Origin of the sequence: Mycoplana dimorpha, assembly GCF_003046475.1 — a bacterium.
Lineage (GTDB): Bacteria > Pseudomonadota > Alphaproteobacteria > Rhizobiales > Rhizobiaceae > Mycoplana > Mycoplana dimorpha.
The window spans coordinates 56,625-112,051 of record NZ_PZZZ01000007.1 but is presented as its reverse complement, the minus strand read 5'-3'; the positions used below and the strand labels follow the sequence as shown (position 1 = coordinate 112,051).

General features: G+C 65.0%; 56 protein-coding genes (1 of these 56 only partly in view). 25 read left to right on the top strand and 31 right to left on the bottom strand.

Annotated elements, in window-relative coordinates; translation table 11 throughout:
* The 3 genes from C7449_RS16855 to queF all read left to right on the top strand — a co-directional run.
* A protein-coding gene (locus C7449_RS16855; RefSeq protein ID WP_108004067.1) for an anthranilate synthase crosses the window boundary here: on the top strand, positions 1-1,000 show its 3' end. 1,190 nt of this gene lie to the left of the window's left edge; 1,000 of the gene's 2,190 nt are visible here — the last part of the coding sequence; its start codon lies off the left edge, out of view; it ends in the stop codon at positions 998-1,000.
* A 151-nt stretch (positions 1,001-1,151) separates the two neighbouring features.
* Entirely contained in the window at positions 1,152-2,069 is a 918-nt protein-coding gene (locus C7449_RS16850; RefSeq protein ID WP_108004066.1) for a cation diffusion facilitator family transporter, read from the top strand.
* Entirely contained in the window at positions 2,066-2,530 is a 465-nt protein-coding gene (gene queF / locus C7449_RS16845; protein WP_108004065.1) for a preQ(1) synthase, read from the top strand. The genes C7449_RS16850 and queF overlap by 4 nt, the downstream gene beginning before the upstream one ends.
* Positions 2,531-2,651: 121 nt before the next feature.
* Here the strand turns inward: queF and C7449_RS16840 are convergent, their stop codons facing one another.
* Positions 2,652-3,008 carry an SPW repeat protein gene (locus C7449_RS16840; protein WP_108004064.1) on the bottom strand — a complete coding sequence of 119 codons (357 nt, stop codon included), beginning with the start codon at positions 3,006-3,008 and terminating at the stop codon, positions 2,652-2,654.
* 294 nt (positions 3,009-3,302) lie between these two features.
* Between C7449_RS16840 and C7449_RS16835 the strand changes: the two genes are divergently transcribed.
* Positions 3,303-3,884: an ATP-dependent Clp protease proteolytic subunit gene (locus C7449_RS16835; RefSeq protein ID WP_170115919.1), complete on the top strand. Its 582-nt coding sequence runs from the start codon at positions 3,303-3,305 to the stop codon at positions 3,882-3,884.
* Positions 3,885-4,082: 198 nt separating this feature from the next.
* Here C7449_RS16835 and C7449_RS16830 read toward each other — a convergent pair whose 3' ends face one another.
* Positions 4,083-4,283: a hypothetical protein gene (locus C7449_RS16830; protein ID WP_108004062.1), complete on the bottom strand. Its 201-nt coding sequence runs from the start codon at positions 4,281-4,283 to the stop codon at positions 4,083-4,085.
* A gap of 421 nt (positions 4,284-4,704) precedes the next feature.
* Between C7449_RS16830 and leuA the strand changes: the two genes are divergently transcribed.
* Positions 4,705-6,414, top strand: a complete 1,710-nt coding sequence (gene leuA, locus C7449_RS16820) for a 2-isopropylmalate synthase (protein WP_108004060.1) — start codon at positions 4,705-4,707, stop codon at positions 6,412-6,414.
* A gap of 152 nt (positions 6,415-6,566) precedes the next feature.
* Here the strand turns inward: leuA and C7449_RS16815 are convergent, their stop codons facing one another.
* From C7449_RS16815 to C7449_RS16800, 4 genes are all read right to left on the bottom strand, one after another.
* Complete coding sequence (locus C7449_RS16815) at positions 6,567-7,409, bottom strand: anti-sigma factor family protein (protein ID WP_108004059.1); 843 nt, start codon at positions 7,407-7,409, stop codon at positions 6,567-6,569.
* 3 nt (positions 7,410-7,412) lie between these two features.
* A complete protein-coding gene (locus C7449_RS16810) occupies positions 7,413-7,931 on the bottom strand; it encodes an RNA polymerase sigma factor (protein ID WP_108004058.1) in 519 nt (172 codons plus the stop codon).
* Positions 7,932-8,125: 194 nt separating this feature from the next.
* Positions 8,126-8,728, bottom strand: a complete 603-nt coding sequence (locus C7449_RS16805) for a tetratricopeptide repeat protein (RefSeq protein WP_108004057.1) — start codon at positions 8,726-8,728, stop codon at positions 8,126-8,128.
* 111 nt (positions 8,729-8,839) lie between these two features.
* Positions 8,840-9,754, bottom strand: coding sequence for a metallophosphoesterase family protein (locus C7449_RS16800; RefSeq protein WP_108004056.1), 915 nt, complete (start codon positions 9,752-9,754; stop codon positions 8,840-8,842).
* Positions 9,755-9,932: 178 nt separating this feature from the next.
* Here C7449_RS16800 and C7449_RS16795 point away from each other — a divergent pair, with 178 nt between their 5' ends.
* Positions 9,933-10,424 carry an NUDIX domain-containing protein gene (locus C7449_RS16795; protein ID WP_108004055.1) on the top strand — a complete coding sequence of 164 codons (492 nt, stop codon included), beginning with the start codon at positions 9,933-9,935 and terminating at the stop codon, positions 10,422-10,424.
* Positions 10,425-10,467: 43 nt separating this feature from the next.
* Here the strand turns inward: C7449_RS16795 and C7449_RS16790 are convergent, their stop codons facing one another.
* A complete protein-coding gene (locus tag C7449_RS16790; RefSeq protein ID WP_108004054.1) occupies positions 10,468-11,454 on the bottom strand; it encodes a glutathione S-transferase family protein in 987 nt (328 codons plus the stop codon).
* Positions 11,455-11,708: 254 nt separating this feature from the next.
* On the opposite strand from C7449_RS16790, the gene C7449_RS16785 reads away from it, so the two are divergent.
* The gene (locus tag C7449_RS16785) at positions 11,709-12,257 is read left to right on the top strand and encodes a GNAT family N-acetyltransferase (protein ID WP_108004053.1); all 549 of its coding nucleotides are present in this window, start codon (positions 11,709-11,711) and stop codon (positions 12,255-12,257) included.
* A gap of 68 nt (positions 12,258-12,325) precedes the next feature.
* Here C7449_RS16785 and C7449_RS16780 read toward each other — a convergent pair whose 3' ends face one another.
* The 5 genes from C7449_RS16780 to C7449_RS16760 form a co-directional block, all read right to left on the bottom strand.
* Entirely contained in the window at positions 12,326-13,126 is an 801-nt protein-coding gene (locus C7449_RS16780; protein WP_108004052.1) for a class I SAM-dependent methyltransferase, read from the bottom strand.
* A 142-nt stretch (positions 13,127-13,268) separates the two neighbouring features.
* Positions 13,269-15,338 (bottom strand): hypothetical protein, encoded by a 2,070-nt coding sequence (locus C7449_RS16775; RefSeq protein ID WP_108004051.1) that lies wholly within the window; start codon positions 15,336-15,338, stop codon positions 13,269-13,271.
* A 1-nt stretch (position 15,339) separates the two neighbouring features.
* On the bottom strand, positions 15,340-18,156 hold the full coding sequence (locus tag C7449_RS16770; RefSeq protein ID WP_108004050.1) for a DUF4159 domain-containing protein: 2,817 nt from the start codon (positions 18,154-18,156) through the stop codon (positions 15,340-15,342).
* Positions 18,153-19,076, bottom strand: a complete 924-nt coding sequence (locus C7449_RS16765; protein WP_108004049.1) for a DUF58 domain-containing protein — start codon at positions 19,074-19,076, stop codon at positions 18,153-18,155. Before C7449_RS16765 ends, C7449_RS16770 begins: the two co-directional genes overlap by 4 nt.
* 14 nt (positions 19,077-19,090) lie before the next feature.
* A complete protein-coding gene (locus C7449_RS16760; RefSeq protein WP_108004048.1) occupies positions 19,091-20,104 on the bottom strand; it encodes an AAA family ATPase in 1,014 nt (337 codons plus the stop codon).
* A 148-nt stretch (positions 20,105-20,252) separates the two neighbouring features.
* Between C7449_RS16760 and C7449_RS16755 the strand changes: the two genes are divergently transcribed.
* The 3 genes from C7449_RS16755 to C7449_RS16745 are packed head-to-tail and all read left to right on the top strand — an operon-like array spanning position 20,253 to position 22,752.
* Complete coding sequence (locus tag C7449_RS16755) at positions 20,253-20,876, top strand: DUF1285 domain-containing protein (protein ID WP_108004047.1); 624 nt, start codon at positions 20,253-20,255, stop codon at positions 20,874-20,876.
* On the top strand, positions 20,873-21,505 hold the full coding sequence (locus tag C7449_RS16750; protein WP_108004046.1) for a CoA pyrophosphatase: 633 nt from the start codon (positions 20,873-20,875) through the stop codon (positions 21,503-21,505). Before C7449_RS16755 ends, C7449_RS16750 begins: the two co-directional genes overlap by 4 nt.
* The gene (locus C7449_RS16745; RefSeq protein WP_108004045.1) at positions 21,502-22,752 is read left to right on the top strand and encodes a CCA tRNA nucleotidyltransferase; all 1,251 of its coding nucleotides are present in this window, start codon (positions 21,502-21,504) and stop codon (positions 22,750-22,752) included. Before C7449_RS16750 ends, C7449_RS16745 begins: the two co-directional genes overlap by 4 nt.
* Before the next feature lie 101 nt (positions 22,753-22,853).
* On the opposite strand, the gene C7449_RS16740 is transcribed toward C7449_RS16745, so the two are convergent.
* The 3 genes from C7449_RS16740 to hemF form a co-directional block, all read right to left on the bottom strand.
* On the bottom strand, positions 22,854-23,057 hold the full coding sequence (locus C7449_RS16740) for a DUF1059 domain-containing protein (RefSeq protein WP_108004044.1): 204 nt from the start codon (positions 23,055-23,057) through the stop codon (positions 22,854-22,856).
* A 191-nt stretch (positions 23,058-23,248) separates the two neighbouring features.
* Complete coding sequence (locus C7449_RS16735) at positions 23,249-23,485, bottom strand: hypothetical protein (RefSeq protein ID WP_108004043.1); 237 nt, start codon at positions 23,483-23,485, stop codon at positions 23,249-23,251.
* Between the two features lie 92 nt (positions 23,486-23,577).
* Positions 23,578-24,489 carry an oxygen-dependent coproporphyrinogen oxidase gene (gene hemF / locus C7449_RS16730; protein ID WP_108004238.1) on the bottom strand — a complete coding sequence of 304 codons (912 nt, stop codon included), beginning with the start codon at positions 24,487-24,489 and terminating at the stop codon, positions 23,578-23,580.
* A gap of 167 nt (positions 24,490-24,656) precedes the next feature.
* On the opposite strand from hemF, the gene C7449_RS16725 reads away from it, so the two are divergent.
* Together C7449_RS16725 and C7449_RS16720 are read left to right on the top strand one after the other, a co-directional pair.
* The gene (locus C7449_RS16725) at positions 24,657-24,917 is read left to right on the top strand and encodes a hypothetical protein (protein ID WP_108004042.1); all 261 of its coding nucleotides are present in this window, start codon (positions 24,657-24,659) and stop codon (positions 24,915-24,917) included.
* A 139-nt stretch (positions 24,918-25,056) separates the two neighbouring features.
* Positions 25,057-26,340 carry a hemolysin family protein gene (locus tag C7449_RS16720; RefSeq protein WP_108004041.1) on the top strand — a complete coding sequence of 428 codons (1,284 nt, stop codon included), beginning with the start codon at positions 25,057-25,059 and terminating at the stop codon, positions 26,338-26,340.
* 27 nt (positions 26,341-26,367) lie between these two features.
* Here C7449_RS16720 and C7449_RS16715 read toward each other — a convergent pair whose 3' ends face one another.
* Complete coding sequence (locus C7449_RS16715) at positions 26,368-26,829, bottom strand: tRNA (cytidine(34)-2'-O)-methyltransferase (protein ID WP_108004040.1); 462 nt, start codon at positions 26,827-26,829, stop codon at positions 26,368-26,370.
* 469 nt (positions 26,830-27,298) lie between these two features.
* On the opposite strand from C7449_RS16715, the gene C7449_RS16710 reads away from it, so the two are divergent.
* The 6 genes from C7449_RS16710 to C7449_RS16685 all read left to right on the top strand — a co-directional run bounded on the left by C7449_RS16710 (position 27,299) and on the right by C7449_RS16685 (position 35,011).
* Positions 27,299-29,152 (top strand): ABC transporter ATP-binding protein, encoded by a 1,854-nt coding sequence (locus tag C7449_RS16710; protein WP_108004039.1) that lies wholly within the window; start codon positions 27,299-27,301, stop codon positions 29,150-29,152.
* A 296-nt stretch (positions 29,153-29,448) separates the two neighbouring features.
* Positions 29,449-31,317: an ABC transporter ATP-binding protein gene (locus tag C7449_RS16705; protein ID WP_108004038.1), complete on the top strand. Its 1,869-nt coding sequence runs from the start codon at positions 29,449-29,451 to the stop codon at positions 31,315-31,317.
* A gap of 252 nt (positions 31,318-31,569) precedes the next feature.
* Positions 31,570-32,148, top strand: a complete 579-nt coding sequence (gene petA, locus C7449_RS16700; RefSeq protein WP_108004037.1) for a ubiquinol-cytochrome c reductase iron-sulfur subunit — start codon at positions 31,570-31,572, stop codon at positions 32,146-32,148.
* 14 nt (positions 32,149-32,162) lie between these two features.
* Positions 32,163-33,437 carry a cytochrome b gene (locus C7449_RS16695; protein WP_108004036.1) on the top strand — a complete coding sequence of 425 codons (1,275 nt, stop codon included), beginning with the start codon at positions 32,163-32,165 and terminating at the stop codon, positions 33,435-33,437.
* A 29-nt stretch (positions 33,438-33,466) separates the two neighbouring features.
* Positions 33,467-34,342, top strand: coding sequence for a cytochrome c1 (locus C7449_RS16690; RefSeq protein WP_108004035.1), 876 nt, complete (start codon positions 33,467-33,469; stop codon positions 34,340-34,342).
* 126 nt (positions 34,343-34,468) lie between these two features.
* A complete protein-coding gene (locus C7449_RS16685; RefSeq protein WP_108004034.1) occupies positions 34,469-35,011 on the top strand; it encodes an adenine phosphoribosyltransferase in 543 nt (180 codons plus the stop codon).
* 21 nt (positions 35,012-35,032) lie between these two features.
* Here C7449_RS16685 and C7449_RS16680 read toward each other — a convergent pair whose 3' ends face one another.
* The 3 genes from C7449_RS16680 to ychF all read right to left on the bottom strand — a co-directional run bounded on the left by C7449_RS16680 (position 35,033) and on the right by ychF (position 37,168).
* Complete coding sequence (locus tag C7449_RS16680; RefSeq protein WP_108004033.1) at positions 35,033-35,500, bottom strand: MaoC family dehydratase; 468 nt, start codon at positions 35,498-35,500, stop codon at positions 35,033-35,035.
* A complete protein-coding gene (locus C7449_RS16675) occupies positions 35,487-35,972 on the bottom strand; it encodes a MaoC family dehydratase (protein WP_108004032.1) in 486 nt (161 codons plus the stop codon). The genes C7449_RS16680 and C7449_RS16675 overlap by 14 nt, the downstream gene beginning before the upstream one ends.
* Before the next feature lie 92 nt (positions 35,973-36,064).
* Positions 36,065-37,168, bottom strand: a complete 1,104-nt coding sequence (gene ychF, locus C7449_RS16670; protein ID WP_108004031.1) for a redox-regulated ATPase YchF — start codon at positions 37,166-37,168, stop codon at positions 36,065-36,067.
* Between the two features lie 319 nt (positions 37,169-37,487).
* Here ychF and clpS point away from each other — a divergent pair, with 319 nt between their 5' ends.
* Entirely contained in the window at positions 37,488-37,799 is a 312-nt protein-coding gene (gene clpS, locus C7449_RS16665; RefSeq protein WP_108004030.1) for an ATP-dependent Clp protease adapter ClpS, read from the top strand.
* 102 nt (positions 37,800-37,901) lie between these two features.
* Here the strand turns inward: clpS and pth are convergent, their stop codons facing one another.
* From pth to C7449_RS16650, 3 genes are all read right to left on the bottom strand, one after another.
* A complete protein-coding gene (pth, locus tag C7449_RS16660; protein ID WP_108004029.1) occupies positions 37,902-38,615 on the bottom strand; it encodes an aminoacyl-tRNA hydrolase in 714 nt (237 codons plus the stop codon).
* Between the two features lie 152 nt (positions 38,616-38,767).
* Positions 38,768-39,385: a 50S ribosomal protein L25/general stress protein Ctc gene (locus C7449_RS16655; protein WP_108004028.1), complete on the bottom strand. Its 618-nt coding sequence runs from the start codon at positions 39,383-39,385 to the stop codon at positions 38,768-38,770.
* A 166-nt stretch (positions 39,386-39,551) separates the two neighbouring features.
* The gene (locus tag C7449_RS16650; protein WP_108004027.1) at positions 39,552-40,745 is read right to left on the bottom strand and encodes a benzoate/H(+) symporter BenE family transporter; all 1,194 of its coding nucleotides are present in this window, start codon (positions 40,743-40,745) and stop codon (positions 39,552-39,554) included.
* A gap of 239 nt (positions 40,746-40,984) precedes the next feature.
* On the opposite strand from C7449_RS16650, the gene C7449_RS16645 reads away from it, so the two are divergent.
* Entirely contained in the window at positions 40,985-41,704 is a 720-nt protein-coding gene (locus tag C7449_RS16645; protein ID WP_170115918.1) for a sulfotransferase domain-containing protein, read from the top strand.
* Between the two features lie 136 nt (positions 41,705-41,840).
* Here C7449_RS16645 and C7449_RS16640 read toward each other — a convergent pair whose 3' ends face one another.
* Positions 41,841-42,773: a ribose-phosphate pyrophosphokinase gene (locus tag C7449_RS16640; RefSeq protein WP_108004025.1), complete on the bottom strand. Its 933-nt coding sequence runs from the start codon at positions 42,771-42,773 to the stop codon at positions 41,841-41,843.
* Between the two features lie 403 nt (positions 42,774-43,176).
* Here C7449_RS16640 and C7449_RS16635 point away from each other — a divergent pair, with 403 nt between their 5' ends.
* A complete protein-coding gene (locus tag C7449_RS16635) occupies positions 43,177-44,721 on the top strand; it encodes a calcium-binding protein (RefSeq protein WP_108004024.1) in 1,545 nt (514 codons plus the stop codon).
* Between the two features lie 157 nt (positions 44,722-44,878).
* Here the strand turns inward: C7449_RS16635 and C7449_RS16630 are convergent, their stop codons facing one another.
* The 5 genes from C7449_RS16630 to lgt form a co-directional block, all read right to left on the bottom strand.
* Positions 44,879-45,679 (bottom strand): hypothetical protein, encoded by an 801-nt coding sequence (locus C7449_RS16630; protein WP_108004023.1) that lies wholly within the window; start codon positions 45,677-45,679, stop codon positions 44,879-44,881.
* Between the two features lie 106 nt (positions 45,680-45,785).
* Positions 45,786-46,937, bottom strand: coding sequence for a M24 family metallopeptidase (locus tag C7449_RS16625; protein WP_108004022.1), 1,152 nt, complete (start codon positions 46,935-46,937; stop codon positions 45,786-45,788).
* Positions 46,938-46,959: 22 nt separating this feature from the next.
* A complete protein-coding gene (pgeF, locus tag C7449_RS16620) occupies positions 46,960-47,736 on the bottom strand; it encodes a peptidoglycan editing factor PgeF (RefSeq protein WP_108004021.1) in 777 nt (258 codons plus the stop codon).
* A gap of 112 nt (positions 47,737-47,848) precedes the next feature.
* Entirely contained in the window at positions 47,849-48,949 is a 1,101-nt protein-coding gene (locus C7449_RS16615; RefSeq protein WP_108004020.1) for a class I SAM-dependent methyltransferase, read from the bottom strand.
* A 14-nt stretch (positions 48,950-48,963) separates the two neighbouring features.
* Entirely contained in the window at positions 48,964-49,800 is an 837-nt protein-coding gene (gene lgt, locus C7449_RS16610) for a prolipoprotein diacylglyceryl transferase (RefSeq protein ID WP_108004237.1), read from the bottom strand.
* 202 nt (positions 49,801-50,002) lie between these two features.
* Between lgt and C7449_RS16605 the strand changes: the two genes are divergently transcribed.
* The 4 genes from C7449_RS16605 to C7449_RS16590 all read left to right on the top strand — a co-directional run bounded on the left by C7449_RS16605 (position 50,003) and on the right by C7449_RS16590 (position 52,447).
* Positions 50,003-50,263: an accessory factor UbiK family protein gene (locus C7449_RS16605; protein WP_108004236.1), complete on the top strand. Its 261-nt coding sequence runs from the start codon at positions 50,003-50,005 to the stop codon at positions 50,261-50,263.
* A gap of 397 nt (positions 50,264-50,660) precedes the next feature.
* Entirely contained in the window at positions 50,661-51,161 is a 501-nt protein-coding gene (locus C7449_RS16600) for a type III secretion system chaperone family protein (RefSeq protein WP_108004019.1), read from the top strand.
* A 3-nt stretch (positions 51,162-51,164) separates the two neighbouring features.
* Positions 51,165-51,983: a pyrroline-5-carboxylate reductase gene (gene proC / locus C7449_RS16595; protein ID WP_108004018.1), complete on the top strand. Its 819-nt coding sequence runs from the start codon at positions 51,165-51,167 to the stop codon at positions 51,981-51,983.
* A 122-nt stretch (positions 51,984-52,105) separates the two neighbouring features.
* Complete coding sequence (locus tag C7449_RS16590) at positions 52,106-52,447, top strand: tRNA-binding protein (RefSeq protein ID WP_108004017.1); 342 nt, start codon at positions 52,106-52,108, stop codon at positions 52,445-52,447.
* Between the two features lie 137 nt (positions 52,448-52,584).
* Here C7449_RS16590 and C7449_RS16585 read toward each other — a convergent pair whose 3' ends face one another.
* The 3 genes from C7449_RS16585 to C7449_RS16575 are packed head-to-tail and all read right to left on the bottom strand — an operon-like array spanning position 52,585 to position 55,189.
* The gene (locus C7449_RS16585; RefSeq protein WP_108004016.1) at positions 52,585-53,970 is read right to left on the bottom strand and encodes an ATP-binding protein; all 1,386 of its coding nucleotides are present in this window, start codon (positions 53,968-53,970) and stop codon (positions 52,585-52,587) included.
* A gap of 43 nt (positions 53,971-54,013) precedes the next feature.
* On the bottom strand, positions 54,014-54,715 hold the full coding sequence (locus tag C7449_RS16580) for a response regulator (protein WP_108004015.1): 702 nt from the start codon (positions 54,713-54,715) through the stop codon (positions 54,014-54,016).
* An 18-nt stretch (positions 54,716-54,733) separates the two neighbouring features.
* Positions 54,734-55,189, bottom strand: coding sequence for a MarR family winged helix-turn-helix transcriptional regulator (locus C7449_RS16575; protein WP_245414434.1), 456 nt, complete (start codon positions 55,187-55,189; stop codon positions 54,734-54,736).
* Positions 55,190-55,427 lie beyond the last annotated feature (238 nt).

The following is a 55,427-nucleotide window of genomic DNA, read 5'->3' as shown; positions in this document are numbered from 1 at the left end:
TGATCACATCGAGGGGCGGCTGCGCGACGATATGGACGCCTTCGACGGCTTCCTCTCGCACGCCTGGGCGGTGACGGTCACCGGCGCGCCGAAACTCTGGGCGATGCGCTTCATCGAGGCGCACGAGAAGAGCCCGCGGGCGTGGTACGGCGGGGCGATCGGCATGGTCGGTTTCAACGGCGACATGAACACCGGGCTCACGCTGCGCACCATCCGCATCAAGGACGGGATTGCCGAGGTGAGGGCAGGGGCGACGCTGCTCAACGATTCCAACCCGCAAGAAGAAGAAGCCGAAACCGAACTGAAGGCATCCGCCATGATTGCAGCCATCCGTGACGCAAAGGCCGGCAATGCGGCCAAGGCGCAGCGCGACGTCGCTTCCGTCGGCGCCGGCGTCAACATCCTGCTCGTCGACCACGAGGACAGCTTCGTGCACACGCTGGCGAACTACTTCCGCCAGACCGGGGCGACGGTGACGACCGTGCGTACGCCGGTCGCAGACGAACTGTTCGATCGGCTCAAGCCGGACCTGGTCGTGCTGTCGCCGGGCCCCGGCACTCCGAAGGACTTCGACTGCAAGGCGACGATTGGCAAGGCGCGGGCACGCAACCTGCCGATTTTCGGCGTCTGCCTCGGCCTGCAGGCGCTCGCCGAGGCGTATGGCGGGCAATTGCGGCAACTGGCGGTGCCGATGCACGGCAAGCCCTCGCGCATCCGCGTGCTCGAGCCCGGCATCGTCTTCTCGGGCCTCGGCAAGGAGGTGACGGTCGGCCGCTATCACTCGATCTTCGCCGATCCGGCGACGCTGCCCGCCGACTTCACCATTACGGCGGAGAGCGAAGACGGCACGATCATGGGCATCGAGCATGCGAAGGAGCCGGTGGCGGCGGTGCAGTTCCACCCCGAATCGATCATGACGCTTGGTGGTGACGCCGGGATGCGGATGATCGAGAATGTGGTGGCGCGTCTGGCGCGCAAGTCCGGCACCAAGGCGGCCTGAGTTCATCCCCGAAATGCGCCTTTGACATTCCGGGCGAACTGACCGATAGAGATGCCGAAGAAAAGCCGCCTGCGCGAAAACCCGCGCGGGCGGTTTTGCGTTCAAGGACCACGGTTCTTGCAATTCGTTAGCATCCGCATCGGAGCGAGCAATGAGCACCTCAGGAAACCAAACCGTCGCCCGCCTGGCCCTTATCGGCATCCCGATGGCGTTCTTCGTCATGGGGCTGAAGCTCTTGGCGTGGTGGGTGACTGGGTCGGTCGCGCTGCTGTCGGATGCGCTGGAATCGACGGTGAACGTGATCGCGGCGATCATCGCGTGGGGGGCGATCCGCTATGCGGCGAAGCCGGCCGACGCCACGCATCCGTTCGGTCACCACAAGGCGGAGTATTTTTCCGCGGTCATCGAGGGGGTGCTGATCGCGCTGGCGGCTCTCCTGATCGTGCGGGAGGCACTGCCGAAACTGTCGGCGCCGACGCTGCTTGAAGAACCTGTGCTCGGATTGGCGATCAACCTTGTCGCCGGTCTGGTCAATGCCGGCTGGGCGGCGACACTGATCCGGGTCGGAAGGCGTCACCGCTCGCCGGCGCTGACGGCCGATGGGCAGCATATCCTTTCCGACGTCGTCACCTCGGCGGGCGTGCTGGTCGGTTTGCTGCTGGCGCTGGTCACCGGGTACGCCATCCTCGATCCCGTCATGGCGATACTGGTCGCCTTGCACATCCTGTACCAGGGGTGGAAAATCATCTCCCATTCCGTCAGCGGCCTGATGGATCATGCCGTCGAGCCGGAGGAAGAGGCCGCGATCAAGGAGGCGATCGCCACCCATGCCGATGGCTCGCTCGGGGTGCACGACCTCAAGACGCGCAGGGCGGGAAACGCCACCTTCGTCGATTTCCACCTGGTCGTGCCGGCGCGGATGGCGGTTGCCGACGCGCATGATATCTGCGATCGGCTGGAAGCGGCGATCGAGGCGGTTCAGCCGGGAGCGCGGATCGCCATCCATGTCGAGCCCGAGACGGAGAAGGCGCACGGCATCAAGGTGAAAGTGCAAAGGGCAAGCCCATGACAAAGACCGACGTTTCCAATCTTTCGCAACTGGGCCGCAACGTCGGCCTGCCGCAAAGCCCCGAGGAGGCGGTGCTCGAGAAGGTTCCGAGCGGGCACAAGGGGGCCGATTTCGTCGTGCGCTTCACCGCGCCGGAGTTCACCTCGCTTTGCCCGATGACCGGGCAGCCCGACTTCGCCCATATCGTCATAGACTACGTGCCGGACGGATGGCTGGTCGAGTCGAAGTCGCTGAAGCTCTATCTCCACTCCTTCCGCAACCACGGCGCCTTTCATGAGGACTGCACCCTGGACATCGGCAGACGGCTGGTGGACCTGCTTGCGCCGAAATGGCTGAGGATCGGCGCCTACTGGTATCCGCGCGGCGGCATTCCGATCGACGTGTTCTGGCAGACCGGTGCGCCGCCCGAGGGGGTCTGGGTGCCGGACCAGGGGGTCGCGCCCTATCGCGGGCGCGGCTGAGGCGCCAGGCTGGATCGCGGCGGCCACAGCACCGCGTCGCTTAACCAGCCGGGGGACGCTCAAGTCTTGAAGCGTTCCTCCTGTCTCCGACGGTGCCGCGCCTTGCGGCGGCGCGTCAGGTTCAGGCGTGCGAATGCGGATGCCGGTAGTCCCAGACCGCCCAGGCCGACAGCGCGGCGGTGCAGATACCAAGGATGACGTGGGTCCACATCGCGTGGGTGTTGGTGACGAAGCCGAGCAGCCAGGGCGAGACGATCAGCCACAGGCCGACCACCAGGTTCACCCACTCTTCCCATTCTGCGAAGGCCGACAGCGTCATGATCGCGAAGGCGCCGAGCACGATGGCGGCAATCCAGGCGTTCCAGCTCGGCCGCGCCTCGGCGGCGAAGCCGATCACCCAGGGCGACAGGAACAGGCATATTGCCAGGACGAGAGTGACCAGGTCCTGACCTCTCCGACCGGACATGAAGTTCATCATAGCAACCTCCATGAGGCTCCACCGTGCCTGCAGGCACGGAACTGTTTATCATGATACGCTGATATTTATTTCCTTCAAGATTCATCGCCTTAACCGACTTTTGCGCCTCCGGGTCCCCGGCATTTTCCGATACTCGCTTCTGGCAAGCGCTACCGGCTGCTCGTCCTGCATCTGCTCGGCGGCGCTTCAGACTGCGCCCTCTATCGCCCCGACCGGCGTTTTGTTGCATTGTCTTGGGCAGTGAGTCGCATTATCTGACTGCGACAGGGATTTCAGACAGGCGGAGAGTTGCCGATGAACGACGAAGAAGACGACAAGAAGACCGAGCTGCCGCTCGGCAAGGAAACCGAGGCGAACCTGTTCAAGTCGCGCTCGATCTTCATCTATGGCGGCATCACCCAGGAACTGGCGCAGAAGGTCTGCTCGCAGCTGGTGGCGCTGGCTGCCGCCAGCGACGAAGACATCCGCATCTTCGTGAACTCGCCGGGCGGCCACGTCGAATCCGGCGACAGCATCCACGACATGATCAAGTTCATCAAGCCGAAGGTCTGGATGATCGGAACCGGTTGGGTCGCCTCTGCCGGCGCGCTGATCTATGTCGCCGCCCCGAAGGAGCAGCGCCTCTGCCTGCCGAACACCCGCTTCCTGCTGCACCAACCGTCCGGCGGAACGCGCGGCATGGCTTCCGACATCGAGATTCAGGCCCGCGAGATCCTCAAGATGAACGAGCGCCTGAACCGGATCTTTTCGGAGGCCACCGGCCAGCCGGTCGAGCGGATCGCCAAGGACACCGACCGCGACTACTGGCTTTCGGCCCAGGAAGCCAAGGACTACGGGCTCGTTTCGCGGATCATCTCCTCGCAGGGCGACATCTGAACCTGACAGTCTCGGGCCTCCTTCGTAAAGGAGGCCCGAGACTGCTGAACGGCCCTTCAGCACCTTTTCAAATCGTGCAGCGGTACCAATCGCTCCCCCGCCGACGGGTGCGACACTTGGCGCAGGAGCCTCGCGGTCTAAACGGACGGAAGCGGGGCAGCCGCTTCTCTCTGCCTGCCCCTCGGCAGGGGAACGCTATCAGTCGGAGAAGCCAAATCGTGCGGGTCCCACGGGCCGCATTCCCATCTGGCGCGCATAGACACAGTAGTCGTAGTTGTCGTTCATCGGTCCGCCGTATCGCGCAAAGCAATAGTTGCGTGCCTCCAATGTCACCGGATCGATCGGTGTGGACTGGCAGCCTGCAAGCGTGGCAAGCAGTAGCAGGACGATATGCTTCATGGCCTATTCCTCTGCGCGACGGGCCCTGGATGGCCGGCACGCCTTAACATTACCGCTGGAACGCATCCCGCACAAATACCTCTCGCGCCCGGCTTGCGCGGCGTCGACTGCGCAGCTATAAACCGGCTCATGTCGAAGACCCGAGGCCATATTGTCGGACGGATGTCGCGCAGCCAGGCGGCTGCCAGCGAGCATTCGCGCCGCTTCGCCTCCCTGCTCCTTCTCGGCCTTACGCGCGGTTGCCGGGTTCTTTGAGGAGCGCCCGGCGGCCGAACAGCCAGCCGGCACAAGTGCTCCTCGCATCACCCATTTCCAAATTCCGTTCCCGGGCCGCACAGGGCCAGCTTTCGCCGTCGCCAGGCGCGCCTCGATCCGCTATTGAGGTTTCCTGCGAAGGCCGGGATGACGTAGAGACAGGCACATGACCGTAGAGACGAACACCTCCAAAAATGGCATGCCGAACGCGGCTGCAAAATACCAGCCTTACCCGCAGGTCGATATTCCCGACCGCACCTGGCCGGGCAAGACCATCACGAAGCCGCCGATCTGGTGCTCGGTGGACCTGCGCGACGGCAACCAGTCGCTGGTCAACCCGATGGGCCATGACCGCAAGGCCCGTATGTTCCAACTCCTGCTCGACATGAACTTCAAGGAGATCGAGATCGGCTTCCCGTCTGCCTCGCAGACGGACTTTGACTTCGCCCGCTGGTGTGTCGAGGAGGGCAACGTCCCCGATGACGTCTCGCTGCAGGTGCTGGTCCAGTGCCGGCCGGAACTGATCACCCGCACCTTCGAGGCGCTGGAGGGGGCCCGGCGCCCGATCATCCACTTCTATAATTCCACCAGCGAACTGCAGCGCCGCGTCGTCTTCGGCAAGGACGTTGCCGGCATCAAGCAGATCGCCACCGACGCTGCCAAGATGATCATGGACATGGCGGCAGAGGCGGGCGGCGACTACCGCTTCGAGTATTCGCCCGAGAGCTTCACCGGGACGGAGCTTGAGGTCGCGCTCGAGATCTGCAACGCGGTCACCGAGATCGTGCGTCCGACGGCGGACAACAAGCTGATCATGAACCTGCCGTCGACCGTCGAGATGGCGACGCCGAACATCTATGCCGACCAGATCGAATGGATGTGCCGCAATCTCGACAATCGCGAAAACCTGATCATCTCGCTGCATCCGCACAACGACCGCGGCACCGGGATCGCTGCGACCGAACTCGGTTTGATGGCCGGCGCCGACCGGGTGGAGGGCACGCTGTTCGGCAATGGCGAGCGCACCGGCAACGTCGACGTCGTCACGCTGGCGCTGAACATGTACACGCAAGGCGTCGACCCGAAGCTCGACTGCTCCGACATCGAGCGCATCAAGGCGGTCTACGAGTACTCCAACGAGATGGTCATTCCGGAACGCCACCCCTACGTCGGCGAACTGGTCTACACAGCCTTCTCCGGCTCGCACCAGGACGCGATCAACAAGGGCATGAAGGCGATCAGGACGGCCAACAAGCCGGTCTGGGAGGTTCCATACCTGCCGATCGACCCGCAGGACGTCGGCCGCACCTACGAGGCCATCATCCGCATCAACTCGCAGTCAGGCAAGGGCGGCATCGCCTATATCCTGCAGCAGGACCATGGCATCAACCTGCCGCGCAACCTGCAGGTGGAATTCCGCGAGGACATCCAGCGGATCACCGACGAGGAGGGCGTCGAGCTTCCGTCGAAGCGCATCTACGAGCGCTTCCTCGAGCGCTACGTGACCCAGCCGGAGGCGCGGCTGCGCTTCGTCGACCACCACACCTATCCGGATACGACCCGCAAGGGTGTGCGCATCGTTTCGGCCGAGATCACCGACGGCGGCGAGCCGCGGCGGATCGAGGGGCAGGGCACCGGGCCGATCGACGGCTTCATCCACGCGCTGTCTCTTCATACCGGCGTGGAGATGTCGGTGGTCGACTACTCCGAGCATTCGCTGCAGCGGGGCTCGAACGCGGCAGCCATCGCCTATGTCGAGATCGAGCATCCCGGCGGCCGCCTCTTCGGCGTCGGCATCAACACCAACATCGTCACCGCCTCGCTCGAGGCGATCGTCTCAGCCGCAAACCGCGTGCTGGAGGAGACTGGTCGCTGATCGGTGAGAGACGCATGACGCAATGTCGGCCACCCCGGAGACGGGGTGGCCTTTTTGCTGATTGCTGGTACCCGCGCCGCTTGCCTTTCCCGGTCGTCGACACTGTCTCGCCGCGCTAGGCACCGAGCGTGGATGTCGATCAGTGCGACACGTCAGATTGCCTGTCCCACCGCCTCGGCGATCGTTTCCAGGGCTGGGTCGGAGGATGGCCCGATGACGACGAATGCAGCGGCCCCTTGCTGCCAGGATACGAGGCCGAGATCGTTGCGGATAATGTCGACCGGATCGGTTCGTTGCGGGACCGGCTCGGCTTTCTGGAGGCAGACGGAAAAGATCTCGCCGTCCTCGTCCTTATAGAGGAGCTGTGCCGTCGGCCGGCCACCGGCGACCAGAAGCCGGCCGCCCTCGAAATCCAACTTGTTGGCGCTCAGGTCGGGGATCGAGAATTCGACACCCACCGCCGCTGCCAGCCACTCGACGATTTCGGCGCTCCGGGCGGCCGGAACCTCCGCCAGGTGACGGGACTGGCGGGCATACATGCGGTGGTCGTCGGCAAGCTCGTCAAGCCAGTTGCGTGTCGTGGCGAAGAGCACCGGCGGTTCGGCGGCCGGCTTTCGGGTTGAGCCGAGCAGGTATCCGGCGCCGGCGCCGACGGCGAGCAGAATGAGGCCCGAGGCGGCGATACGCGTCCAGCCGGCGTAAGAACGGGCCTCGTCAGCGGGCGGCGCAAGCGGCGTGCGCCCCGGCTCGTGCCCGGTATCGGTCGCGGCCTGCTTGATGCTGCGGACGAGCGCGAGGGGGACGGGCTCGTGCAGCATGTCCTCGAAGGCCTTGCGGCCGAGATCACTGCCGAGCTTGAGCCGATTGAAGAGGGTGCGCGCCTGTTCGTCGCGGGCCAGCATCCTGTCGATTTCACTGATTTCCGCATTCGGCAACTGTCCGTCCAGATAGGCTGACAGGCGCACCTCAAGCGGAAGGCCTTGCGTGCTTTCCAATGCTCAGGTCCTCCTTTCCGTTTGTTCCGAGATCATGGCAGCAAGGCGAATGCGTGCCGTTGAAAGCCGGCTCATGACCGTTCCGATCGGAATTCCCAAAACGTCGGCCGCCTCGCGGTAGCTGTGACCTTCCACATTTACCAGCAGGAACACGCTGGAGAGCCCCTCGGGCATCGTCATGATCAGCTTGTGCAGTTGCTTGGCGTAAACCGCCTTGTCGGCGGACGCCTCGATGTGGAGGTCGTCCTGCTCGGAGAAATCGACCGTGCCCGAGCCGGTGCGGACCTTGCGCTTGCGGATTTCGTCGACCCACAGATTGCGCGTCATCGCATAGACCCAGCTTTCCAGGCGCCCTTCGCCGTTCCAGAGGTGGCTGCGGGTGATGGCGCGCTCACAGGCTTCCTGCACGAGGTCGTCGGCATCGCTGGCGTTTCTTGTCAGGGTCATGGCGAATCGGCGCAGTTTCGGCAAGAGACCGACCAGTTCACGCCGGAATTCACTCGCTTCTGCCGTCGGGCGCATTGCTTTTCCAAGAGAACGTTCGAGGGCCGGCCGATATTCGCGACCATACAGGCAACCGCCTTGATATGAAACATGTGGCCGCCGGTCCGCAAGCATGCGCGCGCAGAGAGCCGGGAACTGGGAAATCCTGCGACGGAATGCGGTGGCGGGACCATGCGGTCCCGCCTTGCGACGCCACGAGGCGTGCGAAGGGATCAGTAGGTGTGGCGTTCGCCGCCGAGTGACTGCAGCAGCGACCTGTAGGCCCAGGTGTTCTCACCGCCACGGTCGCGGATCTCGACAAGCTGCACGCGGGCGGCCTGGATATCGCCCTGGTCGATCAGGGCCTGGCCCATGTATGAGCGGGCGAGAATGTAGTTCGCGTCCTGGGCGATTGCCTCGCGGTAGTAGGTCATGGCACGCGGGACATCGCCGAGCTTGCGATAGGTGAAGCCGTAGTAGTTGAGGATGCGCGGGTCGTTCTGGTTCTCCGCCGCCTCCAGGGCGTCCAGCGCGCTGCCGTACTGGCCCGCATAGGCGAATTCGCGGGCGGCCTCGTAGAGGATGTCGTCCGGCTTGAGCTCGCTCTTTTTCTGCGTGCCGTTCTTGTTCTTGCTGTTCGCCTTGATCTGATCAGGCGTCAGGCACATCTTGCGCTCGGCACTCCAAATCTTGCCGTTCGTGCAGGTCGTCGTCGTCGGCGTGGCGGCCGGGGGCGAGCCGCCGCCGGTGTCGGCGGCGAAGGCGATGCCGGCGGGCGCAAGTGCGGTCGCCAGGGCGGCGACACAGGTGATGCGGGTGAGGAACTGACTGGGCATCTTCGATTCCTTCCGGTTTTTCGAACGGTCGCAGGGCACGGTTGACGGCTCGCGACGGTGGCGCAGTGGCCCCGAAGCGCGTCATGCGGTTAGACGCAGCCTGCGGGCGCTTTATTCCCCGGCATAGAAGCGGGTGGTTTCCGCCAGCACGACATCCGCGCACTGCGCGTCGAGCGCATAGCGTTCGCGCATCACGTTCCAGCGGCCCGGCGCGCCGGAAATTTCGAAGATGTTGAAGGCCGCCGGCGGCTTGTGCCCTCCCGGCCCCTGCGAGGCAGAGGCGATGCCGACGACCGGCACGGGACCGGCGGGACTGCGCAGCCAGTGGACGGTGTTGAGGTGGGTGTGGCCGTGCAGCACCAGTTCGGCGCCGCCGGCGAAGATCGTCGCGGCGAAGCGGGTGATGCCGATCATCCGCTTGTGCAGGGAGGTGGCGCCATGGATCGGCGGATGGTGGATCATCACGACCCGGAAAAGCCCCGCCTCGCCGGCGGCCCGCAGCAGGTTGACCGTGTCGCGTGCCTGGCGCGGCCCGAAATATCCGCTCGCCGCAAACGGCGGTGTGGCGACTGCTGTCGAGCAGCCGATGAGGGCGACGTTGTCGCGCACGCGCAAATAGGGAAAGATCCGGCGATCGGAGGTCCACTCAGCCGGCGCGTTGTCGCCGCGCATGTAGGGATACCAGGCCTTCGTCGATCGCTCATAGGCCCCCGGCACATAGGCGTCGTGATTGCCGGGCACCACCGAGACGTTTTCGGGCGTTCCGGTTCGAGGCAGCCAGCAGGCGACGGAGTCGATCTCGATCCTGGTGGCGAGATTGACGAGATCGCCGGTAATGGCCAGATGGTCCGGATCGTTGCGCTCGACGGCGCCCATCAGGAGGTCGAGCGCGTTCGCGAACATGTGCCGGCGGCGGTTGCTGTGCCAATTGACAAATCCGGTGATCCGCTTGGATGCCAGTTCCACCAGCGACAGCGCGGGCAGGGGGCCGAGATGGACGTCGGAGATGTGGGCGAGACGGAACATGGCCCTGCATAGACCAAGTGGCGGCGTCAGGGAAATGGGGCCGGTCCGGAATCATCGGCTGGGACCGGGTATTCGTCTCTTTTGCGAGTGGACAAGCAACACGTGTTCGGGCCCGCGTCTTGCTATGGCCCGCTCTTGGGGCGATGCCTAGGGCTGACCGACATCGACGAGGAATAACATGAACAGCGACCGGCCGCCGGAGATGCGCAGCCTCCTGGCCCGCCTCTTCCTCCGCATGGTTCACGCCTATGCCGCCTGGGCGCGGGGCATGACGCTCGGGGTCCGGGCGGCCTGTTTCGATGCCGAAGGACGCGTCTTCCTGGTGCGGCACAGCTATGTTCCGGGCTGGCACCTGCCGGGCGGCGGCATCGAGCGGCACGAAACCGCTCTTCAAGCGCTCTCAAAGGAAATGCGGGAGGAGGGCAACCTGCTCGCCGGCGAGGCGCCGCGACTGTTCCACGTCTATCTCAACAGGCGAACCAGCAAGCGCGACCACGTGCTCTTCTATGTCTGCGAGGGGGTTCGGCAAAGCGCACCGAAGCAGCCGGACTGGGAAATTCGCGAAGCCGGTTTCTTCGCCCTTGATCGCCTGCCGCCAGACGTGACGCCGGCGACGCTGCGCCGGCTCGACGAAATCGCCGGCCGCGCGCAGCCGGCGGAGTTCTGGTGAGGCATGCTGCCGAAAGCGTGTAATCCGTGTTACGCGATCTGCATCAGGCAGCCCGAAGCCGCTCGCGCCCATGCGGCGCCGAGAGGTCGAGTGCCGGCCCGACCGGGACAATGCCGGTCGGGTTGATCGTCGGGTGGCTTCGATAATAGTGCTGCTTGATGTGGTGGAAGTCGACTGTCTCGGCGATGCCGGGGACCTGGTAGAGGTCGCGCAGATAGCCGGAGAGCGCCGGATAGTCGCCAATGCGGCGGATGTTGCACTTGAAATGGCCGACATAGACCGCATCGAAGCGCACCAGCGTCGTGAACAGCCGCCAGTCGGCCTCGGTGATCCGGTCGCCGGTCAGGTAGCGCCGCTGCGACAGGCGCTCCTCCAACTCGTCCAGCGCCTTGAACAGGCGGAGGACGTTTTCCTCATAGGCGTCCTGCGTCGTCGCGAAACCCGCCTTGTAGACCCCGTTGTTCACGGTGTCGTAGATGTGGTCGTTCAGGGCGTCGATCTCGGCGCGCAGGCGCAAGGGATAGTAGTCGTCGCACGAACCGGTGATCTGGTCAAAGGCGGAATTGAACATGCGGATGATCTCGGCGGATTCGTTGGAGACCATCCGGTTCTGCTTCTTGTCCCAGAGCACGGGAACGGTGACGCGGCCGGAATAGTGCGGATCGGCCTTGACGTAGATCTGCCAGAGCGTTTCGGCGCCGAACAGGTGATCGACGGTGCCGCCGTTTTCGGTCTTGAACTCCCAGCCCTTCGACAGCATCACAGGATCGACGATCGATACCGAGATCAGGTCCTCCAGCTTCTTCAGCTTGCGGAAGATCAGGGTGCGGTGGGCCCACGGACAGGCGAGCGAAACGTAGAGATGGTAGCGGTCGGCCTCAGCCTTGAAGCCGCCCTCGCCGGAGGGGCCGGGTGCGCCGTCGGGTGTGATCCAGTTGCGAAACTGCGAGGCCGCCCGCTTGAAGTGACCCTTGGTGGCTGCGGTGTCGTACCAGACATCATGCCAGACGCCGTCCACAAGCTTTCCCATGCCGAACTCCTTCGTTCTGATCTCGTCTACCGTTCAGATAGGATCAACGAACGTGGCCGAACAGGAGTCATTTTCTGAACAGTCCGTTTTCGGCTTTGACAGGCGCGGTTTTTCTGCTATCCGCCTTGCAAGTTTGTTCAGGATTTCGGTTCGAATGATTCTCTTTGCAGGAAACCCGCGACGATGCTGATGCTCTCGACGCCTCACTTGAGGCGCAGTCATCTCCTATTGTCTCGCACTCGGTTCCTGTTCCCATGCACAAGCACGACCTTGTCTACCTGAACGAAGATGCGTCCCACGACGCTGCCATCGAACACATCAACGAAGAAGCGTTCGGCCCCGGACGGCACGTCCGCGCCGCTGCCCGCATCCGCGAGCAGGGCCCGCACGACCGCTCGCTTTCCTTCATCTGTGCCGACGGCGGCGAGACGATCGCCTCGGTGCGGATGACGCCGGTGACGGCCGGTTCGTTGAACGGGCACCTGCTCGGTCCACTAGCCGTGAGACCCTCCCACAAGAACCGCGGTATTGGACGGGAACTGGTGCGAATTGCCGTGGCGGCGGCAAGGGAGAAGGGCTCGGAAGCCGTGATCCTCGTCGGCGACCCGCCCTACTATGGCCCGCTCGGCTTCGAGAAGGTTGCCTATAACGCCCTGACCTTCCCGGGTCCGGTCGACCCGAACCGGGTTCTGGTCGTGCCGATCGCTGTCGATACGCATGAGCGGCTCAAGGGTTCGATCCACTGGCGGCCAAGCGACGAGGCGGTTGCCGCCGCGCCGGGAAAACGCGCCGCAGCGGGCTGATCGCGTAGGATTGGTGCGGCCGAAAGGACTGCGATTTCGGTGCCAGAGGCGAGGGCGGAATGCCAATTTCAGGACACGATGCCGCGGCAGGCCCAGGCGACGTTCGCAAAGGATCTTGGACCATCCGGCCGACCGGCCTCGTAGGCGTCGCGCACCGCGGCCTCGGTGCGTTCGCGTTCGCTTGCCTCGAGTGCCGCCATATACGCCCCGAGCGGCCCTTCGCCCGCGGCGATCGGCGTCCAGTAGTCGTCGAAGTCGCGGTAATCCATGCGGATCATCAATTGGGTCTCCGCGACGTCCGACAGGCCCTGCGCCACGAATGCCTTTTTCATTTCGCCCGGCTGCATCATCGGCTGGAAGCAATAGCGAGCGCGCAGCCGGCGTCCGGCTTCGCTAAGGGCCGCCACGGTGTCGACCATCATGCGCATGCCGGGCATGCCCCCGAGATGATCCCACACGGCTGCCGCCACCACGCCGCCCGGCCGCACGACGCGCCGCATCTCGGCAATCGCCTTTTCCGCTTCCGGGACGAAGTGCAGCACGAGAAGCGCCAGGGCGCGATCGAACGAGCCGCCCTGGAAGGGCAGGGCGCAGGCATCAGCCTGTTGCACCTCGATGCGCGGATCGGTGTTGCGCCGCGCCGTCGCCTCGACGAAGACCGGCGAATAATCGATTGCGACGATCTTGCCGAGGGTTGGGTTGCTGGCGAGCGCCAGGGTCAGGCTGCCGGTGCCGCACCCGACCTCCAGAATCCTTTCGCCGGCGGCAAGGCCGGCGAAGTCGATGAATGGCGGGGCCAGCCTTCGGCTCCAGCGGCCCATGATCTGTTCATAGCCGGTCGCGTCGTGGACGTTGAAGGATGATGTCATCGCTGCCTCCACACGTTCCTGGGATTGTAAGCCGAGGTGGCGTTCTTGCCAAGGTCGCAGGATCGAACGGACGAAGCGGGCAGCGTTTGTCGGTGCCGCGCCACGGCCCAAGTCTCAAGTCGCGCCGGTGGTAGGGGGGAGCCTATCGGCCTTCCCGATACCAGGTTGCCGACAGCGCCAGGAGCAGCAGACCGACGCCGGCGAAGCCGGCAAACAGCGGCAGGTTGTCGACGCCCTTAAGCACGGTTTCGTTTGTCATGCGCAAGGACAGGCGCTGCGGATCGGCCGCGCGCACCGAGCCTGAAACCGGCAGAAGCGGCGGCACGTCGAGACTGCCGCCGGCATCCGCGAGCCGGCGCACCACGCCCTTCGTCGCCTCCGCCAGCGGCTGAAGTTTCTCCGTGGTCGAAATCGTCGCCTTGAACTCCGGCGCATCGACCGCGCCGACATGCACGAGCGCCGTAAGCCCGTCATTCTCGATCTCGAACAGGCCCGTTTCCGTCGTCTTGACCTCGGCGCGGTAGAGCCCCGGCTCGTCCGGCTTCAATTCGACGGGGATCGTCTTGCCCGAGGGCAGCTTCATCATCGCCGGGCCCGGCGCATCCTTGATCGTCTGCCGGTTGATCTGTAGCGTGCGCCCGAAGGCGCGTGCGGTCAGGGCCTCTTCCTCGAGCGCCGGCTCCTGCATCAGCCAGTGGGCGGTGCGGCGATAGAGCGAGACATGCGGGCCGCCGCCCTCGAAGCCGCGCGCCCAAAGCCAGCCCTGGTCCGACAGAAGCATGGCGACGCGGCCCTTGCCGTGGCGGCTCAGGACCAGCAGCGGCTTGCCGTCCGCGCCTTCCATCACGACGTTGCCCTGCGGCGGGGCGACGTCGACGGTGCGGAACCAGCGGCCCCAGTGCGGCGGTTCATCGAGCGCGCCTTCCAGTCCGCGCGTCACGGGGTGCTTCTTGCCCTCCGCCGACAGCCGCGGGTAGAAGGCCTTCTCGTTCACCACGCCGGTCGGGGTTGCCGGAAGCACGACCGACAGCGGCGTATAGGCGATGGAATCGGGGCCGGCATGCTCCGGGCCGGCTGCGATCAGCAGCGCCCCGCCGTTTTCCACATATTGGGCGATGTTGTCGTAATAGAGGATCGGCAGCACGCCGCGGTGCTGGTAGCGGTCGAAGATGATCAGGTCGAATTCCTTGATCTTGTCGACGAAGAGTTCGCGCGTCGGGAAGGCGATCAGGGAGAGTTCGTTGATCGGCGTGCCGTCCTGCTTTTCCGGCGGCCGCAGGATGGTGAAGTGGACGAGATCGATCGCGGTGTCCGATTTCAGGAGATTGCGCCAGGCGCGCTCGCCGGCGTGCGGTTCACCGGAGACCAGCAGTACGCGCAGGTTCTCGCGGATGCCATCGATCAGGTGGACGGCGCGGTTGTTGACGGTGGTGATCTCGCCCGGGACCGGGTCGACCGCGAATTCCAGCACGTTGCTGCCGCCGCGGGGCACGGTGAAGCGGAAGGGGATCTCGGCGCCTGGCGTGGCCGTTTCCGAGGCGATCTCGTTGCCGTTCAGACGGATCGTCACGTGCGCCGCCGTACCCGGCGACCTGCCGTCGTCGACGACTCGGAACTTCAGTTCCTGCTGTTCGCCGACGATGCCGAAGCGCGGTGCGCTCAAGACCTCGATGCGGCGGTCGAACTCGTCGGGCCGACCGGTGATCAGCGCGTGGACCGGCGCGTTGAAGCTGGAGAAGGCGGCGGGATCGGGGATGTCGTGCACCTGCCCGTCGGTCAAAAGGATGGCGCCGCCGACGCGGGCGGGCGGCACGTCGGCGAGTGCTGCCGTGAGCGCGTCGAAGAGGCGGGTGGAGGGCGTATCGGATTCGGGATCGTTCCCGGCCTCGACGATGCGCGGCTCGATGCGGGGATAGCGGGCAAGCCGATCCTTCAACTCGGCCAGCGCCTTGTCCGTCATCGCCGTCCGGTCGGCGTTCTGCTGGCTCTGGCTGCGGTCGACGACGACGGCGACGACCGTCGGCAGCGGCTCGCGCTCCTCGCGCATGACGACCGGATTGGCGAGGGCAAGAACCAGCAGCGCGAGAGCCGCAGCGCGCAGCGCTGCTCCCCGTACGCCCCGCCACAGGCCGAAGGCAGAAAGTGCAAGAGCGGCCGCGGCCAGCGCAGCGATGGCGTACCAGGGAAGAAGCGGCGAGAATGCGATGCTCATGTCACTGTCCCAGTCTTTCGAGCAGTGCCGGCACGTGCACCTGGTCGGCCTTGTAGTTGCCGGTCAGCATGTACATCATGATGTTCACGCCGGAGCGGAACGCATGCTCGCGCTGCATCTCATCGGGCGGAACGGTCGGCAGAAGCGGCGCGCCGCTGTCGTCGATCGCCCAGGCACCGGCGAAGTCGTTGCCGGTGATCATGATCGGGCTCACGCCGTCGCCGGCGCGCGCGGGCCGGTTCGGATCGGCCTTCTCGTCAAAATCGGCCTGCACCCATAGCGGGCTGCCGGTGTAGCGTCCGGGGAAATTCGCAAGCAGGTAGAAGGATTTCGTCAGCACGTGATCCGGGGGCACCGGTTCCAGCGGCGGTATGTCCAGGTTGGCGAGAATGTCGCGCAGGCGCTGCGTGTTTGGGCTTGCCGCCACACTGTTGTCGAGCGCCGAGAACTGATCGCGCGTATCGAAAAGCACGGTGCCGCCGTTGCGCATGTAGGCGTCGATGCGGCTGATCGCGGCCGGGCTCGGCATTGCCGCGCTGGCGCTCACCGGCCAGTAGAGCAGCGGAAAGACGGCGAGTTCGTCGGTCGCGATGTCGACGCCGACCGGCTCGCCGGGCTCCAGCGTGGTCCGGTAGGTGAGGAATTCGGTGAGGCCGACAAGCCCCCGCTCGGAGATATGGTCCACATCGCTCTCGCCGGTGACGACATAGGCGAGGTGGGTCGTGTCCAGCCGGGCCAGCAGCTTGTCGTCGCCGGGCTTTGAATCGTCGGCGAGCGCCGACCCTGACGAGAGGGCGAGCAGTCCGACCGACAGGGTGACTACCGCGAAAGTCGCTGCCGCACCGCGTGCCGGAGGCCGGGCGAGCCTGCGCGCGAAAGCGCCATTCATGAACAGGACGATCAGGCAATCGGCGATGAGCAGCAGCGTTGCGATCAGGAGAAGCGCGGGCTTCAACGACTTCGCCACCTGATCGACGAGGTTCTCGTGGACGAGCGCGAGGTCTGCAGCGGTCGGAAGGGGCGCTAGGACCTGCTTCGGCGGGAAGAGGTTGTGGGCGACGAAGCCCTCCTGAGAGCCGTAAAGCCCGGGCGGATTGTCCGCCGTGGCCGGGCCCCTGTCGGCCGCCGCCGGATCGAGCGGCTTGGCTTCGCCGGTGTCGGCGGACAGGGTGCCGACCGCGGTCAGCAGCCGGTACGGCGGCAGGCGCTGGCCCTTCGCGTCGCCGCTCGCAGCTACGCCGCCGCCGCGAGAAAGCTGCACGCTCCGGCGCAGCATCTCGACGAAATCGCCGGAGAGCGGCAGGTTGGACCAACTGGTCTCGGCGCTGACGTGGAACAGGACGATGCGGCCGGCGCCGACCTTGCCGGTCGTCACCAGCGGCGTGCCGTCGGCAAGGCTGGCCCAGGTCCGCTCCGGCAGGTCCGGCGTCGGTTCGGCCAGCACCTGACGCTTCACGAGCACGCCTTCGGGGCGGCGCATACCGGCAAAGGGACTGGCCGGCGGATAGTCGGCGAGCGGCTGCGGCTCGGACCAGGACAGCGCGCCGTCCAGCGCACGCTCGCCCTTGCGCAGCATTACCGGCACCAGCGGATCGTCTGCAGGGGCCGCCGCGAGCCGGGGTCCGGCGAAGCGGATCAGCATGCCACCGGCCTCGAGCCATTTCTTGACCGGAGCGTATGTCTCCTCCGGGAGGCGGCCGATGTCGGCCATGATCAGCACCGAGGGCCGCTGCTCCAGAAGCTCGGGGATAGCCGTGGCCAGGTCGGCGACGCCGGGCCTGACGAGCTCGGAATAGGGGGCGAGCGCCTTTTCAATGTAGTGCAGCGGCGACAGCAGCGGCTGGCTGGGGTCGTGCGTCTCGCCGCTCAGGAAGGCGACCCGCCTGCGGCGGAAACCGTCGTCGAGCAGATGGGTGGCGCCTGCCGTCGCAAGGCCGTCGACGGTGACCTGGGCAAAATCGTTGCGCAGCTCGAAGGGGGCGGCGATGCTGCCGGCCGCCGTCGTCTCGCCGGCCCTGAAGGCGAGTGTGCCGTTGCCGATCGGCCGGCCGCGGGAGTCGTGGGCGGTGAGCGCCAGCGTGCGGGCCCCGCTCGCAGAAAGCCGACTTGCGGTCACCGTCATCGCTTCGGCCTCGTTGTTGGCATCGGTGAGCGCCACCGCGCCCCGGCCGTCGCCTTCGATCAGGCGCAGCTCGGCAGGCTGCAAGCCCTGCAGCGCCGCGAGCGTGTCGTCGCGCTCGCCGGCGGCGATGCCGTCGGACAGAAAGGCCAGCGTGCCCGGGGCGGTGCCGGCCAGCGCCGTTTTCAGCGCCGCCACGGCGCCCGCGCGGTCGGCCGGCAGGGGTCGGGCCTGGCTCGCCGCCAGCCTGGTGCGGGCGGTGGCCGCGTCGATCGGTACGGCATCGTTGTGACGTTCGGCTGTGAAGACCAGAGAGATCGGCACGTCGCGCACTGCCGCATCGTCGATCAGCGCGGTTGCAGTGTCGACACGCCGCTGCCAGTCCGCGGCCGCAGCCCAGCTGTTGTCGATCACCAGCACGAGCGGACCGGAGGCGGAAAGCGTGTTGGCCCGCGGATTGAGGACGGGATCGGCGATCGCGAGGATGATGGCGGCGGCCATCAGCATGCGCAGCAGCGTCAGCCACCATGGGCTGCGGGCCGGGGTTTCCTCGCGCTTCAGGATCGAGGCAAGGATACGGAATGGCGGGAAGACCTCGACCACCGGCCGCGGCGGGGTCAGCCGCAGCAGCCACCAGATCGCCGGCAGCAGGACGAGCGCGGCGAGCACCGCGGGCGAAGCGAAGGCGAGGGCGCTCATCGATGCGCCTCCGCGGCCCTTAGCGCCGGCAGGCCGGAAAGATACATGTGCACGGCGACCAGCGCCTCGGAGGCGAGGCGATCGGTGCGATGGGCGACGAAGCTCCAGCCGAGATGGCGCAGGCCATCGGCGAGCGTGGCGCGGCGCGCCTGATAGGCGCGGGAATAATCATCCTTCAGCGTCTCGGCCCGGCCGGCCGTCAGTTTCTGGCCGGATTCCGGATCGGTGAACTCGGTGCGGCCGGCATAGGGGAAGAGTTCCTCCGCGGGATCGGCGACCTCGACGACGTGACCGCGCAGGCCGCGTCTTGCCAGCGGCCCAAGCCGCTCCATGACCGCATCGGGCGGATCAAGGAAATCGCCGATCAACACGATGTCGCTCGATCCGCGGATCATCTCGGTCCGCGGCAGCCCGTCGTCGGCAAGCGTGCTGTGGGAAAGGGCGGTGGCGAGCCGTTCGGCCGCATTGCGGGCGGCGACCGGTTCCATCACGCCGGGGCAGCCAATCCGCTCGCCCGAGCGTGCCAGGATTTCGGCGAGTGCCAGCAGGATTACCAGCGCGCGGCTCTCCTTCGACACCGTTCCGAGCGCGGACTTGTACATCATCGACGGCGACAGATCGGCCCAGAGCCAGATCGTGTGCGCCGCCTCCCATTCGCGGTCGCGGACATAGGTGTGGTCGTCGCGCGCGGAGCGTCGCCAATCGATCCGCGACAGGCTCTCGCCGGTCACATAGGGCCGGAACTGCCAGAAGTTCTCGCCGATGCCGCGCTTGCGCCGCCCGTGCCAGCCGGCGATCACCGTGTTGGCGAGGCGACGCGCCTCCACCAGGCAGTCTGGCATCAGCGCTGCGCGCGCCTGTGCCCGCGAAAGCACTTCGGGTGTCGGTGTGCGTCGGACGATCTCGCCGATGGCGGCCATGGGGCGCCCTCCCGTCAGCCGCGAGCCTGGCTCACGAGCGAGGCGACCACGTCGCGCACCGAAATGCCTTCGGCGCGGGCGGAGAAGGTCAATGCCATGCGGTGCTGCAGCACCGGCTCGGCCAGCGCCAGCACGTCGTCGACCGACGGGGCGAGCCGGCCCTCGTAGAGCGCGCGCGCCCGGGCGCAGAGCATCAGCGCCTGGCCCGCACGCGGGCCGGGGCCCCAGGCCACCTGCTTATCGGTCGTGGAATTGCCGTTGCCGGGGCGGGCGGAGCGCACGAGCGCGAGGATCGCGTCGAGCACCGTCTCGCCGATCGGTATCTGCCGGATCAGCGTCTGGATTTCCTGCAGGCGTCCGGCCGTGATGGCCTGGCCGGCATGCGCTTCGGTGACACCGGTCGTCTCGAGCAGGATCCTCCGCTCGGCGGCTAGGTCCGGATAGTTCACATCCACCTGCAGCAGGAAGCGGTCGAGCTGCGCCTCGGGGAGGGGATAGGTTCCCTCCTGTTCAAGCGGGTTCTGCGTCGCGAGAACGTGGAAGGGCCGCGGCAGGTCGTTGGCGCGGCCGGCGACCGTGACATGGTATTCCTGCATCGCCTGCAGCAGGGCCGACTGGGTGCGCGGCGAGGCGCGGTTGATCTCGTCGGCCATCAGCAGCTGCGTGAAGATCGGACCCGGCACGAAGCGGAAGGAGCGCTTGCCGTTTTCGTCCTGGTCCATCACTTCCGAGCCGAGGATATCGGAGGGCATCAGGTCCGGCGTGAACTGGACGCGGCTGGACTCCAGGCCGAGCACGGTGCCGAGCGTCGCGACGAGCTTCGTCTTGGCCAGCCCCGGCACGCCGACGAGCAGCGCGTGGCCGCCGGAGAGAATGGCAAGCATCGTCTGCTCGACCACGCTTTCCTGGCCGAAGATCACCTTGCCCACTTCCTTCCGCACCAGCGCGATGTCGGCGAGCGCCCGCTCGGCGGCGGCGATCACGGCCTTTTCGTCCAGGCCTGTTTCGGGGGATTTGACAACGCCCATGATCGTCTCCAGATGCCAGGTTCTGATTGCGGCCGACGCGCGCCTAGCGCGCATGCCAGCCGAATGTTGACCTTACAGGCTGACAAGCCGCCACGAAATGACTATCTCGTGACATCGTAACGAGATAGCGGCGAACCGGGTCGGAACAATGGCGAAGGGCGAAATTCAGGCGACGGATGACGCGGCGGGATTGGCAGCCCTGATCGCCCGTGCGGCCGCCGACACGGGCGATCAGACCCGCGGCCTGCCTCCGGTTGAGAAGTGGAATCCGCCGGACTGCGGCGACATCGACATGGAGATCCGCGCCGACGGAACCTGGTTCTACCTGGGCACCCCGATCGGCCGCGCCCCGCTGGTGCGCCTCTTCTCCACCGTGCTTCGCCGCGACGAGGACGGAAAGACCTATCTCGTCACACCTGTGGAAAAGGTCGGCATCCGTGTCGTCGACGCCCCCTTCGTGGCGGTCGAGATGGATGCGCAAGGGGAGGGCGAGGCGCAAAGGCTCACCTTCCGCACCAATGTCGGCGACGTCGTGGAGGCCGGAAGCGAGCATCCCTTGCGCTTCGTCATTCACGGGGAAAACAACGAGTTGAAGCCGTATCTTCACATTCGGGGTCGGCTCGAAGCGCTGGTCTCGCGCGCCGTGATGTACGACATCGTCGCGCTCGGCGAGACCGTCGTGATCGACGGTGCCGCAATGTTTGCAGTGCGCTCCGGCGGCGTCGTCTTCCCGATCATGCCGGCGGCCGAACTGGAAGCGCTGTCGAGATGACCCACTCCCTCTACAGCGCGGCTGAGTTCCGCCGCCGCGCCGCTGCGCAGGCGCTGACGGTGCATCCCGACAGCTGGCGCGAGAACGGCGACGCCAAGCTCAATCCTTCGACCATTCCCCATGTCGAGGGCATGAAGCTGAAGGACGCCGCCGTCCTGGTCGCTGCGATCGACGAGGGCGACGACGCGCGCCTGATCTTCACCCAGCGGAACGCGACGCTGCGCAAGCATTCCGGGCAGGTGGCCTTTCCCGGTGGGGCGGTAGACGAGGCCGACCGCGACATGGAGGCGGCGGCGGCGCGCGAGGCCGAGGAGGAGATCGGGCTCGACCGCCGCCTCGTCGAGCCGGTCGGCCGGCTGCCGGACTACATGGCTCTGTCCGGCTTCCGCATCACGCCGGTTCTCGCCGTCGTTCAGCCCGGCTTCTCGCTGACCCTCAATCCGGATGAAGTGGAATCGGTGTTCGAGGTGCCGCTGTCGTTCCTGATGAACCCCGCCAACCATGAGACGGGAAGCGGCGTCTGGCTCGGCACCGAGCGGCACTACTATCGGATGCCCTATCAGGGGCGGGACATCTGGGGCATCACCGCCGGCATCGTCCGGGTGATCTACGAGAGGCTTTACGCATGACGTCGGTGGCGGGGCAGGACTGGTTCAGGAACCCGGCGCTGCAGCGCGTGCTCGCGCTGCTCAATGCCGATGGCGGCGAGGCGAGGGTCGCCGGCGGCGCGGTTCGCAACAGCCTGATGGGGATGCCGGCCGGTGACGTCGACATCGCAACGACGCTGGTGCCCGACGAGGTTATCGGGCGCGCCAAGGCGGCCGGGATCAAGGCCGTTCCGACCGGCATCGACCACGGCACGGTGACGCTCGTCACGGACCGGACACCGTTCGAGGTGACGACGCTGCGGCGTGACCTGGAGACGGACGGCCGCCGGGCGCAGGTCGCCTTCGGCACCGACTGGCAGGAGGACGCCGAACGGCGCGATCTCACCATTAACGCGCTCTACGCCACGGCGAACGGCGAGGTGGTCGATCTCGTCGGCGGCCTTGCCGACATCGAGACGCGCACCGTGCGTTTCATCGGCGATGCCGATCGCCGGATCGCCGAGGATCATCTGCGCATCCTGCGCTTCTTCCGTTTCTTCGCCTTCTACGGCAGCGGCCGGCCGGATGCGGACGGCCTGCGGGCTTGCGCGCGTGCCAAGGGCAAGCTCGCAGCCCTTTCGGCCGAGCGCGTCTGGTCGGAGACGAAGAAGCTGCTCTCGGCGCCCGATCCGTTCCGGGCGCTGCTGTGGATGCGCCAATCCGGCGTGCTGACGCAAATCCTTCCCGAGACGGAAAAATGGGGGATCGACGCCATTCCGGGGCTTGTCGCCGCCGAGACCGCCTTCGGCTGGGCGCCCGATCCGCTGCTGCGGCTGGCCGCGATCGTGCCGCCGGATGCCGAGCGGCTGGCCGGCCTGTCGTCACGGCTGAAGCTGTCGCGCGCCGAGGCGGCCTGTCTCTCCGAATGGGCGGCGGCGCCGGAAATTCCCGAAACGATAGGCGAGACGGCCTTAGACAGGATGCTCTATCGCCACGGTCCTCAAGGGTTGATAGCGCGGCTGAAGCTGGCATTGTCGGCGGCCCGCGCCAAGGCGGAAACCGATCCGCCATCCATGGCCCGCAGCGCGCTGTGCCATCGCCTGCTGGCGCGTGCCGAGAGCTGGCAGAAGCCTGATTTCCCGATTGCCGGCGGCGATGTGATCGCCGCCGGCATCCCCGCCGGCCCAAAGGTCGGCCAAATCCTCGCCACGCTCGAGGCGGCATGGGTCGACAGCAACTTCAATCTCGACCGGCAGACGCTTCTCGGTCGGCTCGCGGCGCTCACATAGGTAATGCCGAAGAAAGACGCACCGATGCGGACCGGCGGGCGTGCCGTACTGGCTACTCCCGGTGTTCTCGACGGTTTTCTCGTGGACTGAGAGTCAAATTTCTAGGTGACGTTTTCCGCGTTCTCCATCCGCGGCTCGTCGACGATGCGGGCCTTGATGTTCTCGATCATGTTTTCGCGCACCACGGTCTCGCCATGGGTGTCGCGCATATGCTCGACGACCCGTCGAACGACTTCGGCATCGCTGTCGGCACGTGTGTGCCACTCGCATCCGGGGACAAGTGTTCCGCATTCGAAAAGTCGCATCGCATGCCTCCTTCAATTATGTCTTGGATGAGTCTCACACAATCCCGATGAACGGGAGCGCTGGGCCGAAATCCCTGCGCACCCGGCGTTCCGCCTGCAAGTGGGACGCACCCGTCAGATGATCTGCCGCAACGACGTCAAGCTTGGGCATGAGATGTTGTGAAAATCCAGCCCGATTTTCGGCGGGTGGGCTAGCCGTTAGGTTTTGCCCAGGCGTCGAAGCAGGCGGATGACTGGTACTTTTCATCCTTCGACGGATAGGGGGATCCGGTGGTGGCGAGCCGGCGGCGTACCTGTTGCAGGAAATAGTCGCGCGGCAGATCGCTGCCGCTTTCGACGCGCATTCTTTCGGCGATGCGGTTGAGGAATTCCACGTTGTGAAGGCTATTTTCGGCGTCACCCGGCGCGCCGGCAGTCGTATTCGTCATAGCGGCTTCCTCCCCTGGAAACAGGCGGGAGGATGGTATCATGAAAATGGCTGATACGATATCCGGATGGCGTATCGGGTGGCCGAATGTCCTCAGGGCCAGCGCACGACGGGGGGCAGCGAGGAAAGGATCGACTCGACATTGCCGCCCGTCTTCAGGCCGAAGATCGTGCCGCGGTCGTACAGCAGGTTGAACTCGACGTATCGGCCGCGCCGGACGAGCTGTTCGTCGCGGTCCTCTTCCGTCCAGCCGTTGTTGAAGTTGGTCCGGACGATCTTCGGATAGACCAGGCCGAACGCCCGGCCGACGTCCTGGGTGAAGGCGAAATCCGCCTCCCAGCCGCCGGCTTCCGCCGGCGAGTGCAGCCAGTCGTAGAAGATGCCGCCGATGCCGCGCGCCTCGTTGCGGTGCTTGAGGAAGAAATACTCGTCGCACCAGGTCTTGAACTTGCCATAGTCGGCGACAGGGTGGCGGTTGCAGGTGATCTCCATGGCGCGGTGGAACAGCACCGTGTCCGGATCGGTCTGCGTGCGCCTGCGGCTCAGCATCGGCGTCAGGTCGGCGCCGCCGCCGAACCAGTGGCTGGTGGTGACGACCATGCGCGTGTTCATATGCACGGTCGGCACGTTGGGATTGACCGGGTGTGCGATCAGCGAGATGCCGGAGGCCCAGAAGCGAGGGTCCTCGCTGGCGCCGGGAATCTGGCCGCGGAACTCGGGTGAAAACTCGCCATGGACGGTCGAGGTGTGGATGCCGACCTTCTCGAAGACGCGGCCCTCCATCATCGACATGCGGCCACCGCCGCCTTCGCCGCCGTCGCGCAGCCAGTCGCGGCCGACGAAACGGCCGGGTTCGCGATCGCTCAGCGGTCCCTGCAGTTCCTCCTCGAGCGTCTCGAAAGCCGCGCAAAGCTGATCGCGCAGTGTCTCGAACCAGGTGCGTGCCCGCGCCTTCCTGTCCTCGATGTCGTCCGGCAGGCCCTGCGGCAGTTCGGGTCTTTCCATGGTCTTTTCCTCAATGCCGGCCTGCATTCTACGGCCGAATCGAATTTTCGCCACACTTCCCATTTTTCCGCGGCGCTTGGCAACCTGCCCGGCTTTTGGCCGGGACTCGCCAAAGCCATGGCGACATCCTATCTTTACGTCATGAATGTGCTGCCGGAGGATTTCGAATGGCGCGTATTCCAGGCCCGCCGCCCCTCGACGGACTGAAGCGGCGGATCGAACAGAGCAGGCGCTCCCGTTCGGCGCAGGAGAAGGGCCACTTCATCCGCGAGACCTTCCGCCTCGAGCGTACCGCCGCGCGCCAGAAGGCCCGCGAGTGGTTCGACACCTGGCCGAAGGCCGCTTACTGGACCGAGGTCGAGAGCTGGCGGCCGCTGGAGGGCGACTGCATCGAGTTTACGATGCGGCGCCTGCCGAGCGCGGACTGAAGCCGCAGGCAGGCCGGCGTCGCCTGCGGCGGCGGGACGGCAAGGATTGTGTTGACCCTAAGTCTCGCGCCTCATAAATTGCGGCCACCTGAAACAGCAGAAAGGTGCCGGTTCGAGAAATGCGTCCGGCGAACACGGCTTGTTCGAGCTTGCGATTGCATTTGTCCTCATCGTCATCAACGGGCTGTTTGCCCTATCTGAACTCTCCATCGTCTCGTCGCGCAAGGTCCGCCTGAAGACCTTCGCAGCCCAGGGCAGGCGTGGGGCCGAGACGGCAATGCGGCTTGCCGAAAACCCGGGCAGGTTCCTCTCGACCGTCCAGATCGGCATCACGCTCGTCGGCATCCTGGCCGGTGCCGTGTCCGGAGCGGCGCTCGGTCTCCGCCTCGGTGAGATCCTGCTGGCGGCCGGCGTTTCGGCCTGGCTTGCCGGTCCGCTTGGCTACGGCATCGTGATCACCGTCATCACCTATCTTTCCGTGGTGGTCGGCGAACTCGTGCCCAAGCAGGTCGCCTTGCGCAACCCGGAGCGGTTCGCCTGCGCGGTCGCCCCCGCCATGGCGCTCTTTTCCAAGCTCGGCGGCCCGTTCGTCTGGCTGCTCGACGGCTCGTCGCGGCTGATCTTCCGCGTGCTCGGCCTCCACCAGTCGCCGGAAAGCGTCGTCACCGACGAGGAGATCAAGGCCGTCATGGCCGAGGCCGAGGCGGCCGGCGTCATCGAAAGCGGCGAGCAGAGCATGATCGCCGGCGTCATGCGCTTCTCCGACCGCGAGGCCCGCGGCCTGATGACGCCGCGCAAGGACGTGGATTGGATCGACCTGAGCGATGATCGCGACGAAATCCGCCAGCAGATATTCACCAGCCAGCACTCGCGCCTTCCGGTCAGCGAAAACGGCATCGAATCGGTGATCGGGATCCTGCAGATACGCGATCTCCTGCCGGCGGTCTCCTCCGGGGCGCCCTTCGACATCAGAAGCTATATCCGCCAGGCGCCCGTCATCCCGGACAGCATGGATGCGATGCGGGTGCTCGAGGCGCTGCGCTCCTCGGACGTGCCCATGCTGCTCGTCCACGACGAGTACGGCCACTTCGAAGGCGTGCTCACCCCGGCCGACGTGCTCGAGGCGATCGCCGGAGTCTTCCGATCCGACATCGGCGAGGGGGAGGCGGATGACTATGCCGTCCAGCGCGCCGACGGCTCCTGGCTGATCTCCGGCTCCATGCCGATCGACGAACTGGCCGACCGCCTGGGCCTGACGCTTGCCGACAGCCGCAGCTACCAGACCGCCGCCGGCCTCATCATCGACGTGCTGCAGCATCTGCCGGTGACCGGCGAGATCGTCCAGACCCAGGGTTGGCAGTTCGAAATTGTCGACATGGACGGGCGCCGTATCGACAAGCTGCTGGCAAGCCGGGTGGAGTAGGTCGCCGCTGCGCGCGCCCTGCCTGTCTCAGCCGAAGCCCGTCTGGCGCAGCGCTTCGCCGGTGATCATCGCCGCCGACATGGCGACGTTGATCGACCGCTGGCCATGGACCATCGGTATCAACACACGCGCATCGGCGGCGTCGTGCACGGCATCGGGAACGCCGGCGCTCTCGCGTCCGAAGAGCAGGATGTCGTCGGGTCGGTAGGCAAAGACGACATAGGACAAGGCTGCCTTGGTGGAGGCGAGCACCAGCCGCCGGCCGCTCTCCGCCCGCCATGCCTCGAAACGGGCCCAGGTGACGTGTCGTGTAAGCGTGACGGCGGCGAGGTAGTCCATGCCGGCACGCTTGAGGCTGCGATCGGACAGGTCGAAGCCGGCCGGTTCGATGACGTCGACGCCGATCCCCAGGCAGGCTGCGAGCCTCAGGATCGTGCCGGTGTTGCCGGCGATGTCGGGCTGGTAGAGGGCGATGCGGAGATCAGACATGAGTTTCGCCTTAGCGCATAAGCCCGCGTATCGGAATCAAAATTCCGGATCGCACTTGCGCCGCTCGCGGCCGCAGCGCTTGTCGTTGCGCCGCCAGTGCCGGCAACCGACCTGACGACTTTGCGGCCGACAGCGAAGCATTCAGGTTGTGCCGATCCGGCAACAGCGACCTGCAATGGTGCGATTTCTGGCGGTTTCCTCTGGCAAAACGTCGTATTTCACTGTAACAAGGCTCATCTTCAACGCGAGAACAGGGAGGCATCCGTATGGACACAGCATATCGACCACGCCTCCTTGACGGCATCACTTACCGTCTCGCCTAGGCGCTCGGCGCTTTTTCAAACTTGAATTTTCAATCGACCGTGAGCGACCCTGTTGCTTGCTCCGCGGTCTCCCGGGCTTCCCGTCAGGCCTTTCGCTGTGGCGAAGGCCATGCCGCGCGCCCCCGGGCAAATTTCGGAGATGACCCATGTTCGGCTGGTTCGAACGCAGACTGAATCCCTATCCTGCCGCGGAGCCGACACTGCCGCCGAAGGGTATTCTTGCCTTCCTCTGGCACTACACGCGGCCGGCCGCGCCGTGGCTGGTGCTGCTTGGCTTCTGCTCCATGGTGCTGGGGATCGCGGAAGTGATGCTGTTCCGGTTCCTCGGCAATATCGTCGACTGGCTCTCGGCTGGTGATCCGAGCACGTTCCTTGCCCGCGAGGGCAATACGCTGGTCTGGATGGCGCTGCTGCTGCTCGTCATCATTCCCGGCTTCGGCGCGCTGCATACGCTGACCATGCATCAGGCGCTGGCGGGCAATTTCCCGATGATCGCCCGCTGGCAGATGCATCGCTACCTGATCCGCCAGAGCATGACCTTCTTCGCCAACGAGTTCGCCGGCCGCGTCTCGACGAAGGTGATGCAGACGGCGCTCGCCGTGCGCGAGACCGTCATGAAGATCATCGACGTTTTCATCTATGTGGTGAGCTACTTCGTTTCGATGATCGCCATCATCGCCTCGGCGGACCTGCGTCTCGTCGTGCCGCTGCTTGTGTGGTTCGTCTTCTATGTCAGCATCCTGCGCTATTTCGTGCCGAAACTCATGGCGGTTTCACGCGCGCAGGCGGATGCGCGTTCGATGATGACGGGCCGGATCGTCGACAGCTACACCAACATTGCGACCGTGAAGCTGTTTTCGCATGCGGGCCGGGAGGAGACCTATGCCCGCGAAGGCATGGACGAGTTCCTGCAAACCGTGCACAAGCAGATGCGCCTCATCACGCGGTTCAACATCCTGATTGATGTCAACAACGTCATGACGATGTTCCTCACTGCGGCGGTCGGCATCTACTTCTGGATGGCGGGCGACGTTTCGGTCGGTGCCGTGGCGGTGGCCGTCGGCCTTGCCATGCGCATTAACGGCATGTCGCAGTGGGTGATGTGGGAAGTGACCGCGCTGTTCGAGAACATCGGTACCGTCTATGACGGCATGGGCATGATGACGAAGGCGCACGACATCACCGACCGTCCGCACGCGCAGCCGCTGTCCGCCAGGAAGGGCGCGATCGAGTTCGATCGGATCGGCTTCCACTACGGCAAGAGCAAGGGCGTGATCGAGGACCTGTCTCTCTCCATCAAGGCGGGCGAGAAGATCGGCCTCGTCGGCCGCTCCGGCGCCGGCAAGACGACGATGATGAACGTGCTGCTGCGCTTCTACGACCTGGAGAAGGGCCGCATCACCATCGACGGGCAGGACATCTCCGAGGTCACGCAGGACAGCCTGCGCAGCAAGATCGGCGTCGTGACCCAGGACACCTCGCTCCTGCATCGCTCGATCCGCGACAACATCGCCTACGGCCGGCCGGAGGCGACGGATGCGGAGATCATCGAGGCGGCCAAGCGCGCCAATGCCTGGAGCTTCATCGAGGATCTCGTCGACCAGCAGGGCCGGACTGGCCTGGATGCACAGGTCGGCGAGCGCGGCGTAAAACTCTCCGGCGGCCAGCGCCAGCGCATCGCCATCGCGCGCGTGTTCCTCAAGGATGCGCCGATCCTCATCCTCGACGAGGCCACTTCGGCGCTCGATTCGGAGGTCGAGGCGGCGATCCAGGAGAACCTGTTCGCGCTCATGGAAGGCAAGACGGTGATTGCGATCGCCCACCGGCTGTCGACGTTGACGGAGATGGACCGGCTGGTCGTGCTCGACCGGGGCCGCATCCACGAGACGGGTACCCATGCCGAACTGGTCGCCCGCGGCGGCATCTATGCCGACCTGTGGAACCGCCAGTCCGGTGGATTCATCGCCGACGACGAGAAGGCGGATGCGGCGGCGGAGTGACGCCGGGCCGCGAACGAAATCGGCGCGTCCCTCGCGGCGCGCCGGTCCTGTCGCATGATCTTGCTCCGGCGTGAATGCGCCTCTTGGCGAACCTGGCATTGCTCTGGGCCGCCCGGCGATGCGGAACCCGGCGGGCAGCGGCGTCGGTGCGGCGCAATCAGAGCCCATCCATGAGCCGCCAGCCGCGCCCGCCCAGTTGCCGCCGAGCGTCAGCAGGTTGCGGCCTGCAAGCCAGTGCACGGAAACTTGAGGAAGATTAATTTTGCCGCTTTCCGGAAACGACCTATATCTGCGCCATGATTTTGCGCGCGATCTTTTCCTATTTCGAAAACTGGATAAAGCCATTCGCGCGGAGCGATGACCTTCGTCCGCCCGCAAGCCTCACCGGCTTCACCTGGTTCTATGTGCGACAGGCGCCCGGTCCGTTCGTCGCCATGCTTGTCCTTGGCGGGCTGACCGCGGCGATCGAGGCCGCCACCTTCTGGTTCGTGGGGCGCCTCGTCGACATTCTCGGGACGATAAAGCCCTCCGATGGATGGAGCGGCCTGATCTCAGCACATGGCTACGAGCTCCTGGCGATGCTCTTGCTGATAGGCGTGATCCGCTTCTGCGTCACCTTCCTGACGGCGCTGTTCGACCAGCAGGTCATTACCCCCGGCTTCTACAATCTGGTCCGCTGGCAGGCCTACGCCCATGTGGTTCGCCAGTCGCTCTCCTTCTTCCAGAACGATTTCTCCGGACGCATCGTCACAAAGGTCTGGTCGGCCGGCCAGGCGACCGGTGACGTCATCACCTCCTTCATGGAGAGTGTCTGGTTCGTGACGATCTACGCCGCCTCGACGCTTGTGCTGATCGGCCGGCTCGACCTGCGCCTTGCGGCCGTGGTTTGCGTCTGGATCGGCATTTTCGCCGTGCTTGCGCGCTTCTTCGTGCCGCGCATCCGCTACCATGCGAAGGAGACGGCCGAGGCGGCATCCATGCTGAACGGTCGCATGGTGGACGCCTATTCCAACATCCAGACGCTGAAGCTCTTCGGTCGCGACGAGGTCAACGACCGCTACATGCTGCAGGGCTTCGAGATCTACCAGCACACGATCCTGCGCTTCACCCGCTTCCTGACAGGCGTGCGCGCGTCGATGGGCCTGCTCTCGGGCATCATGATCGCGACAATGGGCGTGCTCTGCCTGCATCTTTGGCTTGCATCGATCGTCAGTTCGGGTGCGGTCGCGTTCACCATGGCGCTGGTGTTGCGGCTGAATTTCCTGCTGAGCCGCCTGATGACGCAGCTCAACAACATCATGCGCAACATCGGCACGATCCAGAACGCCGCCGAGCTGATCTCGCAGCCGATCGGCCTCGTCGACCGCCCTGGCGCGGTGCCGCTGGTCGTGACGAAGCCGGAAATCCGCTTCGAGCATGTCAGGTTCCACTACGGGCGGCCGTCCGGCGTGATCGAGGATCTTTCGCTGGTGATCCAGCCCGGCGAGAAGGTCGGCATCGTGGGCCGCTCCGGCGCCGGAAAGACCACACTGGTCAACCTGCTCCTGCGCTTCCACGATCTGGAGGGAGGGCGCATTGTCGTCGGCGGCCAGGATATCTCGACGGTCACGCAGGAATCGCTGCGGGCCAACATAGGTATGGTCAGTCAGGACACCGCGCTGCTGCACAGATCGATCCGCGACAACATCCTGTTCGGCAAGGCGAACGCCACCGAAGCCGAAATGGTCGCGGCCGCCAGGCGAGCAGAGGCCGTCCAGTTCATCCTCAACCTGGAAGACCAGCGTGGCCGAAAAGGTTTCGATGCGCATGTGGGCGAGCGCGGCGTCAAGCTCTCCGGCGGGCAGCGCCAGCGGATCGCCATCGCTCGGGTGATGCTGAAGGACGCGCCGATCCTGGTGCTGGACGAGGCGACCTCGGCGCTCGATTCGGAAGTGGAAGCCGCCATCCAGTCGAACCTGGAACGGCTGATGCATGGCAAGACGGTGCTTGCCATCGCCCACCGACTCTCGACGATCGCAGCCCTCGACCGGCTGGTCGTCATGGATCGGGGCAGGATCGTCGAGCAGGGCACCCATTCCACCCTTGTCGCCCGCGGCGGGCTCTACGCCGAGCTCTGGGCCCGGCAGTCGGGCGGCTTCCTCGCCCGCGAGGAGGCGGCTGAATAGGGCAGTGATGGGATCAGCCTGGACGGCCTTGCCATTGCAGGGCACTCCGAGGGCTGCGATGCCGAATGCAACCCATTGGTTTTCCCCGCGACAATGTGCCCACCTGCGCCTGCCAAGACTGGACATAAGTTGCGTTCAAGCATAGAACGCGCCGGATTGGCGGGGAATCTATGGCCGGATTGTGTCTGGATTCCTGGCCTCGAAAAGGTTTTTGCGGGTACCGCAGACTTTGCGTGAGAGGATGGTCAGGCCGTGAGCGAACACGACACAACAAGCGGGACCGCGGGAGAACCCACGCGTCGCGATTTTCTTTATCTTACGACAGGCATGGCAGGCGCCGTGGGCGCGGCTGCAGTTGCCTGGCCGTTCATCGACCAGATGCGTCCGGACGCCTCGACGCTCGCGCTGGCCTCGATCGAGGTCGACGTTTCCAGCCTCGAGCCCGGCATGTCGCTGACGGCGAAGTGGCGCGGCAAGCCCGTTTTCATCCGCAATCGCACCGACAAGGAAGTGGAAGAGGCCAAGGCGGTTCCGCTCTCCGATCTGAAGGATCCCGTCGCGCGGAACGCGAACATCGCGGCCGACGCGGAAGCCACCGACCTCGACCGCTCGGCTGGCCAGGGCAAGGAGAACTGGATCGTCATGATCGGTTCGTGCACCCATCTCGGCTGCGTTCCGCTCGGCCAGGCTGGTGACTTCGGCGGCTGGTTCTGTCCCTGCCACGGCTCGCACTACGACACGGCCGGCCGCATCCGCAAAGGTCCGGCGCCGGAAAACCTCCACGTGCCGACCTTCGCCTTCGTGTCAGACACAGTCATCAAGATCGGTTGAGGGGAATACTGATTATGAGTGCTGAACATTCCACCTACCAGCCGACGACCGGCATCGAGAAGTGGGTCGATTCGCGGCTGCCATTGCCGCGCATGATCCATGACAGCTTTGTCTCCTATCCGGTGCCGCGCAACCTGAACTACGCCTACACCTTCGGCGCCATGCTGTCGGTGATGCTGATTGCGCAGATCCTGACCGGCGTCGTGCTGGCCATGCACTACGCCGCCGACACGACAGTCGCCTTCACCTCGGTCGAAAAGATCATGCGCGACGTCAACAACGGCTGGCTGCTGCGCTACATGCACGCCAACGGTGCGTCGTTCTTCTTCATTGCCGTGTACCTGCACATCGCCCGTGGCCTGTACTACGGCTCCTACAAGGCGCCGCGCGAAATCCTCTGGATCCTCGGCGTGGTCATCTACCTCCTAATGATGGCGACCGGCTTCATGGGCTACGTGCTGCCGTGGGGGCAGATGTCCTTCTGGGGCGCGACCGTCATCACCGGCTTCTTCTCGGCCTTCCCGCTGGTGGGTGAGTGGATCCAGCAGTTCCTGCTCGGCGGCTTCGCCGTCGACCAGCCGACGCTGAACCGCTTCTTCTCGCTGCACTACCTGCTGCCCTTCATGATCGCCGGCGTCGTCGTCCTGCACATCTGGGCGCTGCACGTCACCGGCCAGACCAACCCCACCGGCGTCGAGGTCAAGTCGAAGACGGACACGGTGGCCTTCACCCCCTATGCGACCCTGAAGGACGCCCTCGGCGTATCGGTCTTCCTGATCGTCTTCGCCTGGTTCATCTTCTACATGCCGAACTACCTCGGCCACCCGGACAACTACATCCCGGCCGACCCGCTGAAGACCCCGGCCCACATCGTTCCGGAATGGTACTACCTGCCATTCTACGCGATGCTGCGCGCCATCACCTTCAACATCGGCCCGATCGACTCCAAGCTCGGCGGCGTCCTGGTGATGTTCGGTTCGATCATCATCCTGTTCTTCCTGCCCTGGCTCGACACCTCGAAGGTCCGTTCGGCGGTCTACCGTCCGTGGTACAAGCTGTTCTTCTGGCTCTTCGTCGCCAATGCCATCATGCTCGGCTACCTCGGCGCCATGCCCGCAGAAGGCATCTACGTCATCCTTTCGCAGCTCGGCACGCTCTACTACTTCGGTTTCTTCCTCGTCATCATGCCGGTCCTCGGCCTGATCGAGACCCCGAAGCGCATTCCGAACTCCATCACGGAAGCGGTTCTGGAACAGAAGAACGCCAAGGCAAAGCTGGCCAAGGCCTGATCGCGACGCGACGAAAGGAACCGAAGAAAATGAAAAAGCTTCTTGCAAGCATTCTGTCGCTCGCAGTCGTCGCCGGCCTCGGCGTATCGATCGCCACCGCGCAGGACGGAAAAGCCGCGGCTGGTGCGGAGGCGGAACACGCCACGCCGCACTATCCGATCAACAAGCCTCGCGAACAGGACTGGTCCTTCGCCGGTCCCTTCGGCAAGTACGACAAGGGCCAGCTGCAGCGCGGCCTGAAGGTCTACACCGAAGTCTGCGCGGCCTGTCACTCGATGAACCTGGTTGCCTTCCGCACGCTGGGCGACCTTGGCTATTCGGAAGCGCAGGTAAAGGCATTCGCCGCGAACTACGAAGTTCAGGATGGGCCGAACAGCGACGGCGAGATGTACACTCGCAAGGCCGTCCCGTCCGACTACTTCCCGTCGCCGTTCCCGAACCACGAGGCGGCCGCTGCCGCCAACAACGGTGCGGCGCCGCCGGACTTCTCGCTGATCGCCAAGGCTCGCGGCGTTACCCGCGGCTTCCCGCAGTTCGTGTTCGACATCTTCACCCAGTATCAGGAGGGCGGGCCGGACTACATCTACTCGCTGCTGACTGGATACCAGGATCCCCCGGAAGGCGTCGAAGTCGCCGAAGGCACGCACTACAACCCGTACTTCGCCAGCGCCGCGGCGCTTGCCATGGCCAAGCCGCTGTCCGACGACCAGGTCACCTATGACGACGGCGCGCCGCAGACGGTCGACCAGTACGCCCATGACGTATCGGCATTCCTGATGTGGGCTGCCGAGCCGCACCTGGAGGCGCGCAAGCGCACCGGCTTCATGGTGATGGTGTTCCTGTTGATCTTCACCGGCCTGATCTACCTGACGAAGAAGTCGGTCTACGCCAACAAGGAACACTGAGCTGTTCTTGTGCCACACGAAAAAGGCGGCCCGGTGCCGCCTTTTTTGATGCGCCGATGAATCCCCTTGCAATCGGCAGCCGTTCCCCGTCTCCTTTCATCCCTGATCGCCACACGGAACCCGACCATGAACACGCTCCACGATGAATTGATCGCGGCGATCCGCAATATTCCCGATTACCCGAAGCCTGGGATCGTGTTCCGGGACATCACCACGCTGCTCGGCAATCCGCGCGCCTTCCGCCGCGCCGTCGATGAACTGGTGCATCCCTATGCGGGGATGGGCGTGGGCCGTGTCGCCGGCGTCGAGGCCCGCGGGTTCATCCTCGGCGGCGCCATGGCGCACCAGCTCTCCTGCGGCTTCGTCCCGATCCGCAAGAAGGGCAAGCTGCCGCGCGAGACGGTGCGGATCGCCTACAGCCTGGAATACGGCGTGGACGAGATGGAGGTGCACAAGGACGCGCTGGAGCCGGGCGACAAGGTCATCCTGGTCGACGACCTGATCGCCACCGGCGGGACGGCGGTCGCGGCGGTCAACCTGCTACGGCAGCTCGGCGCCGACATCGTCGCCGCCTGCTTCGTCATCGACCTGCCCGACCTTGGGGGGCGCGTAAAGCTGGAGGAGCTCGGCGTCGAAGTGCGGACGCTCGTTGCCTATGAGGGGCATTGATCCCCGGCTCGGCCTGCCGCGTCAGATGAACTCCAGCACGGTGCTTTCGAAGCGGACGACCGGCTCCCCATGCTGGTTCGTTCCTTCGCACAGCATCGTATTGATCAGCCGACCCGGATGCGACGCCGATTGGCGCGAGGATAGCAGCGTCACTGTATAGGCGATCGTGTCGCCGGCGAACACCGGCTTGAACCAGCGCAGGTTCCTGAACCCGGGGGAGGGGCCGAGTTCCGGCGGCGTGATGCCGTCCTGCTTCAGGCGCTGGCACTCCGCGGCCCAGAAGGCGACGAAGGTCTTCATCCAGCCGGCGCAGGTGTGCCAGCCAGATGCGCAGAGGCCGCCGAACAGCGACTGCTTCGCCGCCTCGGCATCCAGATGGAAGGGCTGCGGATCGAACTTGCGCGCGAAGCGGATGATGTCCTCGGCGGCGAAGTGGTGCGAGCCGAGAACGAGCCTTTCGTTTTGCGGATAGAGTTCAGCCATTCGCATGGGCGGCGGCCTCCCCGCCGTCGATGCGGATCATGTTGGCATAGTCGCAAAGCGCAACCGTCTCGCCGCGCTGGTTGGTGACCTCCGCGATAAAACGGACGATGCCGATGCTCGGCCGCGATCGCGAGAGGCGGGCCTCGACGACCCGGCAATGCCCGGAAAGGATGTCGCCGGCGAGGACCGGCCGTTTCCATTCCATGCTGTCGACGCCCGGCGATCCCTCCGCTGCGGTTTGGTCGATATAGCTGTCGCACAGCATGCGCATCATGATTGCGCTGGTATGCCAGCCGGAGGCGGACAGGCCACCAAGGATGCTCGCCTTGCCGGCCGCTTCGTCGACATGCATCGGTTGCGGGTCGAACTCCTGGGCGAAGGCGACGATTTCGGCGGCCGTCACTGTGCGGCCGGGGAAGTCGAACCGCTTGCCTACGGGGAAGTCTGCGAAGGTCAGAAGCGGATTGGCGCTTGTCATCTGGCGGCCCTCGTGAAAATGCCCGCGATTGCGGTCGCGGGCATCATTTCCATTTTCGTCACATAGGCAAGACTACGATCGTCGCGCTCGTTCTACGTGTTGAAGCGGAAGTGGATCACGTCGCCGTCCTGGACGACGTATTCCTTGCCTTCGTCGCGGCCCTTGCCGGCTTCCTTGGCGCCGACTTCGCCCTTGTAGGCGATGTAGTCGTCGTAGGAGATGGTGAAGGCGCGAATGAAGCCGCGTTCGAAATCGGTGTGGATGACGCCGGCGGCCTGCGGCGCCTTGGTGCCGCGCACGATGGTCCAGGCGCGCGTCTCCTTGGGGCCGACGGTGAAGTAGGTGATGAGGTCGAGGAGGTGGTAGCCGGCGCGGATCAGGCGGTCGAGGCCGGCCTCCTCAAGGCCGAGCGCCGACAGGAATTCGGCTGCCTCTTCTTCCGGAAGCTGGGCGACCTCGGATTCGATCGCCGCCGAGATGATGACGCATTCGGCGCCCTGATCCTTGGCCATGGCAGCGACGGCTTCGGTGTGCTTGTTGCCGGTCGAGGCGTCGGCCTCGGCGACGTTGCAGACATAGAGGACCGGGTGCGACGTCAGGAGGTTGAGGCCCTTCAGGACTTCGATTTCCTCTGGTGCAAGCGTCTTCAGGAGGAGACGGGCCGGCTTGCCCTCGTTCAGGAGCTTGATCACCGCTTCCATGACCGGCAGCTGCGCGATGGAATCCTTGTCCTTGCCCGTGGCGCGCTTGCGGGTCTGCTCGACGCGGCGCTCGAGGCTTTCGACGTCGGCGAGCATCAGCTCGGTCTCGATCGTGTCGGCATCGCCGACCGGATTGATGCGGCCCTCGACATGGGTAATATCGTCGTCTTCGAAGCAGCGCAGCACATGCACCACCGCGTCGACCTCGCGGATGTTGGCGAGGAACTTGTTGCCGAGGCCTTCACCCTTGGAGGCGCCGCGCACGAGGCCGGCGATGTCGACGAAGGATATGCGCGTCGGGATGATTTCCTTCGATCCCGCGATCTCGGCGAGCTTCTGCATGCGCGGATCGGGCACGGCGACTTCGCCGGTGTTGGGCTCGATGGTGCAGAAGGGATAGTTCGCCGCCTGTGCGGCAGCGGTCTTGGTCAGCGCGTTGAACAGGGTGGACTTGCCGACATTGGGCAGCCCGACGATACCGCATTTGAAACCCATGGAAATGGTCCGTCCGTGTCTGGAATTCTGTGCCCCCGCTATGGGGGAAGGGCAAGGGATGGTCAAGTCTGCGGACGGAAATGCGGAAGTATGGGGGCAACGCTTTCGAAAACGGCAGGCTCGGCGGGGCGAGTATTCGCGACCTTCGACAGGAAAGCGGCAAAAATCCTCCGCGAAACAGGCCGAGACTATCTCCTCCCCGGCGGCAAGGGTTGCGTCGGAATTCTGCCGCCGCACTTGCCGCAGCGGACTTCACGTAGCAAGATGTGCCGACGGGACCCACGCCGGTCGGCCGCGATCATCAGGAGAGGATCCTCCGATGAGCAACAGGAACACGGCGCTCGAGCCGAAGTCAGCCACCAAGCCGAAGCTGAAACGCCCGAAGCTCTACAAGGTCATTCTCATCAACGACGACTACACGCCGCGCGAGTTCGTCATCCTCGTGCTGCGCGCGGTTTTTCGCATGTCGGAGGAAACCGGCTATCGTGTCATGATGACGGCGCACAAGATGGGGACCAGCGTTGTGGTCGTCTGCGCCCGCGACATCGCCGAGACAAAGGCGACCGAGGCGGTGGATCTGGCCAAGGAGGCCGGCTTTCCGCTGCTTTTCACGACCGAGCCGGAGGAGTAGCGGCGCGCTGCTGGCTCGTGCAGGTCTTCCGTCAAAGGCGGGCGGGCGGCTTAGGAGAAGGCTTGTAGCAGATTGCGCCGAACCTTTATCCGACCATCTGTCTCAGTCCGCCTTGCCGAGCAGTTTCTTCAACATTTCTGCCATGGGGCCAGTCGCCGGAAGCGGCTTCGGCTGCGCGTGGTTGCGCGCCTGGCGGATATGGGACTGGGCGGCCGGCTTCTTTTCGGGATTTGCCGTGTCGTCCGCGGTGCCGCCGACCGCAAGCGCCAGCTTGTTCATCAGCTGCGAATCCTCGCCGCGTACCAGCATGGCGGCGTTCAGCGCGAGTTCGTCGAGCAGCGGCTCGAGCCAGGCCTGGTCGGCCTTGGCGAAGTCACCGAGCACGTGGTTGTGCACCAGTTCCTTCACGCCCGGATGGCCGATGCCGAGTCGCAGCCGCCGGTAGTCCTTGCCGCAATGGGCGTCGAGCGACTTCACGCCGTTATGGCCGCCGTGGCCGCCGCCGGTCTTGATGCGGGCCTTGCCCGGCGCCAGGTCGAGCTCGTCGTAGATCGCAACGATGTCCTTGGGTGACAGCTTGTAGAAGCGCATCGCCTCGCCGACGGACTCGCCGGAAAGGTTCATGAAGGTCTGCGGCTTGATGAGCAGCACCTTCTCGCCAGCCAGCTCGCCCTCCGCGATCTCGCCCTTGAATTTTTTCGACCAGGGCGAGAACGGATTCTTGCGATGGATCGCGTCTACCGCCATGAAGCCGATGTTGTGGCGATTGGCGGCGTACTTCGGGCCGGGATTGCCGAGACCGGCGATAATCAGCATGGGACGGGCTCGCGTCTGTTCGGTTCTTCCGCTTCAACCACAGCCAATCGCCGCGAATGTCAACCTTTTTGCGGGGAGCGGCCGGGCAGATGCGAAAAGGCCCGCCTCCGTGGCGAAGGCGGGCCCGATGGTCTGCAAAGCTGGCGAACGCCTTATTCGGCCGTTGCTTCGCCTTCGCCCTCGCCTTCCTCTTCCTTCGCGGCAGCGGTGCCAACGATGGTGGCAACGGTGAAGTCGCGGTCGGCGATGACCGGGCTCGTGCCCTTCGGCAGGGTCACCTGCGAAATGTGGATGCTGTCGCCGATCTTAAGACCGTCGAGGTCGATGGTGATGGCGTCCGGAATGGCGTTGGCCGGGCAGTGCAGTTCGATCTCGTGACGGACGACGTTCAGCATGCCGCCGATCTTGATGCCCGGGGACTTTTCTTCATTGATGAAGTGGACCGGAACCTGGACGGTGACGTTGCTGTCGGCCGAAACGCGCAGGAAGTCGACGTGCATGGTGAAGTCACGGACCGGATCGAGCTGGTAGACCTTCGGCAGGACGCGGATCTTCTCGCCGTTGACATCGATCGTCGCGACCGTCGTCATGAAGCCGCCGGCGTGGATGCGCTGGGTGATTTCCTTCGTCGACAGGGCGATCGAAAGCGGGGCCTTCTTGTCACCATAGATGACGGCAGGGATAAGACCGTTGCGGCGCAGCTCGCGGGAGGACCCCTTACCAACCCGTTCGCGCGTCTGGGCCTTGAGCTCGTAGGATGCGTTGCTCATAGCATGACCTTTCAAGTGTTACTGGAGAGTTCCGACGGTCATGGCTCGGGCCGGCCGCGCGAAACTTGAGGATTTCTGGAAAGCCTCATCCGCGTTGCCTCCAAGGGTGTCTGCGCGGACGGGGTCGCATAGCCGAGAATGCCGGCAATTGCAAGGGCGGCGAGCCCTAGACCTTGCGGGCCCGGCGCGTGGCGAGCAGCCGGTTCAGCCCCATCATCAGACCGCCGGCGACAAGACCCCAGAAGGCGCCGGAGATGCCGCCGAAGCTGACGCCGGAGGCGGTGGTGAGGAAGGTGAGGGCCGCAGCCTCCCGCGTCTCCGGCTCCTTGAAGGCGTTCGTCGCCGATGCGGCGAGCGCGCTGATCAGCGCCAGGCCCGCCACCGCCTGGATGAGGATCGGCGGCGCAAGGCTGACGAAGCCGGTGACCGCCCCGGCGAGCAGGCCGAAGATCAGGTAGAAGATGCCGGCATTAATCGCTGCCCAGTAGCGGCGGCGGGGATCGGGATGGGCGTCCTCGCCCGCGCACATCGCCGCGGTGATCGCGGCCAGATTGACAGCATGGCCGCCGAATGGCGCACTCAGGAGCGAGAATATCCCGGTGACGGCGAAGAGCGGGCCAGGCACCGGATTGTAATGGTTGACCTTCAGGACCGCGATGCCGGGGATGTTCTGGGAGGCCATCGTGACGATGAAGAGAGGCAGCGCGATGCTGACGAGACCGGCAAGATTGAACACCGGCGCCACGAGTTCGGGCTTCGGCAACAGGCCGTGGGCCAACGCCGCGAACGCGCCATCCGGTACGTCGATGCCGAAGGCCAGCACGAGCGCAAAGGCGAGTACCGCGGCGGGTACCGCATAGAGCCGGTTGATGGCGCCGACGACCACCCAGGCGGCGACGATCGGCAGTCCGAACAGCGGCTCGAAGCCGATCGCCTTCACCGGCGCGAAGCAGAGACCGAGCAGGACGCCGGCGAGCATGGCATTGGCGAGCGTCGCCGGGATGGCGGCGACCATGCGCCCCAACGGCTTCCAGAGGCCGGCGACCACGATCAGGGCTGCGCAGACCAGGAAACCGCCGACGGCCGCGGCAAAGCCGCCCTCGACGGCACCGGAACTGGCGAGCAATGCCGCACCCGGGGTCGACCATGCGATCGAGACCGGCAGTCGCGTCCAGGCGCTGAGCACGACCGCGCAGACCCCCATCGAGATGGAGAGCGCCATGAGCCCGGAGGCGGCCTGAGCCTCGCTGGCGCCGACCCCGGTGAGCCCGTGCAGGACGACGGCGAAGGAGCTGGCGAAGCCGACGAAGGCGGTCAGCAGGCCCATGAAGAGCGCTTGGGCGGAAAAATCGCGAAGCATGGCGGGTGCGGAGGTTGTTGATGGCAGCGAACCCGTCCTAGCACAACTTTTCGCCGATACGAAACTACGCCAGCCGTCGCGCGCGCGCTTCTCCGGAGGGAGTTGCGCGCCGCAGTCTGGGGGCGGCCCGCAGCCGATGCCGCACCTGCAAGCAAGATTCACGGCACCCCGATGCTTCACGCCCTAAGGAAAGATGCGCTATGCTGCCGATTATCGTGGATAGCAGGCGGTCAAGCAGCATGCATGTAGGCCACATCATCGTAATCGGGGCAATGAAGGCGGGTACGACAACGCTCTATCACCTTCTGTCCCAGCACCGGCAGATCATGACCTCCTTCGACAACGGCTACAGAAGCCCGAAGGAGCTTGACTACTTCCTCTACAACCGCAACCGGTCCTACAATTACTTTTTCAGGCGCAGGCTCCTGTCGCGGACCTGGACGCTGGAAGCCTCGCCCAACTACACCAAGACCCACATGGCCAATGGCTGCGAGACCCGCATCGCCTCGCTCCCCAAGAGGACGCGCCTGATTTATATCCTGCGGGATCCGATCGAGCGGATCGACTCGCACATCGCGCACAACCTGCACATCGGGCGGGACGTGAACGGGGAGAAGGCCGCGCGTCGCCTGATCGACATCTCGCAATATTGGAAGCACATACAACGCTTTGCCGAGGCCGGCCTCTCGGATTCGTTGCTGTTGCTGGATTTCGACGACCTTTGCCGGAAACCGGTCGACGCCGTACGCAGGATCCATGAGTTCGTCGGCATACCCTTTGAAGAGCCAACGGACGTCCGGGCCCTGAATGTCAGGCAGAAGAAGGGCCGGCACCTCACCGAGGATGAGGAGCGGCGATACTGGGCCGCTATGCGGCCGGACGTCGAGGCGCTGGCGGAAAGCGGCCGGTTCGATCGCGCCAGGGGCTGGCTCGAAAATTGGACTTCGAAGTACGGCTGACGCTTCAAGCGGTCGCGTTTTGACGCGACCCGGCCTTGGGTCTGGGCTGGTGTGCACTAAAGCGCGGCACCTTCTCAGGTCATCGACCGACAATGCCGTCCAGTGACCTTTTGGGACGTTGCCTGGCCGAGCCTGCTCAGTCGAACAGGCTGGACACGGACTCCTCGGCAGCGGTGCGGTTGATCGCCTCGCCGAGCAGGTTCGCCGTGGTGATGACGCGGATGTTGTGGGCCGACTGCACCGCCGTCGTTGGCTGGATGCTGTCGGTGATCACCAGTTCCTTGAGCTTGGAGGAGGTGACGCGGGCGACGGCGCCGCCGGAAAGCACGCCGTGGGTGATGTACGCGGTGACGCTGGTGGCGCCGTTGTTCAGCAGCGCCTCGGCGGCGTTGCAGAGCGTTCCGCCGGAATCGACGATGTCGTCGATCATCAGGCAGTCCTTGCCGGTCACCTCGCCGATGACGTTCATCACCTCGGATTCGCCGGCACGTTCCCGGCGCTTGTCGACGATCGCCAGCTGGCAGTCGAGGCGCTTGGCAAGCGCCCGGGCGCGGACCACGCCGCCGACGTCCGGCGAGACGACCATGACGTTCTTCAGGTCGTAGTTCTCCTTCACGTCGCGCGCCAGGATGGGCACGGCGTAGAGGTTGTCGGTCGGGATGTCGAAGAAGCCCTGGATCTGGCCGGCGTGCAGGTCGAGCGTGAGAACGCGATCGGCGCCGGCTTCGGTGATCAGGTTGGCGACGAGCTTGGCGGAAATCGGCGTGCGCGGACCGGGCTTGCGGTCCTGGCGGGCATAGCCGAAGTAGGGGATCACGGCGGTGATGCGGCGGGCCGACGAGCGCCGGATCGCATCGATCATGATCAGCAGTTCCATCAGGTGGTCGTTGGTCGGGAACGAGGTCGACTGGACGACGAAGACATCCTCGCCGCGCACGTTTTCCTGGATCTCGACGAAGATCTCCTGGTCGGCGAAGCGGCGTACGCTGGCGCGGCCGAGGGGGACATTGAGATAGTTGCAGATCGCTTCGGCCAGCAGCCGGTTCGAGTTGCCCGCGAAAACCTTCATCTATGGTCCGCCTGTGTGATGGCCTACGATATTGCTGATGGGCTGCCTTTTAGCGTCCCCGACCGTGAATGCAAGTCCCGTGCCGCAGGGTTTTTCCGCCGTGGTTTCGGCGACGTACCCGGCACGACTGAATTTTCCTGGCAAGAACAAGCCCCTTGCAACCGAGGGTTCAGTGACCACCCGCGGCTCGGCTGTTCTCGGCACGCCAGTAGAGGGTAAGCCTTTCGGCTGAACCCAGAGTATATTACCTGCCTTTGGAGGCGTGGACAAAGGACTGCTCTGGCTGCATTCTAGTCTGTTCACACAATAGCCGCACGTTTTGCCGCCGGGCGCAAGCAGCGTCTGCCTGCGGGCCGGCTGCGCTTTGTGATGCGTGCGGATCAGTGTTTCAAGGGAGGCGAAAATGGCTAGCAAGAAGAAGTGGCTTTCGCTGATTGATCCTGTCAACGACACAATTTCCGGAACCAGAAACACCGACAATCTCGATGCACGGGCAGAGGGAGACATAGTCGATGGGCATCGCGGCAACGACAAGCTGGGAAGCACGTTCAACCGTACGGCTCTGATCGGTGGTGAAGACAATGACGAACTGACGACGAAGGTCGTCGTGCCGCTACAGGGCAGCAGTGCCGTGCACGGGCTTGCAATCCAGTTCGGCGACGCCGGCCGGGACAAGCTTGACGCGACGGTGACGCTGCAGGGCGGGGATGTGTCTTCGGACGGCGGCGGGCGGGCGGAGGTGTTGCTCGACGGCGGAAAGGGAAACGACACCATCAATGCGGTTGCGAACGTCGCGAAGGCGGTGTTCGGCGATGTGACGGTGACCACGACGGTGTTCGGCGGCGACGGCGACGACAGGATCAATGCCGTTGCGGACAGCCGGGGCGCCGTGAGCGGCAACGACGCCAGGAATACTGTGGACGGCGGTCGCGGTGATGATCACATCACTGCGCGTGCCGAAACATTCTTCAGCGGAATCGAGGCGCGAGCGATCAACGACCTCAGTGGCGGCGACGGCAATGATGTGATCGAGGCGATCGCCAGGGGCGTGTCGAACGGAACCGAGCTCGTTTCTAACACCCTGCGGGGCGGGCGGGGTAATGATACTCTGCACGCCTTCAACCTGAGCGACTCCAATTCGGCGAAACCGGTGGGGATCAACGAGTTGTGGGGCAACGACGGCAACGATGTCCTGGAAGCGATCCACTCCACCGACGGTGAGAACACGATCACCGACGTGACCAGCCGCCTTCACGGCGGCAGTGGTAATGATCGCCTTGCGGCCGAGTCCGCCGCGTTCGGCGGCTCCGTATCGGCGCTGAACCTGTTGGATGGGGGCACGGGACGCGACGTCCTGTCGGCCCGGCTCGATGTGAAAGCCCACGGAGGTTTTGGCAACGGGCACGATCTGTACAACGCCGCAAATGTCTTGAAAGGAGGCGGCGACAACGATCGGCTCGAGGCCTTCCTTTCCGTGGCGGCCTCGCAACCGGTGACGGACGGCTCCACCGCTGAGAACCGGCTGGATGGCGGCGGTGGCAACGACGTGCTGGTTGCAACCGTGGCGGAGGGCTCCGCCGGAACGAGCCTCTTGCACGGCGGTTCCGGAAACGACAGGCTGACCGTGGTCGGCGGGTCGGCAAACGTCCTCGACGGTGGTAGCGGAAAGGACCGGCTGACCGGCGGTACCGGCGACGACCACCTGATCGGCGGTCGCGATGCGGACTGGTTCATATTCGCGCCGGGCAACGGCCACGACACGCTCGAGTTTGAACGGGACGGCGACAGGATCGACCTGACCGCCTTTGCGGCGAGCGGCATTCACACCTTCGACGACCTGGACATCGAGGTGGCCGGCGGAGACAGTATCATCCGCTTCACTGCCGACGACGACATCACGGTCGCTGGCGTCGACAAGCTGCGCGCGGACGATTTCCTGTTTGCCTGACTGCAAACCGCGCGAACCGTATGGCCGCCGGCGATCCCCTTCCGCGCGCTCGCGGGTGGGGGCGACGCTGCTTGGCATGTCTTCGAAAAGGGGACTGGCGCCGGACAGGCGAATACGAGGGGGTAAAGCATGCAGCGATCTAGGGACGCGACATGCTTTAGCCGCCGCCCTGCCTGCGCCAACTGAGGTATTGCTCGATGGTGCGCTGGGCGATCGCTTCCATCATCCCGGGCGGCACGGCGGCCCAGGGATCCTTCGCCGTGGCAGCGACGCTGTCCTGCCCCTGGATCCGGTGGAGCCGGGCGCCCGAGCCGTCCAGCACGTCCCAGACGTAGACGACCGTGGTCTTGCCGCCGTCGGCCATTGCGGAGAAATAGCCCTTGAGGATGTACCGGCTGGTATTGTCGGAGGAACTCTTGATCGTCAGGCCTTTGGCGCGCGCCTGGGCGCCGAGTTGCCTGGAAAGCGGCGTGACGGCTTCGACAGGTGCGCCGATGATGGGCAGGAAGCGGATGCTCTCGCCGTCCGTGGCGGGGGTTAGCGCGGCTGCCTCGGTGGTCCCGCGCGTCCTGGCGGGTTGCCGGGCCGGCTCGCCGGCCGGCTCCTCGGCCGCTTGTTGCCTGCCTGGCTCCTTGGCGGGGCCCGGCGCCTCTGCCAACGCATAGGGGCTGTCGCCGCTTGCGACCGGGTTGGCCTCGTTGCGGGCCAGGGCGTCGGCCTGGGCCTCCAGCGTCCCTGCGGTCTGCATGCGGCCGGAAGATGCCATGGCGGTCGCCTGCGCGCTGCCGATGGGGCGTGTTTCGGCGCTCATCTGGTCGAGGTCGCGCTGCGTCACGGGAGACGACGGGGCAAGGCCGCCGCCGACATCGACCTGCGGGATCAGCGCGTCGGTGCTGTTGCAGCCCGCAAGCGTAAGGAGAAGACCGGCCAGCGCCAGCTGCGATTTCAGTTCATGCATCCTTCCGTCCCGAGAAGTTGCCTGTCCCGCCATGCTATGCGGATATATGCGGTCCGGCGGACGCGCCTGTCAATTGCGGGATTTTGCCGGCTACCCGTAAAGGTTCTTAAACGGCAATGAAATCGAGGCCGTAACGCGAGAGCGCCTTGGGCGTATCGGTGGTGGTCAGGTAGGTCTGACCGAGCGTCATTGCCGTGCCGCTGTCGGAATCCATGATGATCATGTGCACGAAGAGCGACATGTCCGGCTGGATCTCCTGCGGGTTGCCGATATGGAACATCTGGTGCTCCATCCAGGAGGGCGAGAAGCGCGCGCCGAGCGAATAGCCGCAGGCGTTGAGCCGGTGACGGGCGAGGCCGCGCTCGTCCATCATCCGGGCATGGGTGTCGAAAACCGTGCCGAAGGTATTGCCAGGCCGCAGCACCGCCTCGATCGCCTGGATCGTGTCGCGGCAGGCGCTGTAGAGTTCGCGGTGCCGCGCCGTCGGCTCGCCGATGACGACAGTCCGCATCATCGCGGCGTGGTAATGGGCGCTGACGCCGGCCCATTCCAGCGTGAGTTGGTCGTTGGCGTCCAGCCGCCGCCGGCCCGACTTGTAGCGGCACAGCAGCGCGTCGATCCCGGAACCGATGATGAACTCGTTGGCCGGGTAGTCGCCGCCGCCAGCCAGGACCGCGCCCTGCATGGCGGCAAGGATCGCCGCTTCGTCCGCGCCGGGCGCAATCAGCGGCACGGCCGCGTCAAGCGCGTCGTCGGCGAGTGAGGCAGCCTTTTCAACATAGGCCAGCTCAGCCGGGCTCTTGACCAGTCGCAGGCGGCTGACGAGCAGCGAGGCGTCCACCACTTCGCCAAAGCTCTGAAGCTGATTGTCGAGCAGGCGGGCGTTCTTGCCGGTCAGCCCGTGGGTGTCGTACTCGACCCCGATCCGGCAGCCGAGCAGGTCCATGTCCGATAACAGGTTCTTCAGGTCGAGGGCCGGGTCGGCATGGGCGCGATCGACCCAGATCTCGATCTTGGCGATGGTCGAGGTCTGGCGCGCCTGTCGCAGATCGGCCGACCGGGTGAGCAGCACCATGTCACCGTCCGCCTTGACGACGAGCGTCTGGAAGAAGCAGTAGCCGAAGGTGTCGTAGCCCGTCAGCCAGTACATGCTTTCCTGGGCGAAAAGCAGCATCGCATCGAGTTTCTCCTCGCGCATGCGCGCCGTCAGGCGCTGCAGCCGGTTGGCATACTCCTCGGTTTCGAAATGCAGGGCCATTCCTCGCTCCGTTCGCTCTGTTTCAGTCGCGGATCATGATCGCCGAGATCTGCCGGCCGTAGTCGGGCTCGTTACGGTGCACCGTCCGGCGATAGGAGAAATAGTCCGCCTCAGCCGGATAGGTGCAGATATCGAGGTTCTCGGCTTCAATCCCGGCCTCGGCAAGCCTTCTCAGCGTCAGTCCCGGCAGGTCGAACATGGCGTGGCCCTGCCGCTCGGACGGCGAAAAGAAATCCGCATAGGCTGGTTTTGTTCCGATGAACCGCTCGACGAATTCCGGTCCGACCTCATAATGGCGGCGGCTGATGGACGGGCCTAGGCAGGCGACGATGTTGTTCCTCGAGGCGCCGAGCGCCTCCATGGCTGCGATCGTGTTTTCCAGAACACCCGCCAATGTTCCCTTCCAGCCGGCGTGGGCCGCACCGACAACCCCGGCCTTGGTGTCCGCAAACAGCACCGGCCCGCAATCGGCCGTCAGCACGCCGAGGACGAGGCCCGGCGTCGCGGTCACGAGCGCATCGGCCTGCGGCCGCTCGCCGGCATAGCTGCCATTGGCGGTGAACACGTCGGGCGAGTGGATCTGGTGCACCGTGGCGAGCCGATCCGGCGCCGCATCGAACCATCGGCTGACGCGGGCGCGGTTCTCGACGACCCGCTCCTTCTCGTCAGCCGAACCGAGGCCGACATTGAGCCCGGCATAGATTCCCTCCGAGACGCCGCCCCGACGGGTGAAATAACCGTGGCGCACGGCGTTGCCCGCGGCACGGTCGATCAGGCGGCTCTGGACGGGGGAAAGCACGGATCATCCTCTCGCGAAAGGGCTCCGGCGGTAGCGGGAGCCGTGGCGGGCTGCGGACAATGCGGCGTCCGATTCACTTCTCGATCGATGTTGACTGCCCGAAACCGGGCTGTCAATCCGCCGGTCGGAACGGAGCGAGCGCCACATCGGCACTCGAAACGGCAAGCACCTTGAACAGATCCCCCATGTTTCCAGCCCCCGAACCGGCCAGCCGTTCGACATCGGCGACGATCTGCCGCTGCAGGCTCTCGTCTCGTCCGCGCCCAAGCGCGGAGGCGCGCTCGGCGAGGCCGAGCCCCATCAGGAAGTCGCCCTGGTGCAGCGGGCCATGCACGCGCAAGCCGGCGGCGCGCCCTACGGCAGCAAGGCGTTCGAAGTCGACATGGCTGGTCAGGTCCGCCTCACCGGGGTGAGCGAGCGGCGGATCGTAGGCGTGCCGCAGCACCGCCTGCAGCGTGTCCCCGAAACCGCTGGAGACGTGGCCGTAGTCGATGAGCAGGGCCGTGCCGCCTTCGATGTGCAGCCGCTCGGCGATCGCCGCCATTACCGCCTCACGTGCCGGCGCGTACTCGAAGATCCCGCCTTCTGGCTGGTTGCGGTGTCCTTCCGGCAGAAGTGCGGGGTCGATGCCGGCCACACCGGCAGCGAATGTCAATTCGCCGTCGGCGTCGAGGCCGACCATGCGCTCGCGAAAGCCGTGCGGGGTGCGGATGAACTGGCGGATCGGGATGGCGTCGAACAGTTCGTTGGCGGCGAGCAGCAGGAATCCGCCGGGGACTTCGTCGAAGCTCTCGTGCCAGACGAAGCGATCGGCATGTGCGCCGATCGTTTCCTTCTGCACCGCCCGCAGCCGAGGGCTCGTCTCGATCAGATGGAACGTGGCGTCAGCGTAAAGATCTGGTGCAAGACGGGCGATGACGCGCAGCATGTCCGACATCATCGTGCCGCGGCCGGGGCCGATCTCCGCAAAACGCACGTCCTTTGGCCTGCCGTGCTTCTGCCAGGCATGCACCATGAAGACACCGAGCATCTCGCCAAAGAGCTGGCTGACCTCCGGGGCGGTGACGAAATCGCCCTCCCGGCCGAACGGCTCGCGGGTACGGTAATAGCCGTGCTCCGGATCGGCGAGGCACAGCGAAAAATAGTCGGTGACGCTGATCGGCCCGTTGGTGCGGATCAGCGCCTTGATCTTTCGGGCAAGCGGCGTCGACATGCCGGCCTCCGGTCTCAGGCTTTCGCAGGACGGGCGCGCACCATCGCCCAGAGCCCGAGCGCAAGCATCGGCAAGGACAGGATCATGCCCATCGTGAGCCAGCCGCCGAACAGGTAGCCGATCTGGACGTCGGGCTCACGGAAGAATTCGACGAAGATGCGGCAGATCGCATAGCCGGCGACGAACAGGCCGGTGACAAAACCGGGCCGCTTCAGCGCACCGAAGCGATAGACCGCGAGCGCAAGCACGGCCAGCAGCACGATCCCTTCCAGGCCCGCCTCGTAGAGCTGGCTCGGATGGCGGGCGAATGGGCCGGCATTGGGGAACACGACCGCCCAAGGCGCGGCCGAGAGTTTGCCCCACAGCTCGCCGTTGACGAAATTGGCGATGCGGCCGAAGAACAGGCCGATCGGAACGACGGCCGCAACCATGTCGAACAGGCTCCAGATCGCTATCTTGTGCTTTCGCGCAAACAGGATCATCGCGATGGTGGTCCCGGCCAGGCCGCCATGGAACGACATTCCGCCGTTCCAGATCTCGATCGCCCGCAGCGGATTGTTCGCCACCGCCGCGAAGTCGTAGAACAGGATATAGCCGATGCGCCCGCCGAGCACGATGCCGAGGGCCGCCCAGACCAGGAAATCGTCGAGCTGGGCCAATGTCAGCGGCGGGCTGTTGCCGGGCCACAGGTCGGCGCGCGATACCAGCCGGCGGGCGTACACCCAGCCGAGCAGGATGCCGGCGACGTAGGCCAGCCCATACCAGTGCACGGCGAGGGGACCGATCGAGAAGGCGACGGGGTCGATGTTCGGGAAGGCCATGACGGCAAGGAGTTCGGCGGCTGGGGTCAATGGCTTGTGTCCGGTTGGGCTCGCGCGGAAGATGGCGTTCGGCCCCGGGATGGTCAAGCGGCTTTTGTCCGACCGGCCAACCGACCCGCCGCGGCGGGCGATTGCCGATTCCGCTTGCATCGCTTCGGTTCAGCCCCTACCTCAGAAACGAAGGCGGCACGCGGCCGCAAGACAGATGCTTCAAGCCGAGGAGGGCCGGACCATGAACACCGGGACCAATCGAATTCTCGATGATTTCGCCAAGCTGATGACCGACGCAGCCGGCGCGGCGCAGGGCGTGCGCAAGGAGATGGAAACGGTGTTCCGCAGCCAAGCGGAGCGGTTTATCAACGGAATGGACCTGGTCAAGCGCGAGGAGTTCGAGGCGGTTCGCGAGATGGCGATCAAGGCGCGCGAGGAGAACGACGCGCTCACGCAGCGGATCGCAGCGCTTGAGGAGCGTCTGGCCGCCACGAACAAATAGCTGCTTCCGGTCCTGGGGCCCTTCTTCACGTTGCGGAAGGCCGGCGCGGGTTCATCGCGCCGGCCTTCTTGTTTTCACGGCTTTTTTCGGCCCTGTGGACATCGTTAAAAAAGCCTTATCGCAGAGTCGGTTAAGGCGCCGGGCTGAATCGTTTTGGTAACGGCTGTCCACAACCTCGACGACAAAAACGGCCGGCTGGGGCTGGTCTCGGGACTCCGCCATTATACACTGATTTTAAATGATGATTCGAAACGGCGCCGTCAGCTTGGGGCAGGGTTGGTAAGTCAGACTCTGGCGGTGTCGTGCAATCGTTCAGTATTGTTTCCGGGTGGGTTGCCGCGTTCGTCTCGTGCGTGCTTGCGACGACGTGCGCCTCTTCCGGCCTAAAAGGTGATGCATGAGCCTGATGGAAATGGATATCGTACGCCAATCGAACCCGGTCGACATGATCGAGTTCGTCGCAGCGAACAACGACTGGTCGTTCGAGCGGTCCGGCGAAGACGAGATCGCGATGACGGTCGAGGGCCGGTGGTCCGATTATCATGTCTCTTTTTCCTGGATGGAAGAGTTCGAGGCGCTCCATCTCGCCTGCGCCTTCGACATCAAGGTGCCCGAAAGTCGGGTTAACGAGGTGATACGGCTGCTGTCGCACGTCAACGGCCAGGTGCTGATGGGGCACTTCGACCTCTGGCGGCACGAGGACGTGGTGATCTTCCGTCAGTCGCTGCTGCTCGCCGGCGGCGCCGAGCCGACCAACAGGCAGGTCGAGGTCTTGCTCTCGAGCGCGCTGGAAACCTGCGAAGCCTATTTCCAGGCATTCCAGTTCGTCGTCTGGTCGGGTATGGAGGCGCAGGCCGCCGTCGATGCGGTGATGTTCGAGACGATCGGAGAAGCGTAAATCATGAGCGTGGCAGTAGCGGGACCCATTGTTCTCATCGGCGCCGGCAACATGGGCGGGGCGATGCTAGCAGGGTGGCTGAAGAGCGGCATTCCGGGCTCTTCTATCTTGGTCCTCGATCCGGGCCCGCCGCCGGCCATGCAGACGCTGATTGCTGACTATGGCGTGCGCCACGAGACGGCGCCGCCCGCGGGCGTCACGGCGGGCGTACTTTTCGTCGCTGTCAAGCCGCAGATCATGGACGCAGCACTGCCTTCTGCGAAGGGGCTGGTCGGTCCGCAGACCGTCGTCGTCTCGGTCGCGGCCGGCAAGACGCTCGCCAATCTCGAAGCCCATCTCGGCGAGGCGGCCATGGTGCGCGCCATGCCGAATACCCCGGCGATGATCGGCCGCGGCGTCACCGGCGCCTATGGGAATGCCAAGGTGACCAGTGCCCAGCGCGATCAGGTGGACGCCCTCCTGAAGGTCAGCGGCCCGGTCGAATGGGTAGAGGCCGAAGCCGACATCGATGCCGTCACCGCGCTGTCGGGCAGCGGTCCGGCCTATGTCTTCTATCTCGTGGAGTGCATGGCGGAAGCGGGCCGCAAACTCGGCCTGCCGGCGGACCTTGCCATGCGGCTTGCGCGGGAAACCGTCTCGGGGGCTGGTGAACTGCTTCACCAGTCCCCCGACGACGCCGCGAGGCTGCGCCAGAACGTGACCTCGCCCGGCGGCACCACGGCCGCGGCCCTTGCGGTCCTCATGGCCGGCGACGGCATGCAGCCGTTGTTCGACCGCGCCATCGCCGCTGCCCGCAAGCGCGCCGAGGAACTCGCCGGCTGATCCTGCTCCGAGCCGGCAGGGTGGCACCTGTTTCACGTCTGCCGATGGTGCGCAAAGGCATGGCAAAACCGTGCCGGTTTTCAGCGCTGCAACCCTGCAGTCGTCCTTTGTGGAGTCCGTTCATGTCCGAAACCATTACCTACGCCGATTTCGAGCGGATCGACATTCGCGTCGGCACCATCGTCGAAGCGGCCGAATTCCCAGAGGCGCGCAAGCCGGCTTACAAGCTGGTGATCGATTTCGGTCCGGAGATCGGCCTGAAGAAGTCCTCGGCGCAGATTACCGTCCACTACGCGCCGGAGCGGCTGGTCGGCCGTCAGGTGCTGGCGGTCGTCAACTTCCCGCCGCGCCAGATCGGCCCGGTTCGCTCCGAGGTGCTGACGCTCGGCTTTGCCGACGAGGCCGGTGCCGTCGTGCTCGCAGCGACCGAACGTGCGGTCCCGAACGGAGCGCGGCTGCACTGAAAAACAGCCGGCGAGCGCGCACCCTGAGGCAGCGCGCATAGCGGCGCCAGGATCCGAGCTGGCAACCGAAACGCCGGGCACCGGATCCCATAGTCCTAGACCGCTGGTAGCTTCCGAGATCGAACTGGAGCGATCCGTCAGACCGGTATCCGCACGGTCGCCCGCAAGCCGCCCATCGGGCTGTCGGTGAGCGTCACGTTGCCGCCATGGCTGCGGGCGATGTCGCGCGCGATCGCCAGTCCCAGGCCGGTGCCGGAAGAATCGAGGTTGCGGGCTTCGTCGAGGCGGAAGAACGGCTTGAACACGTCGTCACGGGAGCGTTCGGGAATGCCCGGGCCGTCGTCATCGACGACGACCGTCAACCACCGGGCGCTGTTCCGGGCCTGGATATGCACCTTGCTTGCGTAGCGCAGGGCGTTGGAGACGAGATTTCCGACCAGGCGCGAGAACGCGTTCGGCCGCACCAGCACTTCGTCCTCGCCGTCCACTTCGCTGGTCAGTTCCTTCTGGTGGAGTTCGGCCTCCATGGCGAAGCGGTCGAACAGGTCGGCGAGCTTGAGCCGGCCGACATCCTCTTCGACCTCGCCCTTTGCAAAGGAGAGATAGCCCTCCAGCATGGACTGCATGTCCGCGACGTCCTTGTTGAGGCCGTCGAGCTCGGTGTCCTTGCCGGCCAGCGCCAGCTGCAGCTTGAAGCGGGTGAGGATGGTGCGCAGGTCATGGCTGACGCCGGTCAGCATGGCGGTGCGCTGCTCGATCTGCCTTTCGATGCGCTCGCGCATCAGCATGAAGGCAAGCCCGGCCCGCCGCACCTCGTCGGCGCCGCGCGGGGCGAAGTCCTCGGGCATCTTCTGCCCCTTGCCGAAGCTTTCGGCGGCGTGCGCGAGCGAAAGGATCGGCCGGATCTGGCCGCGCAGGAACAGGATCGAGATCGTCAACAGCACGAGCGAGGCGCCCACCATCCAGACGATGAAGATGTGGGTGTTGGAGGCGTAGGTGTAGCTGCGGCGCGCATAGACGCGAAGCGTCTTGTCCTTGCCGACCAGCACGCGGATCTCGACGAGATTGCTGTCGCCGACGGTGTCGATCCAGAACGGCAGCTTGATCTGCTTGGTGATCTGATCGCTGAGGATCTGGTCGAGGATGTTGAAGAAGGGCTTGGGCCGGGGAGGGGGCAGTTCGTCCCCCTTCTCGATCGCGATGTTGAGGTTCATCCGTTCGCGGGCGATGCGGACGATTTCGGCGTTGGCGCTATCGTCCGGGAAGCTGTCGATGAGATCGATGATAGCGGCGATGTCACGGGTTACCGCCATCGACAGGCGCTCGGTCACCAGCTGCCAGTGCCGCTCCATGAAGACGAAGGCGACGAAGGATTGCAGAAGCACCATCGGGATGATGATGATGAGCAGCGAGCGCGCATAGAGACCCGTCGGCAGCTGCCGGCGCAGCCACCGGGCAAGCCGCTTCCAGCCCGCCAGGGGGGCGCGATCGAATTCGCGCCGGAGGGCTTCGAAGGTGGTCATGTCTGCCCCACGCTCGCGCTACGCCGCATCGCCTGCCTCGCCTCTATTCGGTGCTCAACCTGTATCCGATGCCGCGCACCGTCTGCAGCCACACGGGATTGGTCGGGTCGTCCTCGATCTTGCGGCGCAGCCGGTTGATCTGCACGTCGATCGTCCGCTCGCCGACGTCGGCCTCGCCGCCGATCAGTTCGTGCCGTGGAATCGTCTCGCCGGCGCGCAGCGAGAAGAGCAGCATGATTTCCTGTTCGCGATCGGTCAGCCGGATCGGATCGCCGCCGCGCTTGAGCTCCTTGCGCACGATGGAGAAAGTATATGGCCCGAACATGACCTGCTCGATTTTCGGCGCCGCCGGCTGGGCGCTGCGCTTGAGGATATTGTTGATCCGCAACACCAGTTCGCGCGGCTCGAAGGGCTTTGCCAGGTAGTCGTCGGCGCCCGCCTCAAGCCCCTCGATGCGGGCCATGGATTCGGTCAGCGCCGTCAGCATGATGATCGGAATGTTGCGGATGGCCCGCAGGCTCTGGGTCAGTTGCAGCCCGGTTTCGCCCGGCATCATCACGTCCATGATGATGAGGTCGAAATCGAGCCCCGCCAGCCGGCGGCGAGCCTCGTCGGCGTCGCCGGCCACCGTCACACGAAATCCCTCTCCGGACAGATAGCGGCTCAGAAGCTCGCGGATGCGCTTGTCATCGTCGACGATCAGAAGATGGGCGGCGTCGTCGGAGAGCCTTTCAAGTATGGTCATCCAGGTCGTATCCTGCTGTTATTCGTCTCGCGTATTCTGCATGCCAATGAGAAACCGCTTCACCGCCTTGCGATCCTCGGCGGTCATTCCGTCGAAGGCGCGGGCGATGCGCTGCTGCTGCGGCTCGGCCAGGGCCAGTGCCAGCTCGCGTCCGGCGCGCGTCGGGTAAAGCTTGCGCTGTCGCCGATCCTCCGGACCGGCCACCTGGCGAATATAGCCTGAATCGACGAGCTGTTTCAAAACCCTCGCAAGGCTCTGCTTGGTGATCTTAAGGGTGTCGAGCAGGTCGGCGACGGTCATGCCCGGCTCGCGATTGACAAAATGCACGACGCGATGGTGGGCACGGCCGAAGCCGCTCTTTTCGAGGATTGCATCCGGATCGGAGATGAAGTCGCGATAGGCGAAGAAGAACCCCTCGATCACGTCGAAGTCGATGCCGGCTTCGCCGGTCAATGGCTGATCGTAGACCTCGATCGTGTTCTTGCGTTCCGGCGTTTGTCGTCCCACGCGGCCATTTCCTTCCAATGCATCGACCCTACACGCAATAACCGCAAAAATATGTCAGCATTGTTGACATATTTTTAGCCCATTGCTACGCCTTGTCCACACCCGGCCGTAGCGAAGGGCCTGAGGACGCAGCGATTTGTGCGCGCACTTCGCATTCCTCGCCGCGCGGCGGGTATCCCAATCTGCTCCCGGTTAGACCCTATCG

Coding starts and splice junctions, on each gene's coding strand:
- C7449_RS16850 (WP_108004066.1), top strand. CDS start 1,152: ATGAGCACCTCAGGAAACCAAACCGTCGCCCGCCTGGCCCTTATCGGC.
- queF (WP_108004065.1), top strand. CDS start 2,066: ATGACAAAGACCGACGTTTCCAATCTTTCGCAACTGGGCCGCAACGTC.
- C7449_RS16840 (WP_108004064.1), bottom strand. CDS start 3,008: ATGATGAACTTCATGTCCGGTCGGAGAGGTCAGGACCTGGTCACTCTC.
- C7449_RS16835 (WP_170115919.1), top strand. CDS start 3,303: ATGAACGACGAAGAAGACGACAAGAAGACCGAGCTGCCGCTCGGCAAG.
- C7449_RS16830 (WP_108004062.1), bottom strand. CDS start 4,283: ATGAAGCATATCGTCCTGCTACTGCTTGCCACGCTTGCAGGCTGCCAG.
- leuA (WP_108004060.1), top strand. CDS start 4,705: ATGACCGTAGAGACGAACACCTCCAAAAATGGCATGCCGAACGCGGCT.
- C7449_RS16810 (WP_108004058.1), bottom strand. CDS start 7,931: ATGCGCCCGACGGCAGAAGCGAGTGAATTCCGGCGTGAACTGGTCGGT.
- C7449_RS16805 (WP_108004057.1), bottom strand. CDS start 8,728: ATGCCCAGTCAGTTCCTCACCCGCATCACCTGTGTCGCCGCCCTGGCG.
- C7449_RS16800 (WP_108004056.1), bottom strand. CDS start 9,754: ATGTTCCGTCTCGCCCACATCTCCGACGTCCATCTCGGCCCCCTGCCC.
- C7449_RS16795 (WP_108004055.1), top strand. CDS start 9,933: ATGAACAGCGACCGGCCGCCGGAGATGCGCAGCCTCCTGGCCCGCCTC.
- C7449_RS16790 (WP_108004054.1), bottom strand. CDS start 11,454: ATGGGAAAGCTTGTGGACGGCGTCTGGCATGATGTCTGGTACGACACC.
- C7449_RS16785 (WP_108004053.1), top strand. CDS start 11,709: ATGCACAAGCACGACCTTGTCTACCTGAACGAAGATGCGTCCCACGAC.
- C7449_RS16780 (WP_108004052.1), bottom strand. CDS start 13,126: ATGACATCATCCTTCAACGTCCACGACGCGACCGGCTATGAACAGATC.
- C7449_RS16775 (WP_108004051.1), bottom strand. CDS start 15,338: ATGAGCATCGCATTCTCGCCGCTTCTTCCCTGGTACGCCATCGCTGCG.
- C7449_RS16770 (WP_108004050.1), bottom strand. CDS start 18,156: ATGAGCGCCCTCGCCTTCGCTTCGCCCGCGGTGCTCGCCGCGCTCGTC.
- C7449_RS16765 (WP_108004049.1), bottom strand. CDS start 19,076: ATGGCCGCCATCGGCGAGATCGTCCGACGCACACCGACACCCGAAGTG.
- C7449_RS16760 (WP_108004048.1), bottom strand. CDS start 20,104: ATGGGCGTTGTCAAATCCCCCGAAACAGGCCTGGACGAAAAGGCCGTG.
- C7449_RS16755 (WP_108004047.1), top strand. CDS start 20,253: ATGGCGAAGGGCGAAATTCAGGCGACGGATGACGCGGCGGGATTGGCA.
- C7449_RS16750 (WP_108004046.1), top strand. CDS start 20,873: ATGACCCACTCCCTCTACAGCGCGGCTGAGTTCCGCCGCCGCGCCGCT.
- C7449_RS16745 (WP_108004045.1), top strand. CDS start 21,502: ATGACGTCGGTGGCGGGGCAGGACTGGTTCAGGAACCCGGCGCTGCAG.
- C7449_RS16740 (WP_108004044.1), bottom strand. CDS start 23,057: ATGCGACTTTTCGAATGCGGAACACTTGTCCCCGGATGCGAGTGGCAC.
- C7449_RS16735 (WP_108004043.1), bottom strand. CDS start 23,485: ATGACGAATACGACTGCCGGCGCGCCGGGTGACGCCGAAAATAGCCTT.
- hemF (WP_108004238.1), bottom strand. CDS start 24,489: ATGGAAAGACCCGAACTGCCGCAGGGCCTGCCGGACGACATCGAGGAC.
- C7449_RS16725 (WP_108004042.1), top strand. CDS start 24,657: ATGGCGCGTATTCCAGGCCCGCCGCCCCTCGACGGACTGAAGCGGCGG.
- C7449_RS16715 (WP_108004040.1), bottom strand. CDS start 26,829: ATGTCTGATCTCCGCATCGCCCTCTACCAGCCCGACATCGCCGGCAAC.
- C7449_RS16710 (WP_108004039.1), top strand. CDS start 27,299: ATGTTCGGCTGGTTCGAACGCAGACTGAATCCCTATCCTGCCGCGGAG.
- C7449_RS16705 (WP_108004038.1), top strand. CDS start 29,449: ATGATTTTGCGCGCGATCTTTTCCTATTTCGAAAACTGGATAAAGCCA.
- C7449_RS16695 (WP_108004036.1), top strand. CDS start 32,163: ATGAGTGCTGAACATTCCACCTACCAGCCGACGACCGGCATCGAGAAG.
- C7449_RS16690 (WP_108004035.1), top strand. CDS start 33,467: ATGAAAAAGCTTCTTGCAAGCATTCTGTCGCTCGCAGTCGTCGCCGGC.
- C7449_RS16685 (WP_108004034.1), top strand. CDS start 34,469: ATGAACACGCTCCACGATGAATTGATCGCGGCGATCCGCAATATTCCC.
- C7449_RS16680 (WP_108004033.1), bottom strand. CDS start 35,500: ATGCGAATGGCTGAACTCTATCCGCAAAACGAAAGGCTCGTTCTCGGC.
- C7449_RS16675 (WP_108004032.1), bottom strand. CDS start 35,972: ATGACAAGCGCCAATCCGCTTCTGACCTTCGCAGACTTCCCCGTAGGC.
- ychF (WP_108004031.1), bottom strand. CDS start 37,168: ATGGGTTTCAAATGCGGTATCGTCGGGCTGCCCAATGTCGGCAAGTCC.
- clpS (WP_108004030.1), top strand. CDS start 37,488: ATGAGCAACAGGAACACGGCGCTCGAGCCGAAGTCAGCCACCAAGCCG.
- pth (WP_108004029.1), bottom strand. CDS start 38,615: ATGCTGATTATCGCCGGTCTCGGCAATCCCGGCCCGAAGTACGCCGCC.
- C7449_RS16655 (WP_108004028.1), bottom strand. CDS start 39,385: ATGAGCAACGCATCCTACGAGCTCAAGGCCCAGACGCGCGAACGGGTT.
- C7449_RS16650 (WP_108004027.1), bottom strand. CDS start 40,745: ATGCTTCGCGATTTTTCCGCCCAAGCGCTCTTCATGGGCCTGCTGACC.
- C7449_RS16645 (WP_170115918.1), top strand. CDS start 40,985: ATGCATGTAGGCCACATCATCGTAATCGGGGCAATGAAGGCGGGTACG.
- C7449_RS16640 (WP_108004025.1), bottom strand. CDS start 42,773: ATGAAGGTTTTCGCGGGCAACTCGAACCGGCTGCTGGCCGAAGCGATC.
- C7449_RS16635 (WP_108004024.1), top strand. CDS start 43,177: ATGGCTAGCAAGAAGAAGTGGCTTTCGCTGATTGATCCTGTCAACGAC.
- C7449_RS16630 (WP_108004023.1), bottom strand. CDS start 45,679: ATGCATGAACTGAAATCGCAGCTGGCGCTGGCCGGTCTTCTCCTTACG.
- C7449_RS16625 (WP_108004022.1), bottom strand. CDS start 46,937: ATGGCCCTGCATTTCGAAACCGAGGAGTATGCCAACCGGCTGCAGCGC.
- C7449_RS16615 (WP_108004020.1), bottom strand. CDS start 48,949: ATGTCGACGCCGCTTGCCCGAAAGATCAAGGCGCTGATCCGCACCAAC.
- C7449_RS16605 (WP_108004236.1), top strand. CDS start 50,003: ATGAACACCGGGACCAATCGAATTCTCGATGATTTCGCCAAGCTGATG.
- C7449_RS16600 (WP_108004019.1), top strand. CDS start 50,661: ATGAGCCTGATGGAAATGGATATCGTACGCCAATCGAACCCGGTCGAC.
- proC (WP_108004018.1), top strand. CDS start 51,165: ATGAGCGTGGCAGTAGCGGGACCCATTGTTCTCATCGGCGCCGGCAAC.
- C7449_RS16590 (WP_108004017.1), top strand. CDS start 52,106: ATGTCCGAAACCATTACCTACGCCGATTTCGAGCGGATCGACATTCGC.
- C7449_RS16585 (WP_108004016.1), bottom strand. CDS start 53,970: ATGACCACCTTCGAAGCCCTCCGGCGCGAATTCGATCGCGCCCCCCTG.
- C7449_RS16580 (WP_108004015.1), bottom strand. CDS start 54,715: ATGACCATACTTGAAAGGCTCTCCGACGACGCCGCCCATCTTCTGATC.